The organism is Paraburkholderia phenazinium, assembly GCF_900141745.1.
GTDB classification, from domain to species: Bacteria; Pseudomonadota; Gammaproteobacteria; order Burkholderiales; family Burkholderiaceae; genus Paraburkholderia; species Paraburkholderia phenazinium_B.
The window spans coordinates 57,672-112,648 of the sequence record NZ_FSRM01000002.1 but is presented as its reverse complement, the minus strand read 5'-3'; the positions used below and the strand labels follow the sequence as shown (position 1 = coordinate 112,648).

Genomic DNA, 54,977 nt, shown 5'->3' with positions numbered 1-54,977 from the left:
CGGTACGCGGCTGCACAGTTCTCTACGCGGGCAAGCCGATCTATGAGGCCGAATCTCCTGATGCCGCAATTATCTACCTCGATCGGCATATCAATGTATATGAGTAAGGGGCCAATGCGCATCGCCGCGTGACTCTCCGCCCCCATCTCGCGACGGCTGGCAGCGTACACGTACGTGCTAACATGTTGCCGTGCAACCAACACGTACGCGAGACCGGCTATGAATACAATGACACCGGCAAAGACGGACCTGGACGAGAGCCAGGGAAAGTCTCTCCGCCTCGTCGCTTATGAAAATTTCACGCAGCAAATCCTGAACGCCAATATCCGGCCTGGGCAATTCGTCTCGCAACGCGAACTGATGGTCCTGACCGATATGCCGCTTGGCGCGATTCGTGAAATGGTGCCGCGCCTCGAAGCCGAGGGTCTCATCAAGACCGTGCCGAACCGCGGTCTGCAGGTCTGTCATGTCGATCTGCGGTTGATCCGCAACGCCTTTCAACTGCGCCTCATGCTTGAGCGGGAGGCGGTTGCAAATTTCACCCGTACCGCATCCGACGCCGACCTCGAAAAAATCGAGCGGGCGCACAGGGATATCGTGCGCCGGGCGGTTGCCAAGAAAATCGACGATCGTCTTCTCAACGACGCCCAGACAGTCGACTGGGGTCTGCACGACATGATGATCGATGCGATGGGCAACGATATCGTCTCCAATATCTATCGCGTCAACAGTCTGCGCATCCGCCTGATCCGCCTCGAACATGTGGTCCTGAAGCCCGAGGTGGTGGTTCCGACGATGGATGAACACCTCGAACTGATCGCGGCCATTCGTGAGCGCAACGTGGAAAAAGCGGTCGGTCTGCTCGGCACGCATATCGAGAACGCGCGCCAGCGCTCGATGGGCAACTTCGGCTAGCAGGGCTACGGGCCGCCAGGTCGGCCCGAGGCATATCGCTTACGCTCCGTAAAAATTCTTCTTTGACGGCCCACTGATTTCTAACTAACATGTCAGCTACAGTTCGGTCCGTCATTGGATGATGGCTGGGTCGCGCCGGATCGATTTCGAACGCCCGTGCGGAGGTGGCGCCGCCGGGACGTATGACTGAAGGAGACGGGTTATGTCTTTCGAAGGACAGGGCGTGCTGGCAGCAGTGACGACGCCGCTCGATGCTGCGAACCGCGCGGATGTGGCGCTGCTGGCGCAGCATTCGGCAGATCTGCTGCGGCGCGGCTTACACGGCATTACTCTGTTCGGCACGACCGGCGAGGGCCAGTCGTTCACGGTCGCCGAACGGAGCGCAGCGCTCGAAGGGCTGCTCGGGCGCGGAATCAGCAGTGGTGATCTGGTGGTCGGCGCGGGCGCTGCAGCACTGGGCGACGCGATCTCCTTGACGTGGCATGCGCTGGCGCAGGGCTGCCGCCGTGTCTTGCTTTTACCTCCGTTCTATTTCAAGGATGTCAGCAGCGCCGGCGTGGTCGAATCGATCGGTCAGGTGATCGACGCCGCCGGCGATCCGGGCTTGCGCGTCATCCTCTATCACATTCCTCAGGTATCCGGAGTGAGTTTCGACGACCAGGCGATCGCGACACTGCGTCAGCGCTACGGGAACGTGATAGACGGCATCAAGGACAGCAGCGGGAACCTCGATCATTCGCTCGCGCTGATCCGCAATCATCCCGGCCTGAAAGTCTATGTGGGCGCAGAGGACACGATTGGACGCGCGCGGGCAGCGGGCGCTGCCGGATCGATCTGCGGGCTGGCCAACATCGCGCCAGAGCAGGTTCGCGCGTCTTACGACAGCGAACAGGACACAGACTTCGGCGTGCTAAAGGATCTGCTGCGGGCAGTGGCAGGTCAGCCCTTTGTGCCGCTTCTCAAGGCATGGGTCGCCGCTTGCCAGGGCAACGACGGATGGCGCCGCGTACGCGCGCCGCTCATGGCGATTGACGCGGATGTAAAAGCCGCATTGCCGCGCGCGCTGCTAGCTCGGACGACGGTGTGACGGGGTAAGCGCAATCCACCGCCCGGTATTCACGCACCGGGCCGATGCGAACCCGCGCACGCTGCGAAAACAGGGAAGGAGACACGATGGACCACGAAATCTGCTTGCCCGAGAGGGCCGGCGATACATCCGAGGCGTTGTTCGCCGCATTGCGCGATGCCCTCGGTGCTGCCGCTGTGCTGACCGGCAACGACATCCCCACACGTAACGAACAGGACTGGAGCACGCTCGGGCCCCAGCGGCCCCTGGCGGTGTTGCGTCCTACGGACACGCCCGGCGTGGCTGCGGCGATGCGCATCTGTGCGCAGTATCGCGTCCCGGTGGTACCGCAGGGCGGATTGACGGGACTGTGCGGCGGCGCCAGGCCCATCGAGGGGGCGGTGGCGTTGTCGCTCGAGCGCATGGTGGGGATCGAAGAGATCGACCCTGCATCGGCAACTATGACGGTCAAGGCGGGCACGCCGCTGCAGAACGTGCAGGAGGCCGCGGATGAGGCCGGTTTCTTCATTCCCCTGGACCTCGGTGCGCGTGGCTCGTGCGCGATCGGCGGCAATCTGTCTACGAACGCGGGCGGCAACCGTGTGATCCGCTACGGCATGGCGCGTGAAATGGTGCTGGGGCTCGAAGTCGTGCTGCCGGATGGCAGCGTGGTGACGAATCTCAACAAGATGCTGAAGAACAATGCGGGCTATGACCTCAAGCATCTGTTCATCGGCAGCGAAGGGACACTCGGCATCATCACGCGCATGGTCCTGCGCCTGTCTGCCAAACCGGGCTGCACGATGGCAGCGCTGTGCGCACTCGAAAGCTACGACAAGCTGGTCGTGTTTCTGAACGCGGCACGCCGCGGTTTAGGGCCGCTCCTGTCCGCCTTCGAGGTGATGTGGCCGGATTACTGGCAGACGGTCACGCAGCGTGTACCCGGCGTGAGCAATCCGCTGCCGGGCGAGCATGCCTGCTACGTGCTGATCGAAGCCCAGGGGATGGATGCGGCGTACGACGCTCCGCGTTTCGAGTCCTGGTTGATGCATCAGATCGAAGAAGGCGTACTCGCCGACGGAGCGCTGGCTCAATCGCTCGCGGACGTACAGGCGTTCTGGGGCGTGCGCGATGCCTGTGCGGAATTTCCGCAGGTCCTCGGGCCTCACGAACCATTCGACATCGGCTTGCCGGTCGCGGTCATGGACGAATACGTGAACGCATGTCTCGCAGCCTTGCGCGCCCGCTTTGCCGACGCGGTTGCACTCTTCTATGGGCACGTCGGCGATGGCAACCTGCATATCGTCGCCTGCGTGCCGGGTGCTTCGCCGCAACCGAAACAAGAGATCACCGCGATTGTCTACGGTCTCGTACAAAAGTTCGGTGGGACGATCTCAGCTGAACATGGCATCGGCATCACCAAGAAGCCGTGGCTGCCGTACACGCGCAGCGAACCTGAGCTTGCCCTGATGCGCCGCCTGAAAGCCGCGCTCGATCCGCTGAATCTGCTCAATCCCGGCAAGGTGGTTTAAACCGCCGTCCACGATCACCGGCACGAGACCGGATGCGGTATCCCTTCAAGGGAACAACAAGGAGACGAGATGGAGACGAACCTGCACCCCGTGCACGGCGATGAAGAGGTTTTGGTGGAGCGCGCAATCAGGCGCGCCAAGTGGCGGATCGTGCCGTTTCTGATCCTGATGTACATGCTGTCGTACCTCGATCGGGCGAACATCGGTTTTGCGCAGCAGTCCTATCAGGCGTCGACGGGCGTGAGCAACGCTGCATTCGCCTTCGGCGCAGGTATTTTCTTCATCGCCTACGCGTTGTTCGAAGTGCCAAGCAATCTGATGATGCATCGTGTCGGCGCGCGTGTCTGGCTTTCGCGCATCATGGTCACATGGGGGCTGATTTCGGCGGCCATGGCATACGCGTCGAGCGATTCGCTGTTCTCGTTCATCCGGTTCTTTCTGGGCGCCGCCGAGGCGGGACTGTTCCCAGGTGCGGTTCTCTACATGACGTACTGGTTTCCGGCTCGCGCACGCGGACAGATCATGGGGATCTTCTACTTCGGCTCGCCGCTCGCGTTGATGCTGGGCGGTCCGCTATCGGGCATGCTGCTTGAGCTCGATGGCCTGTTCGGCCTGCACGGCTGGCAATTGATGTTCCTGGTCGAAGGCCTGCTGGCGTCGGTGGTAGGCGTGTGCGGCTATTTCTATCTGTGTAATCGTCCCGAAGACGCGAAGTGGATGCCGCGCGATGAAGCACGAGCGCTCGCGCGTGCACTTGCTGCTGAAGATCGGCAGAAACAGAAAATCGGCAAGATGACTTTCCGTGCCGCACTGGTCGATCCGAAGCTGCTGCATTTCGCGCTCCTCTATTTCTCGATCCAGATTGCAGGCTACGGGGTGGCGTTTTATTTGCCGACCCAGGTAAGCGCGCTGCTGCATGTCAAAGTGGGCCTGCACGTCGGGCTGATTTCGGCCATTCCGTGGGCCTGCGCCATCGTGGCGGGTGCGTTTTATCCGGGCTTCGCGGTGCGTACCGGACACCGGCGTGGTTTCGCGGTGCTCTCGGCTCTCTCTATCGCGTGTGGTCTTGCGGTATCGGCCAATATGGGTCCCGTTGGGGCGATCATGGCCCTCTGTTTCGTCACGATGGGCATCATGACGGTACAGCCGATCTTCTGGACATTTCCAGCGGCCTATCTGGGCGGCACCGCAGCGGCGGGCGGTTTCGCGGTGATCAACGCGATCGGCAATCTTGGCGGTTTCTTTGCGCCGACCGTGCGCAATGCCGTCGAGGCGTCGTTTCACTCGGTGCCTGCGGGACTTTATGTGCTTGCGGCGAGCGGCCTCGTAGCGGCACTTCTGCTTGCCATGCTGCGTCCCGCGCAGGCCGATCGCCGCGTGTCCGATCCGGCCGAGCCTTTGCGCGCTGAAGTTTGACACGCACGAGGTGGCAAACAACTGCGATGACGCAGTCATACCTGCTATGAGACGGAGACAGCGAGCATGAGCGATACCGCGCAAAGTCAGCCCGCCCCGCCAGCAATCCGCCGAGCCCAGCATGTCGCGCTCGTGCTGCTGATGGTGAGCGGTGTCGTCAACTACATGGATCGCGGCACGCTGGCTGTCGCCAACCCGATGATTCGTGCCGAGCTCGGACTTTCGCTCGGTCAGATGGGCCTGCTGCTGTCCGCATTTCTGTGGATCTACGCTGTGTGTCAGTTACCGATTGGCGGACTGGTCGATCGCATTGGCCCGCGCCGGCTGCTGGGCATCGGGCTTGTTGTGTGGTCGCTGGCGCAGATGGCGGGTGGCCTCGCGTCCAGCTTCGGCTTCTTTATCGTTGCACGCGCCGTGCTCGGCATTGGCGAAGCGCCGCAGTTTCCTTCGGCCGCCCGGGTCGTGAGCAACTGGTTCCCGTTGCGCTCGCGCGGCACGCCCACCGGCATCTACAACGCGGCCTCGCCGTTGGGGAGCGCGCTTGCACCGCTATGCCTGTCGTTTGTCGTGGTGTCCTTCAACTGGCGTTGGGCCTTTATTGCAACGGGCATGCTGGGTCTTGTGGTCGCAATCATCTGGTTTGCGTTGTACCGCGATCCGGACAAGTCGCAGATGACCGAGGCGGAGCGCTGCTATCTCGACGAGGGCAGCCAGTCTGCAGGCGAAGTACCCCCCAAGCTCACGTTCGCCGAATGGCGCGGTCTGTTTTCGTATGGGACGACCTGGGGGATGCTGATCGGCTTCTTCGGCTCGGTGTATCTCAACTGGGTTTATCTGACCTGGTTGCCGGGCTATCTGACGATCGAGCGGCACATGAGCCTGATCCATACCGGCTTCGCGGCATCTGTGCCGTTCCTGTGCGGCATCGTCGGCTCGCTGGTGGCGGGCTGGTTCTCCGATCTGATTACCCGGGGCAGCCGTTCGCCGGTGGCGAGCCGCCGCAACGCGGTGGTGGTCTCGATGCTCGGCATGATGGTCTTCACGATTCCGGCTGCTCTCGTCGAGAGCAATGCGATCGCGGTCGCCTGCATTTCGGTGGTGGTCTTTTTAGGCAACGCGGCGGCGGCTTCGTCATGGGCATTGGCGACAGCAGCAGCGCCGCCCAGCCGGATCGCGTCGCTGGCAGCCATCCAGAACTTCGGCGGCTTTCTCGGCGGCGCGCTGGCGCCGATCGCGACCGGCTTTATCGCCCAGGCGTCGTCGTTCGTGCCGGCGCTATTGACGGCGGCGGGCATCGCAGGCGCCGGGGCGATGGCCTATCTGCTGCTGGTGCGCAAACCGATTCCCGAACAGGAAAGCGCGGCGGGCGTGGCTCACGTACCCGCATGACGGGAGCGAGACACGCGTTGCGAGTCGCGATTGAAACAGTATCTTTGAGGAGAGGTTGATGGGTGATACATCGAAGCCCGCTGGTGATATCGAGGGCATTGTTCCCGTGATGCTGACGCCGTTCGACGAGAGCGGTGCGATCGACTACGGCGGACTCGAGCGCCTGATCGAGTGGTATCTCGAGCATGGCTCGGATGCGTTGTTCGCAGTCGCGCAGTCGAGCGAGATGCAGTTTCTGAGTCTTGCGGAGCGTGCCGCGCTCGCGCGCTTTGTGGTGGATAAGGTGGCGGGGCGGGTGCCCGTGGTCGCGTCCGGCCATATCAGCGACGATCCGGATGCGCAGGCTGAAGAACTGCTGGCTGCGGCAGCATCGGGGGCGCAAGGGGTGGTGCTGGTCACGAATCGGCTGGATCCGAAGCGTGAGGGCACGGCCACCTTTCTGACGAATCTGCGGCGCCTGCTGCAGCGTTTGCCGTCCGATCTGCCGCTTGGGTTATACGAGTGCCCTGCGCCGTATCGGCGGCTGCTTTCCGACGAGGAACTAAAAGCGTGTATCGACACCGGTCGCTTCGTCATGCTTAAGGATGTCAGTTGCGATCTGTCCACCGTGAAACGGCGTGTCGCGTTGGCAGAGGGTTCACCGCTGAAGATATTGAATGCGAATGCCGCAATCGCGTGGGATGCGATGAAGGCCGGCTCGGCAGGCTTCAACGGTGTATTCACCAACTTTCATCCGGATCTTTACCAATGGCTGCGTAGCGAGAGTGCTCGCGATCCGGCGCTAGCCGAAGAATTGTCGACGTTTATGGTGGTTGCGGCAGTGTCGGAGGCGCTCGGCTACCCGGCGCTCGCGAAGATCTACCATCAGCGTATCGGCACATTCAACTCGATTCGCTGCCGCGTGATCGACTACGACGTGCGCGAACGCTTCTGGGCACTCGACGCGGTGCTCGACAAGATCGTTGCCGGCACCGAGCACTTCCGCGCGCGGATCGCTGCGGTGCGTTAGCGGAACTGGAACAGCGACGCGGGCGTATCGACCAGCACGGTGCGTAACTGATCCGGCTGATCCACGAAGGATTCGAGTTGATCGCGAGTCAGCCGTGCGTTCTGCACGTCTTCGAATTGCGTATGCGGCCAGTCGGTGCCCCACACGAGACGGTCGACGCCGAATTCACGAACCAGCGCGGGCCATGCGCTGACTGCTGCCGCCAATGCCGCAGCCGGATCATCGCGCTCGGGGCTCACGCGATACGCACCCGACACTTTCACCCACACCTGTCGCGTCGGGCCGAGCGAGAGCAGGGTGGCGAAGCCGGGGTCACCGGTGCCGAGCGCCGGATCGAAGCGGCCAAAATGATCGACCACCATATGCACGCCGCTGGCAAGCACGGCGGGCGCAATCGCGGAAAGACGTGCTGCTTCGATCTGCACCTCGAAATGCCAGTCCAGGTCCGCCATGCGCTCGAGAAACGGCGCCCATACCGTATCGCCAAAGTCGGGCAACGCGGTGCCGATCAGATTGGCACGCACGCCGACCACGCCGCGCGCGTGCCACGCCTCGATCTGCGCGATATCGCGCGCTGGATCCACTACGACGATGCCGCGTAACTGTTCGGGATGTGCGTCGAGGCACGACAGTAGAAAGCTGTTGTCGGTGCCGAGAAAACTTGGTTGAACCAGAACACCGTGCGATAGGCCCAGGCTCGCGAGCATCGCGCGATAGTCTTCGAGCGTGGCCTCGTAGGCTGGCGCATAGCGCCGGCCTGATGCGAGTGCCAAGCCGTGCACGAACACGTGCGCGTGACCGTCGATGCCCGTGATGGGCAACGTAGTAGCGTGGAGGGCGGGCGTACCGTTGGAAGCAGTCATTCGTGAATTCGTGACACTCAAATCAGGCTGCAGGCTCTTCGTCTAGTGTACGACCGCGCGTTTCCGGCAGCATGAGGATCGAAACCGCGACGATTGCGTAAGCGATCGCAGCATCGATACCGATCGCGAAGCCCAGAGAAAACTGACCGGCAAGATGTCCGACCATGACCGGGAAGCCGGCCGAGACCACTCGTCCGAAGTTATAGCAGAAGCCGACACCTGTACCGCGCGTGCCACGCGGATAGAGTTCGTTGAAGAGCGCGCCCATGCTTGCGGGAATTCCGGCAGCGAAGAAACCGAGCGGAAAGCCTAAGGCGAGCATGGCCTGATTCGACATCGGCAGGAAGACGTACAGGATCACCGTCGCCACGCAGCAGACCGAAAACAGCAGGATGGTCTGGCGGCGGCCGATGGCATCGAGCAACACCGACGCTGCTAGACAGCCGAAAAAGAACGCGAGGATGATGACCGCGAGATAGCCGCCGGTGCCGAGCACGGAGAGATGCCGCTCGGTCTTCAGAAAGGTGGGCAACCAGGTGGTCAATGCGGAATAGCCACCATGTGCGCCGACGCCGAGCAGGCCGCCGATCAGCGTCATGCGTAGCACATCCGGCGCGAAAATCGAGAGCAGCGGGACGCGTTCGGCGGAGCCAGGCTTACCTTCCTGCGCACCCTTCTTCGCGGCGACAACGGGCTCCTTGAGGTTGCGCCGCACGTAGATGATCAACAGCGCCGGCAGGATACCGATACCGAACATCACACGCCAGCCGAGCGCGGGCGACAGGAACGAGAACACCCCTGCATAGAGCAGCACCGCTGCGGCCCAGCCCACGGCCCATGCGCTTTGCACAGCGCCCATTGCCTTGCCGCGATGCCGGTTGCTGATGGTCTCGGCCATCAGCACTGCGCCGGCTGCCCACTCGCCGCCAAAGCCAAAACCTTGCAGAGCCTTCAGCACGATGAACTGCGGAAAATTTTGTGCAAACGCGGATAGCAGCGTGAAAACCGAAAACCAGGCCACCGTAACCTGCAAGGTGCGCACGCGACCGTAGCGATCCGCTGCCGCGCCGCAAATCCAGCCGCCCAGCGCCGACGCAACCAGCGTCACGCCGCTAACAAGCCCCGCCTGGGTCTTGCTGATGCCCCATTCGGCGATGATCGCAGGAATCACGAGGCTGAACATCTGCACGTCGAGCGCATCGAGCGCCCAGCCGCCGAAACAGGCCCAGAACGTGCGCCGCTCGTTCTTCGATACTTCGCCATACCAGGAAAACATCTGGACTCCACGCGCCGTATGCCGGCGTCGACGATGCTGCTTGTTAAACCCCAAAAATGCGTGACGACGCGCCGCTCAGCGAATCTCAATGTCGTACGCAAAGTGTTGCGCGGCGCCTCGCGAAAGACGCCATTCGAGCGGTGCGCCGTCGTAACCGAAGGCAACCCGTTCGATCACGACGATCGGACTGTGTGCCGCCACTCGCAGCGTGGCGACATCCTCTTCATTGGCGGTCTCTACCGTCAGTCGTTCGTCGGCGCGCGCCACCACGCGGGCGCAGCGCTGTTCATAGAATGGATAGAGCAGCGGACCGAACTCTTCGATCGGGCAGTCGGCCAGCGCAACGAACGGTTCATACGGCAACCAGATCTGCTCGGCCACGATCGGCTGGTCGTCGATCAGCCGCAAGCGCGCCAGCCGGATCGCTTTGGCGCCCGTTTTGAGGCTGAATCTCGCCACGACCGCCTTGGGCGCGCGCATCACGGCGCGCTCGAGAATGCGGCTCTCAGGGACGCGTCGCTCACCCGAGGGCGAGTGAAAGCGGAAGAAGCGGAACAACGAACGGTCGAAGGCGGCGCGGCGCACGAAGGTGCCGCGTCCCTGGAAGCGTTCGACCAGTCCTTCACGCTCAAGCAGGTCCACCGCCTTGCGTACCGTGCCGACTGCAAGGCCATAGGCGAGCGCCAGTTCCTGTTCGGTCGGCAACGGGTCTTGCGGCTGCCATTCAAGCGCGGCAATGCGGGCGGCCAACTGGTCGCGCAGGCGGTGATAGCGGGGAATGCGGTCGTCCAAGATCTTCAAGGTCCGATGGCTGGTGAAAATTCATATATATGTTTATATGAATCGCATCGGATGAGGATCGGGGTTTTCCCTGAACGGCCGCTATATCAAGCTTTTAACGCCGGCTCGGACGGCGCGGCTTTTCAAAACTGTCCAGCAGGTCCTGGTGCTCCTTGCGCAATAAGTGGACGAACTCGAGCGTCAGGCGATCGCGCGGCTGATGCGGCGGATACAGCAGATACGTGGGAAACAGCACCGCGGGCTTGAACGGCCGGATCTCGATGCCGGGCCCCGCAAAGTCGCGCGCGACGATGGGGTGCGCCAGCGTTACGCCCATCCCGCAACGCACCATCTCGCAGCAGATCGCCGAATACTGCGCTTCGATGGCGAGTACCCGCTGGACTCCGGCGCGTTCGAAGGCCTCGTCCATTTGCGTCCGGGTGCCGTCGCCATGACAGAGGGAGATGAACGCTTCGCCCTGAAAGTCCTCGGCCTTCAGCACGGACTTCTTCGTCAGGCGATGGCCGGCCGGCAGCACGCATACCGCTGCGGCTTCCGACAACAGTTCCACTTCGCAGGTGGACGCTTCGCTCTTGTAGACCGCTACGCCCAGATCGCAGAACTGCGAGGAGGTCCAGTGATTGACCGTCCCCGAGGTATTTACGTGAAGCGACACGGTGACTTCCGGCCGCAATGCCTGAAAGCGTTTGATGACATGCGGCACCAGCGTCAGACCCGCGGAAGGCATGGCTGCGATGCGCAGGCGCCCGCTGCCCAGGTTCTTGATCTGCGCGGCCGCGTTGGTCAGTCCCTGAAGCCCGACATAAGCGCGCTCCACCTCGCGAAAGAAGGCGTTGCCTTCGCTGGTGGGGATCAGTCTGACGCCGCTGCGCTGGAACAACAGCAGCCCGGTTTCGCGTTCCAGCTGCGTGATGAGCCGGCTGATGTTCGGTTGTGAAGTGAACAACTCCTTTGCTGCTGCGGTCATGGATCCCGCCAGCATGACAGCCCGAAACGCTTCAATGTGCTTCAGATTCATCGCACGCAACCCATATCAGATTGGTATGGATTGTTATTTTATTCGTATTGGACGTTATGCATTTTGCCCGACAGAATCTTTTCAACTCACATGTATTCCCGCAAGTGCCCGGCAGCACATTGACTGGAGACCAGCCCATGCGATACCCGCAGCGAAACCCTCGTCCGCTATCTGTCCGTTTGCTGCTGGCCGCACTCGGCATTGCCGGTGTGTTGTGCGGGCCGCTGGTGGCGCAGGCCGACACCACGCTTTACGTGGCCAACGTCGGCGGTTCGAACGAGCAGATGTACCGGCAGACGATCATCCCGGCGTTCGAGAAGTCGCACAACGTCAAGATCGTCTATGTGGCGGGCAATTCGAGCGACACGCTGGCGAAGCTGCAGGCGCAGAAGGGCCATGAGCAGATCAACGTCGCTGTCATGGACGACGGTCCGATGTACCAGGCCATGCAGATGGGCCTGTGTTCGAAAATCGCGGACGCCCCCGTCATGAACGACCTGTATCCGCTCGCGCACCTCGGCCCGACTGCGGTGGGCGTCGGCATGGTGGCGACGGGGATCGGCTATAACGAGGAAGCCTTCAAGAAGATGGGCCTGCCCGCGCCGGATTCCTGGACCGTGCTGACCGACAAGCGTCTGAAGGGCAAGCTTGGCATGCCGCCGATCACCAACACGTACGGCTTGCACGCGCTCGTGATGCTCGCGCGGCTAAATGGCGGCGGCGAAAAGAACATCGATCCAGGCTTCGCCGCGATGACAAACCAGGTCGCGCCGGACGTGCTGTCGTGGGCGCCGACGCCAGGCGAAATGGACGGCCTGATGCAGAACGGCGACGTGATTCTTGCACCGTACGGTAGCGGCCGCGCGGTTGCGCTGCAGAACACGGGCTTTCCGTTAAAGTTCTTCTATCCGAAGGAAGGCGGTATCGCGCTGCAGGTCGCGGCTTGCGTGGTGGCCGAAAACGCGCAGCCCGAATTGTCGCAGCAATTCATCCAGTATCTGTTGAGTCCGGAAGTGCAGGCTATCCAGGCCAAGGCGATAGGGCTCGGTCCGGTCAACAAGACCGTCAAGCTGGCACCGGAAGTCGCGGCACGCGTACCGTATGGTCCAGATCAGGTGGCGAAGCTGATCGCCGTCGACTGGACGACCATCAATCAGCATCGCGCGGAATGGACCGAGCGCTGGAATCGCAGCGTCGAGCGTTGAGTCCTTAAGCGCCGCCGAGTGGGCCTGCGGCTGCCGCGCCGCTTGTTCGGCCCATCGCTACCCTCACAGGGACGCACATGAGTTTCCTGACACTCAAAGGCATATCGAAGCGCTACGGCGACTTCACTGCGATCGAGCAGATCGACCTTGAAGTGGAGCGAGGTGAGTTCCTGTCGCTGCTTGGACCGTCCGGTTGCGGCAAGACCACGACCCTGCAGATGGTAGCCGGGTTCATCACGCCGAGCACCGGCACGATCAGGCTCGATGGACGTGACATCACACACGAGCGGCCCGAAAAGCGCGGCATGGGTGTCGTATTTCAAAGCTATGCGCTGTTTCCACACATGACGGTAGAGGGCAATGTCGGCTTCGGCCTGGAAATGCGCAATATGAAGCGCGCGGCGCGTGCCGAACGCGTGGCCGAAGTGCTCGAACTCGTGCGTCTGAACGGCCTGGGCAGTCGCTATCCGAAGGAACTGTCGGGCGGTCAACGGCAACGTGTGGCCATTGCGCGCGCGCTGGCGATGCGTCCCGAACTGCTGTTGCTGGACGAACCGATGTCGAACCTCGACGCCAAGCTGCGCGAGGAGATGCATATCGAACTGCGCGCCATCCAGAAGCGCCTCGGCATCACGACGATCCTCGTGACGCATGACCAGGTCGAGGCGATGACGATGAGCGATCGCATCGCGGTCATGCATCGTGGCACGATCGCGCAACTGAGCACGCCATTCGAAGCGTACGAACGGCCGAAAACGGCTTTTGCATCGACCTTCCTCGGCAAGACCAACCTGTTGTCGGGAGCCGTTGTACGCCGCAATGGACGCTGCGCCGAGGTGGATGTGGCGGGTACTACGCTCAGGGTGCCGCATGAAGGGCGGCCTGCGCAAGGCGATGTCAACGTGTATATCCGCCCAGAAAAGGTTCGTCTGGCGGATGCGGATGCGCGCGCGAGCGGCCGCATCACGACGCGGGTGTTCGTCGGCAACCAGTGGCTGCTGCAGGTCGACACCGGCATCGGACGCCTGAGCGTGGCGCAGCCTAACTTCGGTGCGCCGCCGCCAGAAGAAGGCCAGCACGTCGGTCTTGCGTGGTCCGATGACGACCTGCGCATGCTCGAGAAGGAGAAGCCCGATGGCCACTCTTGACCACGATCGCGCGGGCGCGGCGCCGTGGCTTTTGTCCGGGCCGGCGCTGCTGCTGTTCGGCGGCTTGCTGCTGGTACCGCTCGTGCTGACCCTGGTGCTATCGTTCCATGCCTTTAGTGACAGCCAAGGCACGCTTGCGGCTTATACGTTGTCGAATTACTTAAAGGTAGTCACCGATCCCTACTACGGCGCAATCTTCGCCCGCACAGCCGGACTCGCCTTCGCGGTGACTGCGCTGTGCATTGTGCTCGGCGTGCCCGAGACGATCGTGCTCGCGCGCATGAAGCGGCCGTGGCAGTCGGTGTGCCTGCTGATCGTGCTCGGCCCGTTGCTGATCTCGGTGGTTGTACGCACGCTGGGCTGGCAGATCCTGCTCGGCAACAACGGAGTGCTTAACAACGCACTGCAGGCGCTGCATTTCACCTCCGAGCCGATCCGTCTTGTCTTCACCATGACCGGTGTAGTGATTGCACTCACCCACGTACTGGTGCCCTTTATGGTGATGTCGGTGTGGGCAACGCTGCAAAAGCTCGATCCGCAGGTCGAATGGGCAGGCCTGTCGCTTGGCGGGTCGCCGCTGCGCGTATTCCGGCGAGTCGTGCTGCCGCAGATCCTGCCAGGCGTGCTATCGGGTTCGATCATCGTATTTGCGTTATCTGCCTCGGCGTTCGCCACGCCTGCGCTCATTGGCGGCCGGCGACTAAAGGTGGTTGCAACGGCGGCCTACGACGAATTCCTCGGCACGCTCAACTGGCCGCTCGGCGCGACGATTGCGGTGTTGCTGCTGATCGCCAACGTGGCGATCGTGATGGGCTGCAGCCGGCTCGCCGAACGTCGTTTCAAGCACATCTTCGATTGATGGGGAGGACGCCATGAAACAAAACGGATTCTGGGGTCTCCTGTTCAACGCGCTGTTTCTCGCGTTTATCCTTGCGCCGCTCGTGGTGGTAGTAGCGGTGTCGTTCACCGACAGGGGTTATATCTCGATGCCGTTCGATGGCGCATCGCTGCGCTGGTTCAGAGCGATCCTCGAGAACGAGGACATCGTCGACGCATTCTGGCTGTCCGTACGGCTTGCGCTGGTGGCGGCGACGCTCGGCGTCGCGCTCGCGGTGCCCGCGGCTCTCGCGATCGCACGTTATCGCTTTCCGGGGCGCGGCGCACTCGCCGGCTTTTTCCTTTCGCCGATGATGATTCCCGCCGTCGTGCTCGGTATCGCGTTCCTGCGTTTTCTGAGCCTGCTCGGGCTCGGCGGATCGTTCTGGGCGCTGTGTGCGACTCACGTGATCATCGTGGTGCCGTATGCATTGCGGCTCGCGTTGTCGTCGGCAGTCGGTCTCGATCGCGACGCTGAGCGTGCCGCGCTTTCATGCGGCGCGAGCCGCTTCACCGCGTTTCGCCGCGTCGTGCTGCCGATGATCCGTACAGGCGTGGTCGGCGGCTGGGTGTTGTCCTTCATTCAAAGCTTCGACGAATTGACCATGACCATTTTTGTCGCGACGCCGGGCACGACCACGCTGCCTGTCGCGATGTACAACCAGATCGCGCAAACGATCGATCCTTTGGTGGCGTCCGTGTCGACGGTGTTGATCGCCGGCACGGTTGTCCTGATGCTGGTGCTGGACCGGATGGTCGGTCTGGACCGCGTCCTGATCGGAGAAACACGATGACAGTTGATGGAGCCGAAAGTCCCGACGTGCTGGTGGTAGGCGGCGGGCTGGTCGGTACGGCGGTGGCGTATGGACTTACCAGAGAAGGTGCAAAGGTAACCGTGCTCGATGAAGGCGATGGTGGCTTTCGCGCTTCGCGCGGCAACTTCGGTCTGGTGTGGGTGCAAGGCAAAGGCTATGGCCTGTCCCCTTACGCGCGCTGGACACGCAGCTCGGCTGAACGCTGGCCGGCGCTTGCGGCAGCGTTGCTGGAGGACACCGGCATCGACGTAGCGTTGCGGCAACCGGGCGGCTTTCACATCTGCTTCTCGGACGAGGAACTGGCCGAACGCGACAAGCGCCTCGGCATATTGAAGGCGGAGTTAGGCGGCGATTACCCCTATCAACTGCTCGATGCCAAAGAACTGCGTGAGCGTTTGCCTGCAATCGGACCGGAGGTGATCGGCGCAAGCTACACGCCGATGGACGGCCACGTGAATCCGCTCAAGCTGTTGCGCGCGTTGCACGATGCGATGCAACGGCGCGGCGTGACGCTGGTCGGAAACAGCCAGATCGGCCGCATTGCGCCGGAGGAGGGCGGCTTTGCCGCGCATGGACGCAACGGCGTGTGGCGCGCGCCGCGGATCGTGCTGGCTGCGGGCCTCGGCAACAGCTCGCTGGCGCCACAGGTCGGGTTGCATGCGCCGGTGAAACCGAATCGCGGGCAGATACTGGTCAGCGAGCGCGTCGCGCCTTTTCTGCATCATCCGACGATCAACGTACGGCAGACCGACGAGGGCTCTGTGCAACTGGGCGATTCGATGGAAGAGGTCGGCTTCAACGACTTCACGACGACCGATGTGCTATCGAAAATCGCGCGTCGCGGCGTGAGAGCTTTTCCGTTTCTGAAAGATGTCCGTTTGGTGCGCATGTGGGCGGCGTTGCGCGTGTATAGCCCCGATAGCTTCCCGATCTACGAGCAGTCGTCGCAGTATCCGGGAGCGTTTGTTGTCACCTGTCACAGCGGCGTGACGCTGGCTGCCGCCCACGCGCTACGCATTGCCCCTTGGGTCGTGGGCGGCGCGATACCTGACGAGCTCGGCGCGTTTCCCGGTGGCCGGTTCCTTTCGCCTGCGAAAATCCTTAGTCATGCTTGATACACGACGCTGATATGACTTCCAAACCGCTTTTCAGGGTGCTTGCCCCGCTTGCGCCTGCCGTCGCAGAGGCCACCGTCCATATCTGGTTCAACGATGAACCGCTTGAGGTGCCAGGCGCTCGCTCAGTGGCGGCCGCGCTGCTCGCTGCCGGCGTGCAGCGCTTTCGCGCTACGCCGGTTACCGGTGCGCCGCGTGCGCCGTATTGCATGATGGGCGCGTGCTTCGAATGTCTCGTCGAAATCGATGGCGTGCCGAGCCGGCAAAGCTGCCTGGTGACGGTACAGGACGGCATGCGGATCCACTCGCAGGAGGGCGCGCGCGACTTGCCGTTTAGCGCCGATCCGGCGTCATCGCAATCCATCAAGGAGAATTCCGATGCTCGTTGAACCGGTCGATGTCGCGGTGATCGGCGCGGGGCCTGCGGGGCTCGCTGCGGCGACGCGGGCTGCGGGAGCGGGCCTGTCGGTGGTGCTGCTCGACGAGCAGGAGACGGTCGGAGGACAGATCTATCGGGCGATCGAGCGCAGCGATGCGCAGCGTCGCGAGATCCTTGGGCCGGACTACGTCGCAGGCGCGGCGCTGGCGGAGGCATTCGCGCGCAGTGGGGCGCGTTATGAGCCGAACGCCTCGGTCTGGCAAGTCACGCGCGAGCGCTCCGTGCATTATCTGAAGGATGGAAAAACCGGGAGCTTCGAGGCGAAGCGTGTCGTGCTTGCAACTGGCGCGCTGGAGCGGCCCTTCCCGATACCGGGCTGGACGCTGCCAGGTGTGCTGACCGCCGGCGCCGCGCAGATCCTGCTGAAGAGCGCCGGCGAGGTGCCGGCTGACCCGCCGGTGCTGGTCGGCTGTGGGCCGTTGCTCTATCTGCTTGGTTGGCAATACGTGCGAGCGGGCGTGCCGATTCGCGCGCTGGTCGACACCACGCGTCATGAGGACCGCTGGCGTGCCAAGCGTCACATGATCTCGGCGTTGCGGGCGTGGCCGTATCTGGCCAAGGGCTTGCAATTGCTCCGCGCGCTGCGCGAGGCGGGCGTGCCGATTCACGAGGGTGCCGACGATCTTCGCATCGAAGGCGCGCCGGGTGATGATGGCACCGACCGGGCGCACGCGTTGAGCTTCTCAGTGCGCGGCGTGCCACAACGGATCGAGGCCAGCGTTTTCCTGTTGCATCAGGGCGTCGTGCCGAACACGCAGTTCAGCTGGTCTCTGCGCGCAACGCATCATTGGGATGACGCGCAATTGTGCTTCACGCCGCAGACCGATGCATGGGGCGAGCTCGATGTCGCCGGTATCTTCGTCGCAGGCGACGGTGGCGGGATCGCCGGCGCGCAAGCGGCCGAGGCGCAAGGCGAACTGAGCGCGCTGGCGATTGCCGCGCAATTGGGCGCGCTCGATCAGGCGACGCGTAACCATAACGCGGCGCCGTTGTTGCGGCGCCTCGCGGAAGTGAAGCGTATCCGTCCGTTCCTCGATACCTTGTACCGGCCGCGCGACGAGAACCGCGTGCCGCACGACGACGTGCAGGTGTGCCGCTGCGAAGAGGTGACGGCTGGCGACGTGCGTCGCTTCGTGGAACTCGGCTGTCAGGGCCCGAATCAGGCCAAGTCGTTTGGCCGCTGTGGGATGGGCCCGTGCCAGGGACGCCTTTGCGGGCTGACCGTGACCGAAGTGATCGCCGAGGCACGCAAGGTGTCGCCTGCCACGGTCGGCTATTACCGTATCCGCCCACCGATCAAACCGCTCACGCTCGGAGAACTCGCCGGTGAATAGCGCCGCGGTCAACGAAGCCGACGTGCTGGTGATTGGTGGTGGACTGCACGGATCGAGCAGCGCGTTCTATCTGGCGAGCCGTGGCGTGCGCGTCACGGTGCTCGAAGCGGATTACGTTGGCCGCCATGCGTCGGGTGTCAATGCGGGCGGTGTGCGCACGCTCGGCCGGCCGTTGCCGGAAATCCCGCTGGCGCTGATGTCACGCGAGATTTGGCACAACATCGTCGCGACCACCGGCGATGATGCCGGTTTCGTGCCCTCGGGCCAGATGAAAATCGCCGAAAGCGAGGCCGAGCTCGACGAGTGTCGCGCTCGCGTTGCGTCGCTCGAGGCACAGGGCTTTACTCACGAAAAGATCATCGACCGCGCAACTGTCCGCGAACTGGAGCCGGCGCTCGCGCCGCATGTGACCGGCGCGATCTGGGTCGAACGCGATGGCTATGCGTTGCCGTACCGCGCCACCATGGCGTTTCGTCACGCAGCGCAGGCACGCGGAGCGGTCTTTCATGAAGGCACGCCCGTCAAGCGGATCGAACAGCGTGGCACGCGCTGGTACGCACACACACCCGCTGGCCTCTTTTCAGCGGAGCATCTGGTGATCACGGCAGGGGCCTGGTCAGGTGAGCTTGCGAGGCAAGTTGGCGAGCCCGTGCCGGTGCATCCGGAAGGGCTGATGCTGATGGTTACGCACCGCGTTGCGCCATTCTGCCGGGCGACGCTTGGCGCGACGGGAAGGCCCTTGTCGTTCAAGCAGTTCGATAATGGCACGGTCGTGATCGGCGGCAAGCTGATCGGGATCGCTGATTTGCCGGGACGTCATGGCGAAGTGGACTTCGCGCGTCTCGTAAGAAGCGCGCATACCGTGGTAGACCTGTTTCCGCATCTGCGCCACCTCGGCGTCAATCGCGCGTGGGCCGGGGTGGAAGCATTTACCGAGGATTCGCTGCCGGTGATTTCACCGAGCCGCAAGGCGTCGAATCTGACTTACTCGTTCGGATACTGCGGCAGCGGTTTTCAGCTTGGCCCCGGTTGCGGCAAGCTGGTGTCGGAACTGGTGCTGGACGGCGTTCCGTCGTTACCGCTGGACGCGTTTGCTATTGATCGCTTTGACGCCGGCCGCCTTGGGTGCACCTGAAGGTTGCCTGTCTCTCAACGCGGTCATGCTTCGCATGAGCGTGACCGTTTGCTCCTTGATGATGCGCATCAGCGTCGCGAGCCTGGTTGCGTCGACAGCGTCCCATCCCAGCACTCTCAGCGATTTGCGCCCGTGGATGTGAAACGCGACGACCGGTCCGTTGAGCGTTAGCGTGCGAATCAGCGTCTCTTCATCATCTGCAGGACGTCCAAGCAGGCGTCCGACAATCGTCGCGCTGATATTGGTCAGGCGGCAACTGATCTTTTTGTCAATCAACTCGAATCCCGATGACGGACCGTGGCCGGCTTGCTCACGCGCCATGAACAGGCGCCAGTCGTCCGATTCGGTCGAGGTGAACATGAACTGGGCAATGCTTGCCTGGATCGCGCAGAACGCTTCGATCAGCCCGTCGTCGTCGACATTGTTCGCCAGCGCTTTCTCGGCTGCCTCGACGGGTTCGAGGATCTGTGCCCAGACCCGCGAGACGATGTGCTCGATGCACGCCAGGTAGACCCCTTCCTTATTGTCGAAGTAATAGCCGATGGCCGGTGCGTTGACGCCCGCGCGCTCGGCGATGTCGCGCGTCGAGGCGCCGTCGAAGCCATATTCGCCGAACAGCGCGAGCGCCGCGTCGACGATGCGTGCGCGGGTTTCTTCGCCGCGCTGGTAGCCGCCATCGATTGCGTGGCGATGTCTCGGGGCAGGGGACATCCGTTGGATCCTCAGAAGCTTTTGTAAGTGAAGCAAAAATATATCAATTGACAGAAATGTGCCAACTGGAATAATTATATCAATTGGAAAAAATCTGGAGTCGTCATGTCGGCCACCCTTCCCGTCAACGAAGCTGGAGCTGCGCCCGCGCGCCGCTCCCCCACACGCCGGCTACTCATGGCGGCCGGGCTGATCGCCCTGATCGCCGCGGCCGCGTGGGGCGTGCGCTGGTGGACGGTGGGACGCTTTATCCAGGGTACTGACGACGCCTACCTGCAAGCCGATAGTATGACTGTTGCACCCAAGGTGTCAGGGTACGTGGCTGAAGTGTTGGTTGGCGACAACCAGACGGTTGCGGTCGGACAGCCGCTCGTGCGGCTCGACAGCCGCCAGTACGAAGCGGCGTTGGAACAGTCCAACGCCACCGTGGCCGCGCGCCGGGCCGACATTCTGCGCGGCGAGGCCGAACTGGCGCAGCAGCAGGCGAGCATCGGCGAGGCGCGGGCGCAACTCGATGGCGCGGTGTCGAACGAGGCGCATGCGCTCGCCCAGGTCAAGCGCTACGAACCGCTTGCCGCAACGGGAGCAGAGACCGAAGAACGTGTGGCCGATCTGCGCAACTCGGCTCGCCAGGCTACTGCCACGCGCGCCGCTGACGCCGCAGCGCTGCAGGTCGCCGAGCGTCAGGTCGCGAATCTGCAGGCGCAGATCCAGCAGGCTCATGCGCAACTCGACGCAGCCGTCGCCTCCACGCAACAGTCGCAGCTTGACGAGCAGGACACCGTGGTACGCAGCACGATCGCGGGTCGCGTCGGCGACCGCACAGTGCGCATCGGCCAGTATGTGCAGCCGGGCACGCGTCTGATGACCATCGTGCCGGTGCAGGACGTGTATCTGACGGCCAATTTCAAGGAAACGCAGATTGGCCTGATGCGGGTTGGTCAGCCGGCGACGATCCGGGTCGACGCGTTACCGGGCGAAGATCTGCACGGCACCGTGGACAGCTTCTCGCCCGGCACGGGTTCGCAGTTCGCGTTGTTGCCCGCGCAGAACGCGACCGGCAACTTCACGAAGATCGTGCAGCGCGTGCCGGTGAAGATCCACATCGCGGCCGGTCCTGAAACGCGCAAGGTATTGCTGCCGGGTCTCTCGGTGAACGTGGAGGTGGACACACGCGGCGCCCGCGATACCGCCGAGCGCATGGAACGGGAAAACGGACGTGGCTAACTCCAGCACGCCGGCAAGCATGCCGGGCAGCGGAGCAGACGCATCCGCTGCGCAGCCGGCGCATCCGCCGAATGCCACCGCCTCTGACTGGATCGCCGTGGCCGCCGGCGCGCTCGGCGCCTTGATGGCGACGCTCGACATCTCGATCACGAATTCGGCGCTGCCGCAGATTCAAGGGCAAATCGGCGCGACCGGCACGGAAGGCACGTGGATTTCAACCGGCTACCTGATGTCGGAAATCGTGATGATCCCGCTTGCTGCGTGGCTCACGCGCGTGTTCGGACTGCGAAATTTTCTGCTTGGCAACGCGACGCTCTTCACGCTGTTCTCGGTCATGTGCGGCGTTTCGCACAGCCTGCCGCAGATGATCGCGGGGCGAATCGGCCAGGGCTTTGTGGGCGGCGCGATGATTCCGACCGCGCAGACGATTGTGGCGACGCGCCTGCCGCGTCATCAGATGCCGATCGGCATGACCATGTTCGGCCTGATCGTGTTGCTCGGGCCGCTGCTCGGTCCGGTGGTGGGCGGCTGGCTCGCGGAGAATATCGACTGGAGCTGGTGCTTCTTCGTCAACGTTCCGGTGGGCGGCGCACTGGTGGTGCTGCTGTTTCTGGGACTTAAGACCGCTCGCACCGACTGGTCGCAGTTCATCAAGGCCGATTGGCTCGGCATTGTCGGGCTCGCGGCGGGGCTTAGTTCGCTGACCGTCGTGCTCGAGGAAGGGCAGCGCGAGCGCTGGTTCGAATCGTCGATGATCGTGTGGCTGAGCGTCGTATCGGTGGTGGGCATCCTGTTGCTGGTGATTGCGCAGGTCGTGGCGAAGAAGCCCATCGTGCGTCTGACGTTGCTGAAGAATACGCGCTACGCGAGCGTCATCTTCATTGTGTTTACGGTGGGCGCGGGTCTTTACTGCGTGTCGTATCTGCTGCCACAGTTCCTGAGCAACGTATCGGGCTACAACGCAGAGCAGTCGGGCGGCGTGATGCTCATCTCCGGCGTGCCCGCGTTTCTGCTGATGCCGGTGCTGCCCCGTCTCATGGGCCGTGTGGATACGCGCCTGATGGTGATCGCCGGGCTGTGCTGCTTTGCCGCGAGCTGCATGCTCGACATCTCGCTCACCGCACAAAGCGTCGGCCATGACTTCACGTGGTCGCAACTGCTGCGCGGCGTGGGCCAGGTGCTGGCGATGATGCCGCTCAACCAGGCGTCGATGGCGGCCGTACCGCGCGAGGAAGCCGGTGACGCTGCGGGTCTCTACAACATGGCGCGTAACCTGGGCGGTTCGGTCGGACTCGCGTTGCTGGGCACGTTCATCGACCGCCGCAACACGTTCCACGAAGATGTGATCCGCGATTCTTTAAGCGCCAACTCGCTGATCGGGCAGGAGCACCTAACGGCTAGCGCAGCGAGTTTCTTCGCGCAGACCGGCGACATGGCCTACGCGAAGCTTCAGGCAATCGGCCAGCTTACCGCGCAGATGCAGATGCAGGCGGTGGTCATTACCTATTCCGAAACCTTCTATGTGCTTGGCGTGGCTCTGCTGCTGTGCATTCCGCTCGCATTCTTTCTGAAGAAGCCGGCTGCCGGCACACCGTCGGCAGGACACTGAAAACAATATGAAGTCACTCAACTCTGCTCTCTGTTTCGGCCTGCTTCCCGTGGCGGCCGCGCTGGCGCTGGCTGGCTGCACGGTGGGGCCCGACTACCACGGCGCGCCGCAGGCCGCACCGATCGCCGCGCAGGTGACCTCGTTCAATCGGGCTCCGCAGGGCACGGTATCGACGGCGCCTGTGGCTGCTCAATGGTGGCTCGCGCTCGATGACGCGCAACTGAACGCATTGATCGATACGGCGCTCAAGAACAGTCCCGATCTGCATGCCGCCGAGGCCCGCGTCCGCGAGGCGCGCGCCGGTCTCACAGCGAAGCAGCGCAACGAATTGCCCAAGGTTCAGGGTAGCGCCGCGTATTTGCGCACGCCTACCCCGGATCTGTCATCGCTCGAAGGCGGACAGAGTTCGTCCTCGAGCGGTAGCGGGCCGATCAGTTTTTATCTCGCGGGCTTCGATGCCAGTTGGGAAATCGACCTTTTCGGCGGCACGCGGCGGGCGATCGAAGCGGCGTCGGCAGAGGCGGATGCCTCGCAGGCCGATCTCGCCGATGCGCATGTGCAGCTCGCCGCCGAGGTGGCGCAGGCGTATGTCGGCTTGCGCGATGAGCAGCAGCGCGTGAGCATCGCCCACGAATCCGCCGAGCTTGAAACGCGCATTCTGACGCTGACCGAACAGCGCCGTGCGCGCGGCGTGGCCTCGGATCTCGATGTGGAACGGATCCGCTCGCAGGTCGAAAATACCCAGGCGAGCATCATTCCGCTCGACGCCCAGGTGGCCGAATCGCTCGACGAACTCGCCGTGCTCACGGGCCGCGAGCCCGGTGCGCTGGATGCCGAACTGTCGGCACAGAAGCCGCTTCCCACGTTGCCGGCGACGGTGGCGGTGGGCGACCCAGGGCGTCTGTTGCGTCAGCGTCCCGACATCCGCGCGGCCGAGCGGCGGCTTGCCTCGCAGAATGCGCAGATCGGCGAGCACGAAGCGGATTGGTTTCCGAAAGTCACGCTATTTGGCGACCTGAGCTTTAGCGCGTCCGAACCCGGTCATCTGTTTCGCAAAAGCAGTTACACGTGGGTTGCCGCGCCTTATCTGCAATGGAATGCATTCGATTTTGGCCGTGTGAAGGCGAGCGTCGATCAGGCAAAGGCCGGCCGCGACGAGGCCGAGGCGAAATACGAGAGCACGGTGCTGGGCGCGCTGAAGGACGCGGATGTGGCGCTCTCGCGCTACGGCCACGAACGCGACAACGCCGTGAGCCTTCGCGAGGTGGAAGACTCCGCTACGCACGCCGCGGTGCTGACCGAGCAGCGCTACCGCGCGGGTACGACCACGGCGCTCGATTGGCTCGATACCGAGCGAACCCGCTATTCGGCGGAGCAGAACCGCATTCAGAGCGAAGCGCAGTTAATCAAGGATTACGTGGCCCTGCAAAAGAGTCTAGGGCTGGGGTGGCAAACCCCCGGCTAGGCACCGCCGGCAGCAAACGCAGAACTCCGTTAGTCTTCTGTCTCGCCCACGTTATTTTTCTCACCAGGCGACAACGGAGGATTTATGGCATTAGCGTTACACGACATTCCCCTGAAAACGATCGACGGTCAGGACAGCAGCCTTGCCGACTATCGCGGCAAAGTCTTGCTGGTGGTCAATGTTGCTTCCAAATGCGGTCTCACGCCGCAATACAGCGGCCTGGAAAGTCTCTACCAGGCAAAGCACGCCGACGGTCTCGAAGTGCTGGGCTTCCCGGCTAACAACTTCAAAGGCCAGGAGCCCGGCAGCAATGACGAGATCGCCTCGTTCTGCTCCACGCAGTATGACGTGCACTTCCCGCTCTTCTCGAAGATCTCCGTGCTTGGCGAAGACCAGCATCCGCTGTACGCGGCGCTGACCGAAAAGCAGCCGGTTGCAACCGGTGATGGCCCGTTCCGCGAAAAGCTGAAGGGCTACGGCGTGAACCCTGAGAACCAGGCGGACGTGCTGTGGAATTTCGAAAAGTTTCTGATCAACCGCAACGGCGACGTAGTGGGGCGCTTTGCCCCTGACGTCACGGCTGACGACCCGCGTCTGCTGGCGGCCATCGACGCCGAACTGGCAAAGCACTAAACCCGGCGGTGTGATCCAGAGCTGTTAGCTGCAGCGGAAGTGTTCGATACTTTGGCCGGCCGCGACGGCCCGCTGCAGCCACTCCGGCAGATTGCCGCTACCGTTCCAGGTATTTCCCCAGGCGTCCCGGTACGCCACCGCCTGTTCGCTTTTCTGGTCGGACTCGAGAGACTCCGCGAGCGCCGGCAGCGTAATGCCGAATTCTTCCATGCGGTGGCGAATCCAGCGGATCAGACGTTCGCGCGCTTCGCCATCAAGTCGTTCAATCGTCGTGGACATGGTTTCTGATAGGCCAGGAAACGAAAGCGAGCGGGACGGTATCAATTGGTCCGCTTCGGTTGCGTGGCGATCTTGACCACCGCCGAGTCGAAGAAATCCTGAGCCTCTGCGAGTTCGTCCAACGCCTGTTCGAGCTGGCGAAGCGCAAGGGAGTGCTCGATGTGCCGGTTCTGCGGCACGTCCTCGCCTCTGACTACGCGAAAGGCAATATCTACTTGCCTGGTTGCACGAACGAATCGTTCGGCAGCATTTGCTTCACGTGAGTGCGCATGGGTCGACATAATAAACCTCCACTCTTTAAATCGAACTTCAAATCAAACAGGATGATTGTTCTCAGGGGCAAGGCGCAGGGACGTTACTCAGGGGTGACGTATTCTGGTCAGGTTCTCTGCGTTTCGAAATCAGGTGATGCGTGATGATGCGATGGTTAGCGCGCTGGCCTTGCATTGCAACTGGAAGCAAATAGTATGGCAGTCCCAGGCAACCTGCAGATGATGTTAATTACACCACTTTAATTGGCGATACGCCAGGAGAAAAGCCTGAGAACAGCGACCGGTTTGCATAGCTTGCCAGGAACCGCGTCCGCGCGCCAGGGGAATGTTGTTAAATATCACGCCGGGGTGTTAACTTCTTTGGATCGGTGTTAACTTGTTCAGTTCCATCCGCAGGATTCAGCGAGTCTTATTTTCGCGCGAATGGCCGGGTGCCATGTTGCTGTTAGTCGGTTATTCTTCCATCCGTATACGCCTATACAGGTAAAACCGCCATGGAACCGTACGACGACGAGCTCGAAAATTTTGCTGCGCATGGCGCACCTCCGTTACCTGCGGCAAGCAATCAAGGAATTGTGGAGCACGACGGTGCGCGAATCGCGTACTCGACCTACGGAACCGGCACGCCGGTGATTCTGCTGCATGGAGGCCTGGGCCACAGCGGAAATTGGGGCTGGCAGGTGCCTGCGCTGGTCGGCTCGGGATATCGCGCCGTGTTGATCGACAGTCGTGGTCATGGCCGCAGTACGCGTGATGCGCGTCCCTATTCTTACGAGTTGATGGCGTCCGATGTGCTTGCCGTCATGGACGTCCTGCAACTGAAAAAAGCTGCCATAGTGGGCTGGAGCGACGGCGCGTGCACCGCGTTGATCCTCGGCGCCAAAGCCCCTGAACGTGTTGCCGGCGTCTTCTTCTTTGGCTGCAACATGGACGCTACCGGCACGAAGAAATTCGTTATGACGCCGGTCATCGAGCGGTGCCTCGGACGCCATGCTGCGGACTATGCTCAATTGTCAGCCACGCCGGATCAGTTCGAGGCCTTTGTCGGCGCCGTCGGCGAAATGATGAAGACCCAGCCGAATTACTCCGCTAGCGACCTGGCGAAGATTCAAGTGCCAGTCGTGATCGTGCAAAGCGAGCATGATGAATTCATCAAGGCGGAACATGCGGAGTATCTGGCCCGCAGTATTCCGCGGGCCGAGTTGATCCTGATGCCGGGTGTAAGCCATTTTGCGCCGCTGCAAAGGCCCGCACAGTTCAACGATGTGATGCTCGATTTTCTTCGCAAGGTTCCGGCCTGACGCAAAGTGGCGCTCTGTGGCATGCTGGACGTATCGAGCTTTGCCGTGCCGCATACCGGGTTTAAAAAAACGCTGATCATGAAAAGCAGTCCGAACTCACCGATGAAGGAGCCTACGGTCCAGATCTTCTGGCGCGATGAAGCGCTGCCATTTATCGAAGCGCGTTCGGTCGAAGACGGTCGTAAGGTGTGCTATGGCAAGCATTCTCACGAAACGTTTTCGATTGGGGCGGTGACAGGCGGTCGTAGCACCTATCTGAACGGCAAGGTGGTGGAACGTGCGGGGCCGGGGTCAGTGGTGGTCATCAATCCGGAAGTAGTCCACGCCTGTAATCCGGACGGCGATCAACCTTGGTCGTACCGTATGCTTTATGTCGATGCCGCATGGCTGGGCAAGCTTCAGCGCGACCTCGGTGTTAGTCAGAGCGCCGATTTCCGCCCATTCTCATCTACGCTGACCACGCAGGCGGGTCTCTATGGCGGATTGAACGGTTTGTATGCAGCGCTAACCGATGAAGATTCGGACACTTTGCAAAAGCAAAGCGTTGCCGTCGATTTCTTTTCGGATCTGTATCGCGCGCTGACCCCTGCGCCGGTGCCGACCGGCAGCGTTAACCTCAAGCTCGCGCGCGCGGCCCAATACATCAGGGAGAATTGCGTTCAATCGCTGCGCCTGGATGAGATTTGCGCTGCGGCGGATCTCTCTGCCTCCTATCTGATTCGTGCGTTCAAGGAACGTTACGGCATGACGCCGCACGCATACCTGGTTAATTGCCGCATCGAATATAGCCGCTCGCAACTCAAACGCGGGCGAGCGATCGCCGAGGTAGCCGTTGAAGCTGGTTTTGCCGATCAGGCTCATTTACAGCGGGCGTTCAGGAAATTCGTCGCAGCCACCCCGGGGCAGTACAAGGGGTGAGCGCGACGCGCGTCGCCAACGCTTTTCAGGCTACGAGCAGATAGATAGCGCTTGCAACCAGCAGTAGCGCCATGATGCGATTGAATATCCGCACCCGGGCGGGATTGCGCAGATGCTGCCGCAGAAACGACCCTGCGTAGGCCCAGCAAGCGATGGACGCATAGCAGATCACGAAGTAAAGCGCGGTGAACTGCCAGATCAAAGTCCGGTCTCCGTTAGCTGCATAGGCGCCCATGCTTGCAATGGAGGCTAGCCATGCTTTCGGATTGAGCCACTGCATTGCGGCTCCAGACACCGCGGACGGCCCTCGCGCTGCCTTGGGCCGGTCCGCACCCATCTTTCCATCGTCGATGGCCAGCTTATAAGCCATGAAGAATAGAAACGCTACGCCCGCCCATTGGATGAATCGTGTCAACCACGGCCACTGGTCAAGCACGTCACGCAGTCCCAGGCCTATCAGCAGGAGCAGCAGCGTAAAGCCGACCGTCGCGCCGGTCACATGCCGCATGCTTGCCGCCAGTCCATAGTGGGCGCTGGTGCTGAGCGCGACGATATTGACCGGCCCGGGTGAAATTGATGCAGCGAGTGCAAACGCTGCCATGGAAAGAAAGATGCTCATGGGTCCCCTTGATACGTTCGATCTGAAGGCTCGAAGGTATCGGGGGAGGGGGGATGCGTATTGAAGAAAACTACCCTTTGGTGATTTTGTTGGGCGGATGGGCGGGATGAGTCAGTTGAGCGAGCTTAAGCCTAAGGCAGTTTGACAGCGTGCTGAAATGCCGGACGGGCGCAACAGCGGTCTAGCCAGTTCATCAGGTGCGGCCGCTTCTCCCGTTCGAAACGCCGCACCGTGCTGATGACGCTGGCGACGTTTAGATCGGCCACAGAGAACGCGGCTCCGACGAGCCACTCGGACCTCGCCAGCGCCGATTCCAGATGGTCCAGCGGATCCCGCATTTCGGCGGCGGCCGATGCAGCCAGCGAGGCATCGCGCGCCGCCTCAGGCAGCCAATAGGTGTGGGACGCCCACTGCGTATAAGCGGACTCGATCGCAGTCGCGACCCAAAGCGTCCATTGGGAGGCTAACGCCTGGTCTTTCATGCCTTCGGGCCAAAGCATGCCTGCCTTCTGCGCGAGATACAGGTTGATTGCCAGCGACTCCGCGAGGACGAACCCATCGTCGGAGATCGAAGGGATCGTACCGGCTGGGTTGATCAGGCGATATTGCGCGTTCTGCCGGCAGTCTCGCCAGTCGAGCGGATGGTGTTCAAACGCGAGACCAAGCTCGCTTGCCATCCAGAGAACGCGGAGTGCGCGCGAGCGGCTGGTGCCGAAAATGGTAAGTGACATGTGTCTTTGTACGCGACATGAATCGAGTTGATCGGTTGATGTCAGTATCGCATCGCACAGTCTGATACCCAATAAAGACTTCTACGAGTAGGTCTCGTCAAAGGCAGCGGACGACCACCTCTAGTGATAAAGGCCGCGATCGCATCAGCGCGGTCGCGGCCGTCATTCCCGCCAAGTCCAGAGCTTAGAAGTGCGTGTGCAGGCCGATGCGGACAACAGCCTGACTCGGGCTGTCCGATTCATCGCCCGAATCGTTCATGCCGTTGATTTGCGCATCCGCTCCCGAATTGGCCCGTTGATACACGCCAAGCAGGTACACGTCGGTGCGCTTGGAGAGCGCATAGTCGACGATGCCCGCGATCTGGTGAGCGTGGTTATTGTCGACGGTTTCATTGCCTTTCATGTACATGTACGACGCCCCTGCGCTCAAAGCCGGCGTGAAGTTATAGTGCGCGCCGAATGAGCCTTCATACACCGCGCCACCGTTGGCGGAATTGTGGACCGTGGTGAACAATGCGTTCGTGACCCAGCCACCGAAACGGTAGTGCGTGCCCAATCCCCAGTTACGCACGCTGACCTGCGGCGATCCCGCCGTGTAGTACTTGATGTTGGTATAAGCCGCGTTGGCACCGAACGATCCGGCAGCATAGTTAAGCGCGAAGCTCGTGGAGTTGCCCGCGCCGATCGACCCTGCCACACCACCAAAACCATACATCGCACCGGCGCTCAAGCCGGCAAAAACCGGTGAGACGTACTTGACCGAATTCGTTACGCGTTCGCCGGCCATGCGGTCCCAGTCGAAAGCTCCGGTGGCATTGCTCGGTAAGTCGAGCTTCGTGAACGGGCCTGCGCGGAAGTCGTAAAAATGCCCCGAGAGCTCCGCCGGATCATCGCCCGCAAAATACAGCGAGTCGGTCATGAAGTCGTACTGGTTGCCGGCGGTGACTTTACCGAATTTGTCGTTCACCAGTCCGACAAACGAAGTCCGGCTAAACAGGCTCGAATTCGGCATGAATGCACCGTTGTCGAGCTCGAACTGATCGACCAGTTCGAAGACAGCCTTGGTGCCGCCGCCGAGGTCCTCAACGCCGCGGAAACCCCAAAGATTCGGTCCATTGACGCCGTCGTCCATCTTGACGTTTCGTTTGCCGGACTCGTTGCTGACGTAGGTGACACCGGTATCGACCATGCCGAAGAGCGTGACGCTGCTCTGCGCGTGTGCTGCCGTCGTCGCGCAGGCAGCGGCGAGGATGGCTAACGTAATCTGTTTCTTTTTCATGCTTGAAGATCTCCTTGCGTGCTCTTAGTACTACAGATCGAATAAATTATTTCTTTATCTTTCTTGGGGAAAGCCGGTGAAAGGTCACTTTCTGGGTGACGAAGCGGATCGCGGCTCGCCTCAAGAGGCGAGCCCGGCGAAGAGCTCTTAGCGTGAAGACAAAAGGCTACCAGGCAAGCAGGCGGCGACGGTCTCGATGACTCGCCATTGATGTGTCGACATCCTGCGAGCGTCGATGAGCGCTGTGATGTCGATAAGTCCTGCAGCTAACATACGCATCCCCGAAATACTTTTCCGTATCCGATTCCATCGAATACGAATCATGATTTTGTTAGGAAGCGAAGATATCGAAAACTGACCGCGATCGGGAAGTGCGGGTTAACCACATTCGAAAGGCGAATAGAGGTTCACGATAGCTTTTGTGCTATGGATTGATGAAACAAAGAGAGGGCAAAGCGCCGTTGGGATAAGGGCTTAACACGGCGTCAGGGGCCTGGATGGAACAGGGACGCTGAGGATGAGTGATGACATGGCAATAAGCAGAAAAGATACTAAAGAAAAGAGATCGCAATCTTGTCTGCCCAACGGGATGAATGCAATTTTTGGTAAGGATTTTTCCACAATTACCTTAGGGATCCACAATGGTTTTGGCGTGCCGGTTCGCAACATAAAGCCTGACGCAAGCGGTCGCCCGTTCGATAGTTGCTGGACTCATCTGGGAGCGACCACTCTCCTGGCGCGCAATGCTCGTTAGCTGCCGACGTCCGTTGGTGGCGCGGAGACGATCGTTATGGAAAAACCGTCGTAACCTTTCGAGCCCACCGTTTGAACCGCCGTACTTTCAGTTCCCGGCATTGCGGTGAGCATGTGGAAAAACTCCCGCACGCCGAGCACATCCGGTTCGTTGTTCTGCGGGTCGACGAGCTTGCCGTCGCGCACGACGTTGTCCGCGACGATGACCGTTCCCGGCCGCGATAACCGCAGCGTGAGCCGCAAGTATTCGGGGTAGCTGCTTTTGTCGGCATCGAGAAAGATAAAGTCGAACGGAGGCGTCTTGCTCTGGATCATCTGCTCGAGACTTTCGGCCGCAAGACCGGTAATCACGGAGACCTTGTTTGCCAGTCCGGCAGCCGCGATATTCTTTCTCGCGACATCGGCATTGTCCGGGTTGGCTTCCAGCGAAATCATGCTGCCATCTTCGGGCAGCGCTCTTGCAAGCCAGATGGCGCTATACCCACCTAGCGTGCCGAGTTCGAGAATCCGTCGCGCGCCGTGTATCTTTGCGAGCAGGTTGAGAAACTTGCCCTGATTGGGCGCTACGTTGATGGCTCGCAGGCCTGCTTTGGTGCTGGCTTCCAGCGCGGCGTCGAGCGCCGTGTCAGACTTGACGAGTCCTCGAGAAAAGTAGTCGTCTACAGCGTTCCATGTGTCGGTAATCATCGAATTCTCCGTTCGTGAGATCCTGAACTTAACGTTTTGCTGTGTGCAGGGTAGTTTATCGGGGTATGACAGGCGAGGTTGGGAGGCATTCGCGGATGCTTTGCAACTGGGATAGAGTTTGGCAGACGCTGCATGCTCTACTTTTGGCCCACCGCGGTCGAACTTTGACGCATCCGAATAGACTGAAGAATAGCGGCGTTCGACGTTCCCCATCGCATCGAATAGATGCGCCCGCAACCTTCATCGTGGCGGATACCGACTAAAACTTGTCGCATCCAATTGATGCGTGACACCGTACGTAACCCAGGTAGAGGCATAACCTATCGAGGGCTTTACGGAACTGACGTCATGATCACGAACCCGATTGGCAACCCAAAAGTAACGATTCTCACCAGCCTGTTGTTGGGCGCTCTTGCGGTGGCAGCTTTTACGCTGGGTCAACGGAAAGGGGACCTGTTCGGGGATTCTGCCGTTTTTGAACGTCGCGACGTGCCTGCCGCCGACTCGCCAGTGGGTTCACGGCCGGCCACGCTGGCCAGCGGAAAGGTGTCGCTTGCGCCGGGCACGACTGCAGATGCCAGTCTGACCCAGGTTCTCGATGCGATTCGCGCGAGCCTGCAACGCAACGATCTTGGTTCCGCCAGGGTATTGCTGGGCGCCGAGCAGTCGCTTTACAAGGATGATCCGCGAATCGCAGCGCTTCAAACAGAATTGCAGGCGCGCGAAGGTGCCACGAATCATGCGCCTGCCGTGGTCGAAAATCCGCTCAGGTCGCCGGCGGCGCCGCATTCCGGCCGCCCTGCATGGCGGTCCGCGTCGCGAACCGGGCATGGCCGCACCGTCTCGCAACCGATTCAGGCAGATGCAGGTAGCGGGCCGCAATATGAACAGGGCAGGCATGCAACTGGCGTTGAAATCGCGCCGAACCCGAGCGTAAGCGCAAGGAACGATGCCTCTAGCGACGTCTCAAGCTCCGTTTCCGTCAATCAGCCAGTGACTGCCTCGCCGCCCAGGCCCGCGCAGCCTGTGGTCGATGCACCGCCCGTCACGCAATCTGTTGTGCTCTCTCCACCTGTCACGCAGGCCACGCAGACGACGCAATCCGACGCAAAGCCGGCCTCGCTACCGGCGGTGGCCAGTCAGGCCCCAAAGACGCGTGCCGAGGTTGAGATGGAAATTGAACGCGCCCGCACAGACGGCGCTTTGCCGCGTTTCGGCAACCCCGACCCTGCCGGGCCCGGCGGTGCGCCGAGCATGATCAGCCATCCGGTGGTGCTCAACTGGTAGTACGACGGCGCGCGTCGCCAGCGCAGCCTGTGCTGAACGGCGCCCGCATTGCGGCATATGAAGGTGGGCGCACGCCCGTTCGTATCCGTTAACACGTCCGCAACCCGCTCTATTCCCCTTCCCGATTTTTTCGCCCGCGGGTAGCGTTCGGGCGCACTCGTTCGTGCATTTCTCCGTTCGCCGGGAATAAACGCCGCGCAACTCGGGTTCTCCTTCGTGTAGGCCAACCCAAATTCACCGGAGTTCATCATGAAGAAGATCGCTTTTGCGGTGTTGTCTGTTGCTGTGCTTGCCTCGTCTAGCGCTTTCGCTGAAGGGAAGACACGTGCGCAGGTGTATCAGGAACTGATCGAGGCGCAACAGAACGGCCTCAACTACGTGACCGACTCTTCATATCCCGATGTGAGCCCGGTGTACGCGCAGGAGGTCTCCCGGTTGAGGCAACAGGCGATGGATTCGTCTGCAAACACCAGCAAGATCGTTGACGGTTCTACATATGGTAGCACTGTGAACTAAATGGCTGGAACCAGTTGGTGCAACAGATAGTTTTTGAAATCCTGGAATAACCGACGCAGTCTCGATGTTAACGTTGATGAGTAGTTGATGAATGCATCGCCATATTTCTCAACCAATTCAAACCCATATTAGTTAGGAGTTAGAAATGAAAAAGCTTGCCATGATCACCATGTCAGTTGCCGTCCTCGCATCGAGCGGCGTGTTCTCGAATGCCTTTGCGCAGGAAAAGACCCGTGCCGAGGTTCGTCAGGAACTGATTCAGGCGGAGAACAACGGCTCGCGTTTCGTGACCGATGCGTCATATCCCGACGTGAGTCCGGTCTTTGCGCAGCAGGTCGCTCACCTGAAGCAGCAGGACACCGGCGGCGTCGGTTCGGATACGTCGGGTACCAGCGCCGGTGGTCAACACAAGGGAATGAACAGCAATAAAACCGGTGAAGCGTGTGTGGGTCCGGTCGATTTCTGCACACCGTTTTTCGGCAGCTAAGGTCGTCGTCCGGTTGCCGTCCCTGTCTGGTCTCTCCCATTGAAGCAAGGAGATTTACATCATGAAAACGTTCATCAGTCTCACTCTCGCTGCCTGCGCATTCGCGAGCCCCGCGCTTAGCTTTGCGCAATCCGCCAACGCTCCGGTCACCCGGGCACAGGTATACACCGACCTCGTACGCGTCGAACAGGCTGGCTATAGTCCGGCTGCCGGCGACCCGAACTATCCGGCCGACATTCAGGCTGCCGAAGCGAAAATCGCGGCGCAAAACGGCGCAGCTGTCGCAAACAGTACTGCGGGTGATGCGGCCGAAGCGACCAGCATGGGCGTCCCGTCGTCGGGATCCAGTGAAAGCGGCACTCGTGCGCCGTTGAATGGTACGGGGAGCAATGCTGCATGCGTCGGTCCGGTCAGTTTTTGTTCGCTGTATTCCGGTGGCTAGGTTGAGTAAGCTATCGCGACCGGATCGCGCTAGCAGCGCAGTTCGACTTTGCCGGGTTTGCCGCACTTGCGCGTTTCACCCATCGCGATTCTCATTTCAGTTGTGATGCCGGTTCTGAAGCCCACTGCGGAGGCATTTTTAGATGAAGCCGATGGTCGGATTGCTCATACTTTTTGTGGCAGCGACGCTTGTCATCGTATTTGCCGGTTCCTATGGCGAGGGCGTGGTGCGGATGGCCGGCTATGTGGCGACGCTTGCGCTAGGCGGCGTGGTCGCGTTAATGGTGCAAAACTGGAAGAACCGTCGGCCAGGTACGCGCCCACCCCGTTAGATGATGGGCCGTTTGACCGGCTGGTTCGCTTGTGCCCGCAAGCACACACGTAAGACGTACCGGGCGGATGTCGTTTTTCCCTGTCTGCCCGATGAATCGGCATTTCGCTGCGTATCTTTCCCTCCCGTCTTTATCCCCTTGATTTCATGCCCGCTTATGCGGGCGTTGTGCCGTGCAGCGGCTTTGAAACGGTACGTTTTGCGACTTGGCCCGCATTTTGCAGTAAAGAGGCAGCCGCGAGAGTTAGCTCATCATTCAAGGAGGTTGCATGAACAAGGACCAGGTCAAAGGCACGGCCCAAAAGGTCAAGGGCAAGCTGAATGAAGCAGTCGGAAAGGCGACCGGCAACAGATCGCAGGAGATCAAGGGCGATTTGCAGCAGGTGGCCGGCGGGATCCGTCAGTCCTTCGGTAATGCGAAGGCGCGCATCAGAAAGACGGTCCGCTGATTCACTGCCTGAAGCTCGGGCGCCGCTTATCGGCAACTGCTGTTGCTGCCGTTCGCGGTGCGACCGACCGCGGCTTCACAACCACATCACATAACAAAGGAATCAACCATGCGTCGCCGACAATTCATCCTCTCGTCCAGTGTAGCGCTCGCCTCAACGGGTCTCGCGTTAGCTGGCTGCACGACGACTCCGCCGTCATCAGACACCGGCGCATCTTCCGATGCAGGCAAGCGTCAAACCATCAATGCGGGTGTCGATTCCACGCTGGCCCGTCTCTATGACACGGTGCATGGCTCGCATGAGCTCGTCGCCAAATCGCAGGGCGTACTGGTATTCCCATCGGTTATCGCGGCCGGCTTCTGGGTCGGCGGCCAATATGGCCAAGGCGCGCTGCGCGTCGCCGGACGACCCTCAGGCTATTACAGCATCGCTGCCGGTTCGTTCGGTTTGCAGATTGGTGCGCAATCCAAGGCGATCGTGATGATGTTCATGACGCAGGACGCGCTGAACAAATTCCGCGAAAGCCAGGGCTGGGCCGCAGGCGCCGATGCAACGGTGGCCGTGCTGAAGGTGGGCGCCAATGGCGATGTCGATACCTCGACTGCGACGAGCCCGGTGCAGGCTTTTGTGCTGACGAACGAAGGGCTGATGGCAGGTGTCTCGCTGGAAGGCTCGAAGATTTCACGGCTGATGATCTGACCATCTGACCTCGGCTTCGAGGGGAGGTGTCAGCAAAAACGGCGGGGCGATCACGATCGCCCCGCCGTTTTTTCATACTGCGGCTGCCTGGCCGCCTGCCTCGCCAGTTACTTGACCGAACGCGCCGCTTCGATAATCGCCGCTGCTGCTTAAGACGCCTTCGATAGCATCGCCGCGTGGCTCGCGTCCACCTTGACCACCGTCGCGCCGATCCGCTGCGTCATCGCTTCCTGCAGTTGCGGCGGGATCATGCGATCCTTACCGGGGGACGGCTGAGGCTGGCCGCGGCGCTGAAGGCGCCTTTGCGTTTTTGAACAGGTCGACACACCTATGGCAGACGTTTCAACAATCCGCTCGCTCGACGCCGTCAAGGCACTGGCGTTCATCGGCGATCTCAGCATGGGGCAGCCGACGGATCATTCGCTGCGCACCAGTTGGTTGGCCGCACGCCTCGCGGCGCAAGCCGGCTATGACCAGGCCCAATGCTGCGTGGTGCAGGAGGTATCGCTGTTGCGCTGGTCGGGTTGCACGGCCAATGCGGCGGGTTTCTCCGAGTGGCTCGGCGACGATATCGGCGGCCGCGAGGCGATGCTTGCCATGCGGCCAGGATGGGCCGGCGAGGCTGAAGCACACGGGAGCTTCGAGTCGACCATCCAGCCGCTCGCGCAGATCCATTGCGAGGTGTCGGGGGAAATCGCCCGCATGCTCGGTCTCGACGATATGACGCAAGCCTCCTTGCGGCACATCTTCGAAGCATGGGACGGTGCAGGGTTGCCCGAACGGCTCGACCGTAAGCAGGTGCCGGAGGCGGTATTTCTGGTCGCGCTCGCGAGCGATCTGGAGATTCTCAGCCGTGTGTACGGACTGGACGGCGCGCAAAAGCTGATCGCGCAGAAGGCGGGGCATCAGTACCCTGAGGAACTGGCGCGCGTCGCCTGTGCGCATGCAGCTGGATGGCTCGCCGAACTCGACCGGCAAACCGCGGTGGGCCGCGACGAACCGCTGGATGCGCTGCCGATGCGGCAGTCCACTGCGCCGGAGATCGTCGCCGACGTAATCGACCTGAAACTGCCATGGATGGCCGGTTACTCGCGGCGCGTTGCCGAGGCCGCGGCGGGATGCTGTGCGCAACTCGGCTTCGACGGCGAGGTCGGTCAACGCATCTATCTGGCCGGTCTGATTCACGGCATGGGGCGCATGGCGGTGTCGAACGCGATCTGGAACACGCCCGGGCGGCTCTCGCCCGCCGCCTGGGAGAAGGTACGCCTCGTGCCCTACTGGACCGCACGCGCCGGCAGACAGATCGGCGCGCTCGCGCGGGAAACGGAGCTTGCCTCGCACGCGTACGAGCGGCTCGACGGCTCGGGTTATTTCCGCAGCGCGGCTGGCGCGACGATCGGGCTGGAGGCCCGCGTGCTGGCGGCTGCGGCATGCTGGGTGGCGTTGCGCTCGCCGCGTCCGTGGCGCGCCGCTTTGTCCGTCGGTGATGCGGCTGCCTTGATCAACGAAGAGGTGGGTCAGGGGCGTTTCGATGCTGATGCGGTCAACGCGTTGTTGTCCTGCGAGCAGAACGCTCAGGAGCCGGGCGCCGCCGGAGGACGAGCCCGGCCGGCGCGGGTGTCGCTGCTTTCTCCGCGCGAATCCGAGGTTTTGCGGCAGATCAGTCTGGGCGCAAGCAACAAGGAAGTTGCCCGCGCCCTGCAGATGAGTCCAAGCACGGTGCGCACGCATGTGGAAAGCGTGTTTCGCAAGCTCGAATGCTCAACCCGGGCCGCCGCTACGTTGAAGGCGTCGACGCTCGGGTTGATCTGAGCACTGGGCGGTGCGCACCACGTGCTCACCGTGCACGGATAAAGCCCCTTATTTCGTCCCTTCCGGGAAGTCCGCGCCGACGGTGGTCGCTTCCCACGCGTCGAAATCGCTGCGCAGGAAATCGAGCTTCTTGCGGGCCAGTTCCAGCGCGGCCTTGCCGAGCAGCAGACGCAACGGCGGCGTGTCGGAGAGCGCAGCATCGATGATGGCCTGCGCGGCCCGTACCGGGTCACCCGCCTGATTGCCGCTGCGGGCGGCAGTCTGCTTGCGGCGCTCGCCGGCGGTGGCCGCGTAATCCTCGATTTGCGTCGCCGATTGTTTGATCGACGGCCCGGCCCAGTTGGTGCGGAACGGGCCGGGCTCGACTATCAGCACGTCGATACCGAGCGGCTTGACCTCGGTCGCCAGCGACTCGGAGATGCCTTCCACCGCGTATTTGGTGCCGTGGTAATAGCCGGTCGCGGCGAAGCTGGTGAGGCCGCCGATCGACGACACGTTGACGATCAGGCCGCTGCGCTGCTTGCGCATCACCGGCAACACGGCCTTGGTCGTGTCGACGAGGCCGAACACGTTCGCCTCGAACATCTCGCGCACGGCCGCGTCCTCGCCTTCCTCAATGGCGGCCAGGTAACCGTAACCGGCGTTATTGACGAGCACGTCGATGCGGCCGAAATGCTCTTTGGCCTGGGCGACGGTGTGGTCGATCTGGGCACGTTTGGTGACATCCAGCGGCAGCACGAGGGCGCGATCGCCGTGACCTTCGACAATGTCCGCGACTTTCGACGTGTCACGCGCCGTGACCACTGCACGCCAGCCGCGCTCCAGCACGAGTTTCGCCAGTTCGCGGCCAAAGCCTGTGGAACAGCCAGTGATCAGCCAGACGGGGTTGTCTCGATTCATCATTTGGGAAACTCCTGTTCGTTTTGCAAAGGCAAAAAGAGTGAAGCTGCCTGGCGGCGTGGTGCGCCGCGGGCAGCATAAGGGTGATGGTTGCTATTAGCGTGCCTGACCGGTTCGGCTCATCTTCGCCGGGTACGGCGAGGGGCCGGAAGCGGCGCCTGAGGACACAAGGCGCGTCGAGTCGCTGCAGGAGCGAGAAGGGGGCGTGCGCGGCTCGAATGTAGATATGGACGGCAGGTTAGCCCGCCCATTGTCGCTGATCTGGCGATTCCGCGTGAGAACGGTGCCAGCAAGGGGCGGTCAGGACAGCGCCAGCAGGATCGACGAAGATATGACGATGATGAAGAGGCAGGCTGCGGTCAAAAGGTCATATGGGTAAGCCATTGCGATATCCATATACGTGATGAGTTGATGGCGAGATCATAGGACGAAGCGCATGAGACGACTGTCAACGATTGCAAATTCGAGGCGTTGTGTGGCATTTGTAGGCTTTCGAAATATCGTGCTCAGGTTGCCTGCGCTGACTTGTTGCCTATAACCAGGGGAGTTTTCTGGATGAATACAGCTGTGCCCGTCCAAAGCACGCCGGAGATCGATTTCTGGTTCGACTTCGCCAGCAACTACAGCTACCTGAGCGTGATGCGCATTGAATCGCAGGCGGCCATGCATCATGTCCGGGTTCGCTGGCAGCCGTTTCTGCTGGGCCCTGTTTTGCAGGCCTTGGGCTATGACACGTCGCCGTTCGTCGCGCAGAAGGAGAAAGGCGAGTACGTTTGGAAGGACATGGAGCGGCAGGGCAGAAAATACGCCGTCCCGTGGCGCAAACCGTCGGACTTTCCACGCCGTGCGTTGCTGCCATTGCGTGTGGCGACGCTCGGGGCCAATGAGCCGTGGATCGGTGCGTTTTGCCGCGAAGTCATGCAGCTCAATTTCGCGCAAGACCGCGAGATCGATTCACCGGCGGCGGTGGGCGAGGTGCTGGAGCATCTGGGTTTGCCGGCGCAACAGATCATCGCCGACGCGCTTACCGATGCCAACAAGCTGAAATTGCGCGAGCAGACCGAACGGGCTCGAGCACAGCGCATTTTCGGCGCGCCGACGTTCTTCGTTGGCACGGAGATGTTCTGGGGCAACGACCGGCTGGACGATGCACTGGCATTTGCCACAGGCGCGCCTTAAGACGTAAAAAACGGCACGATCCGCTTCCCTCCTGACAGCACGTTGGCAGGAGCCCCTGCCTAGAATGGGCTTCAACATCGCGTAGAAGCCTTTCCCATCAGCGGTTGCGGAGATTGAGCCATGAAAAAGACCTACCACGGCAGTTGCCATTGCGGCGCAGTGCGATTCGAGGCGGATATTGAACTGAACACCGGTCAACTGAACAACGGGCGTCGCCGCTGCAATTGCTGGATCTGTGCGAGGCAGCGCGTCTCGGAGACGCTGGTCAAGCCAGAGGATTTTCGCCTTTTAGCGGGCGAAGCAGAACTCGGTGACTATCAGTTCGGCACGGGCGGCGGACACCATCTGTTCTGCCGGACCTGTGGAGCGGCCACCTTCGGGCGGGGCGCGGTGGATGCGACGGGCAGCGAGTACGTGTCGATTGCCGCCGCCTGCCTCGACAACGCCAATCCAGCCCTGACGCCGAAGCGTGCTGTGAGCGCGTGCTACCGTTAATTATCGCCGTGCTGGCAGAAGCGTCGGCCCGGAACGTGCGATACGACAGCTTGAGCGATTTCAAGCGGTGTGCTTTCCGCGGGAACCACGCGACGGCAGGAATCGGGAGTGTGCTTCAGCGTCCATTCGACCAGACGGTAGGAGCGTCCCCATGGGTGCTGCAATGGGTCCGAGACCGTGCAGGATTGAATCTGGCGCACCCAGTCGTGGTCGGGCATGGCCCGCAGATGTTCGAATACCGTATCTTCAACCATGGTCTGTTCTTCCCTCGCAGGAGTGCGCAACATCTTGCGATGCGCCGACAGCATCCCTCAGATAAAAAAACGCCGCCGATGTTCAGGCGGCTCAACAGGGGATGTTGAGCGTCATAGTTGCAGGGGAAAATTAAGCCAGACTTAAGACCGCGTCACAAAGCCCTGATCGGGACAGAACTTAACGATTGACGTGGTAACTGGCGTTAAGCGTTTGCAGAAACGCAACGGCGCATCGGTAACGCGTGTTTCGCGACCCTCAGAAGCATTTCACGCTGCGTATTGCCGACTGGTCGCAAATGGCTGGAGGCCGCGATGCGCCTGCGCGAATATTTGTCTGTCGCAGGAAATTGGTCTCCGGCTCCAGCCAGCAAGGGCTTGCGAGGGATGAACACGAGCCGCCGAGAGGTTGCTTCGAAAAATCCTGGAATAAACCCTGGGAGCCTGTGTTCGCCCTTATGTAGACGCAGTACGAGGCGCGCAGTACAAGGCCATGGGTCATAGGCCGTAGGCCAGAACCGGACTGTTTATCTCAACCCCGAAGGCGGTTTTAACTGCCAACTAAATTTAACGTTACTTAGGAATCTTAATCATGTACAAGATGCTCGCAGGTTTTGCTCTCGCCGCTGCCACGCTCGGCGCCCCGGTTCTCAGCTTTGCTCAGTCGAATGCACCCGTGACCCGTGCGGAAGTTCGTGCCGATCTCGTGCGTGTCGAGCAGGCCGGATATACCCCGGGTCAAAACGACATCAACTACCCGGCTGACATTCAGGCTGCCGAAGCAAAGATCGCTTCGCAGAACGATCAGCAACTGACCAACCAGGCCGTCGGCGGTGTCACGCAGAACGGTAGCTCAGCATCGGGTTCGGCATCCCGTACGGCGATGCGCTCTTGTGTCGGCCCGGTCAGCTTCTGCAACGTGTACTTCGGTAGCTAAATGCTGCATCCAGGATCCTGCGCGATGGGTTGTCTTGTGCAGGATCGCCAGTTGTTCCAGTCGTAGAAGTAGGTGGCTTGATAGACGAGTGCGTCGCACAGTCGAGCATGACTTGCCAGTCAAGCCAGCTATTTTTTAAAAATTTCGTTTTCCTTATTAATGGAGTTTGATCGTGAAAGTCTTACCTCTCGCCGCATCGATCCTTTCCTTGTCCGCATGCCTGTTTGCATCGACCGGTGCCATGGCGCAACAGACGCAACCCGCCACCCCGATCAAGAACATTGTTCTGGTACACGGCGCGTGGGTGGATGGCTCGGGCTGGAAGCCGGTGTACGACATCCTCACCAAAGATGGCTACCACGTCACCACGGTGCAGGAACCGCTGACTTCGCTGGACGACGATGTCGCGGCCACGAAACGCGTGATCGACCTGCAGGATGGTCCTACGATTCTCGTCGCACATAGCTACGGCGGCTCGATCATCACCGAGGCTGGCGTCGATCCGAAAGTGGCTGGACTCGTGTATGTGGCCGCGCATGCGCCGGCTGTCGGCGAAGACGAGTCGGATCTGGGCAAGCAATACCCGAGCTATACCTCGAAGCAGCCGGGTGCCATCAAGAAGACCGACGATGGCTATACGTACCTGAATCCGGCGGATTTCCCCAAGGATTTCGCCGCGGACCTGCCGCTGAAGCAGGCGCAGTTCGAAGCGCAATCGCAGATCCTGACGGCAGCGAAGGTCTTCTCGGCGCCGATGACGGTCGCTGCATGGACCACCAAGCCAAGCTGGGGCATCGTGGCCGCTGACGACAAGATCATTAATCCGGATCTCGAACGCTTCTACTACCAGCGTGCCCATAGCCACACCACGGTGCTGGCCGGCGCGAGTCATTCGGTGTACGAATCGCGTCCGAAGGAAGTGGCGGCTGTAATTGAAGACGCAGCGAAGCACGCCCAACAGTAATGCGCCCGAAGCGCAATCAAAGCAACGGCAGCGTAAGCCTGATGTGCTCCGCGAATACCGTGGTCAGCGGTGCGGGGCGCTTGCGCTCGAACCTGAGCGTAATGGCGATGGTGGGCAACGGCGGAAGCGCTGGATCGCCGTTGATTATGGCGAGGTCCGGCGCGACGGCTGTCTGCGTAATTACAGCAAAGGCTTGCCCCGAGCGCACCAGCGCTGTGAGGCCCGCAAGGCTGCTGCTCGCACAGGCAACGCGGTAAGCCCTGCCCGCGCGTTGCAGCGCTTCGCAGGCCGCTACGTGATCGAGCGTGTCCGGATCGGAAAGCGCCAGCGGTAAGGGGTCGAAGTGCGCGGGATCCAGTCCCGGATAGCCCACCCAGACCAGCGGCTCGCGGCGAATGATGCCGTCATCCGGCGCATCCTCCGGCAATGAAATCATGGCGAGGTCCAGCGCATGCATCTCCAGTTGTTCGATCAAGCGTGGGGTGGGCGCGCACATGACGTCCACCTGGGCATGCGGGTGGTGGGCTGAAAACTGCCGGAGCAGGGGCGGCAGGAACACGGCAGCGTAGTCGTCCGGGCAACCGAAGCGGATCGTGCCCGAAAGCCCTTTGCCGGAGAGATCGGCCATCGCTTCGTCGTGGAGTCGCAGAATGCGTTGGGCATGCACCAACAGGCGTTCACCGGGGTTCGTCAGCACGACCCCGCGCCCCGTGCGCTGGAACAGCGGCTGATCGACGATTTCTTCGAGGCGCTTCATCTGCTGGCTCAGCGCAGACTGGGTCCGGCCTATCCGGATAGCCGCGCGGCTGAACGCCCGCACTTCGGCGATGACGGCGAACGAGCGCAGCAGGTCGATTTCGAGTGAAAGGCTCAAGGTATTAGGCTCGCTTCTAGCTTCCATTAGAACTATTCGATTCTATGAAAGCAGAGAGCCATCTAGACTGCAAGCTATTCTCGCCAATAGCCCAGGAGAACCGCGGTGTCCCGGAACAACGACGAAGTTTTTTGGCGCAACGCCAGGCAGCACCTCATCCGCTATGGCGGCACCTTCGAGCCGATGATCATCGAGCGCGCCCAGGGCAGTTTCGTCTATGACGCAGATGGCCGCGCGATCCTCGATTTCACCTCGGGACAGATGAGCGCGGTGCTCGGACACAGCCATCCGGAGATCGTCTCGGTCATCAACGAATACGCCGGCAAGCTCGACCATCTCTTCAGCGGGATGCTTTCGCGACCGGTGGTCGGTCTGGCGACCCGCCTCGCCGACATCACGCCTGACGGACTCGACCGCGCGCTGCTGCTCAGCACCGGCGCGGAATCGAACGAGGCTGCGATTCGCATGGCGAAGCTCGTCACCGGTAAATACGAAATCGTCGGTTTTGCGCAGTCGTGGCACGGTATGACAGGGGCCGCGGCATCCGCGACGTACAGTGCCGGTCGCAAGGGCGTCGGCCCGGCGGCGGTCGGCTCGTTCGCGATTCCCGCACCGTTCCTCTACCGGCCGCGTTTCGAGCGCAACGGTGAATACGATTACCTCGCAGAACTGGACTACGCGTTCGATCTCATCGACCGCCAGTCCAGCGGCAATCTCGCTGCCTTTATTGCAGAACCGATTCTCAGCTCCGGCGGGATCATCGAACTGCCGCAAGGCTACATGGCCGCGCTGAAGCGCAAGTGCGAGGAGCGCGGCATGCTGCTGATTCTCGACGAAGCGCAGACCGGCGTCGGGCGCACCGGCACGATGTTCGCCTGCCAGCGCGATGGTGTCACGCCCGACATTCTCACCCTGTCGAAGACGCTGGGCGCCGGTTTGCCGCTTGCGGCCATCGTGACCTCCGCGCAGATCGAAGAGCGGGCCCATGAATTGGGTTATCTGTTTTATACGACGCACGTGTCCGACCCTCTGCCCGCCGCCGTCGGTCTGCGGGTGCTGGATGTGGTCGAACGCGAGGGGCTGGTTGCGCGGGCGAACGTGATGGGCGAGCGTCTCAAACGCGGCCTTGTGGATCTGATGGAGCGCTTCGACTGCATCGGCGACATCCGTGGACGCGGGCTGCTTCTGGGTATGGAGATCGTCAAGGATCGCCGCACGAAGGAGCCGGCGGATGGACTCGGCGCAAAGATCACCCGCGAGTGCATGAACCTGGGCCTCAGCATGAACATCGTGCAACTGCCGGGTATGGGCGGTGTGTTCCGGATTGCCCCGCCGTTGACTGTCAGCGAGGATGAGATCGACCTGGGTCTTGAACTGCTCGGGAAGGCGATTGAACACTCGCTGTAAGCACCCCAACGTCATCGTTGATGAGGCGATGAGCGATCATCCGATGATCCGCAATGAGGGCCACGAATGCCGCTGCTGCTGGCTGCTCGCAGCAGGTGCGACGACGCCTTGCGGCAAAATGCGGCATAATGTGGCTCTCTCAGGTTCTGGCAATGGCCCTCGGAATAGCCAGAATCTTTTTAGCCGACCCTAACAGGTCGGCTTTTTTTTGATCACGGTGTGCCGCATCGGGAGTTACGAGCGTTCCCGAGCGCCAGTTTTTTGCCGTCCACCGGCCGGCTCGACCATCGGGTGCGCGCCGCTCTGCGCGAGTTCAAGCCGATTCCCACCCAGCGACTTCGCTCTGTACAACGCCTGATCGGCGGCTGCCAGCAGGTCGACGAGCGTGGATGCCTCGTCCTCAAACTGCGCGAGTCCAATGCTGACCGTAGCCCGGATCCCGAGGCCGCTCACTCTGAGCGGGGCCGTTTCGGCAAAAAGTCTGGCAACGGTTTCGCCCACCTCTTTGGCGCGGAGGGTGTCATGACGAAACAGCAGGGCAGCAAATTCTTCTCCTCCGATGCGGGCGAGAATTGCCTCGGGTCCCATTACGCTGCGGGCAATGTCCGCAAACGACTTCAGGACCTCGTCTCCCGTTTTATGACCGTATTGATCGTTGATCGCCTTGAAGCGATCAAGGTCGAAGGCAAGCAGCGAAACTGGCCGCCACGTGTCCCCTTCGCGGATGACCCGGCCGCCTTCTTCAAAGAACCATCTGCGATTGCCAAGGCGGGTCAGATAATCGGTTTGGGATTCCTGCAAAAGCCGGCCATGAGTTTCCTCGCGAATTAACCTGAGCAAGGTCATCGGTAGAACTACCGAATATAAAACGCCTTCGTAGATTGTGATTTCACCGGCAATAGCCACTATGTTCTGTCCATATACGGCCGCTAGCCACGGCAACACGAATGCTCTGGCGGCATAAAGGACAGCATGGATAGTGGTCACCATCGCGGCGATGTGCCGCGATTGCAACGATTTCATCTCATCGTTTCGCAGCAACTCGCGAGACGTCATAACGGAAACTATCGCGATTGGAAACGCACAGACATAGCTCCACACGGCGTTCGGCCATCGCGCACCGGCGATTGCCCACGCCAGCGCCTGCAGAACGAGGATAGCGATAGAAACCGCACGGTAATGTCGGCCGCTCAGGGATGCGACACCGTGCAGGATCAAAAGATAGCCGCTGAGAATGACGAGATTGCTTAAGGCAGAGCCGGAGATACCGGGCAGCGCTTGACGGATGATCACCGCTGCACATCCGACGGCAAGCGTGGCGTATCCCGCTGCCAATAGCCTCAATTCCTTGCTGCGCCGGGGATGCGTTCGATGCTCCCAGAGCGTCATCCCAGAGCTGGCGAGTAGCGTTCCGATCGCAAGAAGGTAAAGGGTGAGAAGATCGACGTGCATCGCTGACGTTAGAGCGTTCCGCCGGTACGCGGCGGCTGGAGTCGCATTTTACGCCGAAAAATTTGATGGCATCGTAACGTCAAGCGCTCACATAGCAAGGCAATCGGGAGCTCTGTGCCGGTCTGAAACGGCGAGGACCGACCCATCACGCACGACCGCCGATCACGTCATGCAGTCTTGCAGATGGGTCAACCGTGTTGCTTCGCGTCGTTTGCGAATGGTGTTAGTTGGAAGCAGGCGCCGGTGCTGAAGCAGCACCCATTGCAGCAGGCGCGTGCTTGTGCTGGGCGGGGTGATGCTTTCCGTGCGCATGCTCATTCCTGAACAGCACATCCGCAGTTGCTTTCTGATCGTCCGACAGCGTCGCGTACAGCGCGCTGAACGCAGTGGACAACTTCTGCATATTCTCGGCATGTACCTGGGCTAATGATGCATACGATTTCATGGCGTCATCCGCGTTCATGGACGGAAGCTTTTTTGCCCGCTCATGAAAAGCCTGATCGGCGCTCGCAGCGTTGTCACGCATGGTTTGCGCGAAGGCGTCCCATTGCTGCGACTGCTGGTCGGTGATCTTCAGTTCAGCATGCAGTTCGTCGATCCGCTGCGCCACGATATCCTGGTGCTTCTGCGCATGAGCGGCAGCCCGCCCGCCTGGCGTCGTAGGGGCCGCACTGCTCGCGGGCGTCTGCGCCCATGCCGAAGCGCTCGCGAAGACAAACGTCAACAACGCAGGCATAAATACTTTACGGACGGAGGTTTTCATGTATGGATGCTCGTTTTGAATGATGGGTCTGGCGACGGCCGCAACCTGTGCAATATGGTGCGATGAGCTAACGGACCGCCGGATCGGATCAGGTTATGGGACGATCAATAACCAGGAGGATAGTTGTTCGGATAGTAAGCGACGCCCGGCGGGGGCGGCGGTGGGGGAGACGAATACACCACTGCGGGCGGCGGTTGCAAAGCACTGGTGATCGCTGCGCCCGCGACCGCGCCCAGCAACGCTCCGACGATCAGCCCGCCACCACCGCCGCCGCCACCGCCACCATGGTAACCACCGCGATAGCCTCCGCCGCCGTGATAGCCGCCGCCTCCATGGTGACCACCGCCTCCACGTGAGTAGTGTTGCGCCTGTGCAGGCAGCGCGGACATCGCCATCAGAACCGCCACGACGGCCATTGCGACGCGTCGGCGTGACGGAGTGTGAGACATCTGAATCATGAGTCGTGCTCCTTCCATTCAGTTTCACATGCGTAGGACCACCATTTCATCTGCCAGCGATCGAACTAGTGTGACCCTTTGTACGCCCGTCAGTTCCGCACATTGTGTCCAGATAATGCAATTGATTCTAAGCGGAGAAGAATGGGCTCGAAAACGCAGTGAAATAGCAGCTTATGTCTCCTTTCTCAATGGATTTCCACGGGTTTTAATAAAACCAAATATTACGTTTAAAGATTTGCAGTTCTTTGTCGATATATCGACTGAAAGCGCAGGCCCGCAGATGACCGCGATCATCCATCGAAAATAACAAAGCACCGCATATGACCACACTACTGCCATTAAACGCAGGCGTTCTCCCAACGGTGACGCCATCATCGAGCAAGACGAACAGCATCGCTTCGACCGCTAGCATCGCGTCGGATACCGCTGTCGGCGGGAGCGAATCGACTATTGTCACCATCCCATCCGCGAGCCTCGAATCGCCGCTCCTCTACACGTCACAAGGGTCGCTGATAGGCGGGGAGCCAAGCGTGACCTGGGCTCAGAGCAACACCGATGCCGTTTCTCTGACGATGGCGGGCGATGCCATGTCGAATACGATGTCCGGTCAGTTCTACAATCTGGGAAGCGCGCTGCTCGATCGCTTCAAGACTAACGGTAGCAATTTCTCGCAGTCGGTCACGATTGCCGGGGCGGATGGAGTGGGTGCAACCGCGCTAGCGGAACAGGGTCCGCAAGGCGATGTGAAGCTGACCGTCAAGACCGCGAGCGGCGTCACGGTCGATATCGAAATGGACAGCGACGACGGCACGCTTGCGGTCAGCATGAACAGCAGCGGGACCTTGAGCGGCAGCGAGCGCACCGCGCTGACAGGACTGGCCGACGGATTTCAGCAGGCAATCGATGGCCTGAGCGGTGTTCCGCCGCAACTCAATCTGAGCGGTTTGATGCAGTACGACCCGTCGGTACTGTCGTCGGTGAATCTGCAATTCAATGTGACAGGCGAAGGGTCAAACAACATATCGGCCAATATTGCGCTGAACAGTTCAACGCGCAGCGTGAAAGTCACGGACTCGACCGGTTCGATCAACCTCAGTGTCGATACGAGTGATTCCGCGATCTGGGGATCGGGCGCGCAACGTGACCAGGCCATTGCAAGCTATCTGACACAGTTCGACAACGCCAACACGGAAGGCCACGGCGACGCCACACTGATGTCGATGTTCAAGGACGCGTTCAGCCAGATGAACGGCGACTATGGCACGTCGTCGCAACAGCTTCCGGGTACGGACGGCGTATCGTGGGTCGCGCAGTCGGATCACGCCATGTTGACCGGGCTGGCCGATTTCACAGGCTCGATGACCGATAACGCGGTGTCGTCCAATCCGTGGCTGCCGGATCAAACGGATACGTTTTCCTATCAGGTCTCCCAAAGTACTCAAACCACCGGCAATCAGCAGAGCGGCGCGATTTCGCAAACCCAGCACTCGAGTTTGCAAGCGAGTTATCACGAGTCGCTATCGGGTGGCCCGGTTCAACTGGGCATGTCGCCATCGACCCAGAGCTACAACTATATACAGGTCGACGACGACGCCAACAGCGCGGTCAACATCGCGACGCAACGCGGCCAGATAGTGCAGGCGACGCTGAATCAGTCGTCCAGTCAATCCACAGAGAAGTCCGAATATGTGAGAGGGCTGCTGGTATCGGACGTCACTACGCCGACGAACTCGTCCAACTCGAAAGATCTGCTGGCGTTGCTGAAGCCCTTCCTTGGCGACGGCGATGCCGAACAGGACAGCGCCTCCTGGCAACAGGAACTTTCGACCCTACACGGGATGGTTTTGCTGAACGCCAATCCAGACTGAAAAGCCCGCGGCAGCGGGCGTGACGATTTCGTCGCGAATCTCGCGACAGACGTGAGGCACTGGAAGCGCGGCCGTTAGGACAACCGCGCTTCCGTTAACCGCTTCAGACGGTCTGACCTGCGCCGAGATCAGCACCCGTGGTCGGGTCCGAGGTCGCATCCGATGCCGTTCTCGCAGCCATCGCCTGCAGCACCTTGACATCGCCGCGCGATACATTGACCGTGGCCATTCCGTCGCCGCCATCTACCGCCGGTTCGGGAGATTCGACGAACTCCCAATCCGGACCGTCGTTCCATGGACCGCGCGGCGCATCGTCGCCTCGCGACATGTTGTAGTACACGCTGGTGTATTGCGGCACGCCAGGCAGCTTGCCCTGAGGAAAGTTCGGCTGGATCGAGTGCAGCGCTTTCTCAAAGGATTTCTGATGGGCGATTTCGCGTGTCATCAGAAATCCAAGTGTCTCCTTGATACCCGGATCGTCCGTGACGTTGATGAGACGTTCATAGACGATCTTCGCGCGAGCCTCAGCAGCAATGTTCGAGCGCAGATCGGCCGTCGGCTCGCCGATCGTGTCGACGTACGAAGCGCACCACGGCACGCCAGCCGAGTTGGTCAGGGCCGGACCGCCACCGTACAGTAATGCTGTCGTATGGGAGTCGTTTCCTCCACCTGTCATGGATCGATACAGCTCCGCTTCGGCCTCCACAGCTTCGGCCAGTTGGCCTTTTGCGCTCTTGTTCAGCATCGCGACAATCGAGCCAACAATTTCCAGGTGACTCAACTCTTCGGTTGCGATATCGAACAGCAGATCCTTGCGGCCCGGATCATCTTCGCCGACCGCCTGGGTGAAATACCGGCACGCAGCACCGAGCTCTCCCTGAGGTCCGCCGAACTGCTCGAGCAGCAGATTCGCAAGACCGGGGTTCGGCGCGGCGACACGTACGGTGTACTGAAGACGTTTGTTGTGAATGAACATGAGACTTCTCCGGTGATTGGCCAAAGCAACTCCATGAGGGTGCGGACGTGAAGTAGTTACGTCGTACCTGTGCAGAATCGCGTGCGACCTTGAATCAACCCGGACGGCGGTACAACCGGAATGGTTGTCCGCACCCAACGATGGGCGCCCGGCTCTCAGAGCAACGGACGCTCTGGCGGATGTACGGCGAAGATGCCGTGCATGGCAACGTGTTGCCGCTAGTAGTGCAGCATGCGCTGTGCCCATCCTGCAATTCCGTTTGGGCAACGGCAACGAGTCGCGACGAGTCGGTCGTTTGCCTTTTAGGGGTTGTTCACCGGCGAGCGCCGGATGTGTGGTGGCCCCATATGTAGGGGTTGACACGGCACGCTGTTCACTCTATAACCATCTCATGACCATCTGGATGGATGGTATGGGGATGGAAAATGAACAAACACAAACCGCAGGATTCGCTTGTCGTCGCACCTCGTCCAAAGGGCGGGGAGACCGAGAAGATCACCATTAATCTCGGCCCGGTCGACCTCGGCCAGATCGATCTGCTGGTCGAAGAAGGCTTTTACTCGAACCGCACCGATCTGATTCGCACGGCGATCAGAAACCAGTTGGCGACCCACGCCCAGACTGTCAGTGAGACGGTCACACGCCGGGCGTTGGTGCTGGGTCTGCAGCACTTCTCCAGGCAAGACCTGGAATCGGCACGAGCAGCCAGACAGCGTCTGAATATTCATGTGCTGGGACTTGCCAGCATTGCATCCGACGTCACCCCTGAACTCGCGCTTGCCACGATCGAGTCGGTCGTGGTGCTCGGCGCATTCCACGCATCACCCGCGGTCAAGGCAGCGTTAGCCGGAAGAATCAGCTAGCCCGGCCGGCTGCTTCAGCCGACATAAGGAACACGATGATGAAGATGAACGAAGATTTCCTGTCCTCGATGCAGGAAGCGATGCGTCTGCTGCGTACGGCTGGGCCGCTCGAAGCTACCGCAGCGATTCAACGAGCGCTGCGCGATAGCGATAGCGATGGCGACGGAGCCGGCAGGCAAGGCTCCACGACGGCTCAGCCGCCTGCTGCTACACGCGATGTGCCACCTCCTCGCGACAGCACGGCCGCCGGGAGTCGATTTGCCCGAACGCATGCAACGGATGCGTCCTCACACCCGCATGTTGCCAGGCAGACAAATGTCGAAGACTGCGGATATTTCATTGAGCGCGCTTACACCAATGAAGCGGGACAGCGCAAGTACAAGCTCTACGTGCCCAGCGGCTACAGGGATACACCATTGCCGCTGATCGTGATGTTGCATGGCTGTACCCAGGACGCGGACGATTTCGCATTGGGCACCCGCATGAACGCGCTCGCCGAGCGCCATGACTGTCTCGTGGCGTACCCCATCCAGCCGCAGAGGGCGAACGCGTCGAAATGCTGGAACTGGTTCAAGCCGGGCGACCAGCAGCGCGAGCGCGGCGAGCCCTCGTTGATTGCGGGAATCACCCGTGACGTGATGGCCAGCTACAGCGTCGATCCGGCCCGCGTGTACGTCGCCGGCTTGTCGGCAGGTGGAGCGATGGCCGCAGTGATGATTCACAGCTATCCGGAACTGTATGCCGCAGCGGGAATTCACTCGGGGCTGCCCTATCGCTGCGCGCACGACTTGCCTTCAGCACTTGCCGCGATGAAGGGGGGCAAACCGATACGACGCGGGCCGCTTGCAGACCGTCGCGATGGGCCGGACATGCCGAAGCGGCCGTTGATCGTCTTTCATGGCGACGCGGACGCAACGGTTCACCCGTCCAATGGTGGCGAGCTCGTGCGGGAATTCAGCGCCGGTATTTCACCCGTCGATGAGGTGCCGGAACGCCGCGCAGGCATGCGTGCATGCACACGGCGGCGGCTGACAGCGGCCAACGGCGTGGACGCGGAGTATTGGGCCATTCATGGCGCACCGCACGCATGGGCCGGTGGTAGCGCTCGCGGAACGTACACGGACGCCAGCGGCCCGGATGCCAGCGCCGAGATGATGCGATTCTTTCTCGCGCATCCACAGCAACGGCCATAACGCCGGGCGAGACTGAACGCCCTCACACCGCTTCGCCGCCCGGGCACACCACAGGCTCCGGCGGTAGTTGCGCCAGATGTCGCAGCAGCTTCATCACCATCCAGACGACGGTGAGCGAGAGGATCACAAAGAACGCTGCGAGCGGCGTCAGGACCTGCACCGACACGAAGCCGGCGAGCCCCATCATCGCCGACGACACCAGCAGCAGCGCACACCCAAGGATCGCGCTCGTCAGGCCGGCAATATGCGGGAACAGCGAATTGCCCTTGGCCATAAACGTGGGATACATCGCGCCGGCGCAGAATCCCATTACGAGCACGGGCGTAGCGAGTGTCCAGATGCGCAGGCCGACCGTCAGCGCAAGCAGCAGCATGGCGATCGCGGCAGCGGCCATCATGCGCGCACCGATCTGCAACCGCTGCTCGGCGGTCGGCAGACGCGGGCTGTGCAGGCGGTTCGACAGACCGCCCAGGAAGTACATCAAGCCGATGCCGAGCGCGAGGTAAGCGAAAAAGGTCGGCGGTTTGTGCAAGGTGTTCTGCACCATGAACGGCCCGACGATGTTGAACACGAGCAGGATGCTGTAGCACAGCCCCTGCGCGAGAAAGCAGCTCTGGAACACCGGACTCGAGAGCACCTTGCCCGCGTTCGTCAATAGCGTGCGCGGTTCCAGATGTACCGGCCGCCGCAACGTCTCGCGATAGCGCCACACCAATGCCCACATCACTAGCGAATAGACGAGCAGGAAGACAAGACAGGCGCGCCAGCCAAACCACGTTTGCAGATGCGCGCCGATCACGGGCGCCACGATCGGCGCGAGTCCCCACGCGATCGCCATGTAGGTGAATGCATGTACCAGTGTCTGCCCGGAGAACGAATCGGTGATGATCGCTTTCGCGAGCAGGTTGGTCGCGGCGATACCGAAGCCCTGCAGACAGCGGGCGAGGAGGAAGGTCTCCAGATTCGGCGCAGCGAGCGACAACAGGCAGCCGATTGTAAAAATTACGAGGCCGAATGCAAGTACGGGCTTGCGTCCGTATGCATCGGCTACGGGCCCGAAGACGAGCTGACCGATCGCATAAGCGGCCATGTAGCCGGACACGCTCGACTGGATCGCTTGAGGCGAAGTCGCGAAGAAACGTGCCATTGCGGGTAACGCGGGTACGTAAATGTCGATCGCGAGCTGTCCGGCTGAGGCGAACAGGCAGATCAGGAGCAACAGAAAGCGCGGCGAGTTAGGTTCGCGCGCGGGCATGCCGGCGCGGCCTGAGAGAGTGTGGTTCATGACAGCATCGAAGAGACGGATTCGGGGCGCGATATGAGTCGATGCGAGTGTCGAGCGCAGCGTATGGATGGCGCCATCGCCACGTATTGTGCCCGTTATCGCGCAAACCGACGCGATTCCCCTTGCGAGCGAGAGGGTTGGCCGCGAAAATCAATGTTCGCAGATGGTCGAACCCCGTCGCATGCCGTCAGTCATCACCACGGGTACATCGGGTATCTGAAGCCCTTATTCGCCCCGATAATTCAGCCACACCTTCATGGGTCCGCTCTCGCGGTTGTGCCAGGTGAAGTAGGGGATGGCCACGAACGTTGTTTCTCCAGGCCGCGCTCCTTCGGTTGCGCGCGTTGCCGGATTCAACGGCCTGTAGAGCGAGCTCGACCAGTCTGACTCTATTTCCTGCCGTCGCGCAGTGCCCTTGAGCACGACAACGCCGCCAAGCTGTTGCTCACGCCATTCCGTTTCGATGCGTTGAGGATCGACATATAGCTCGTCGAGATCGAGACCGGGCATGTCGGCATGCTCGACGCAGTACAGCACCGGCCCGCGGCTCAGCGCGATCCGGCCACGATTCTCGGCCACCTTAGGATGGCTTTGCCATATACGGGCCGTCATGGGCAGCTCAAGCCGAACCGAATCGCCTTGTTCCCACAGGCGTCGAATCGCAATGTAGCCGTTCGCGTCCGGCGTGGCGTCGACCGCGTTGCCATTGACCGCTACCGAGACCGGCAGATTCGGGTGAGCGGTTGCTGCCGATTGCCCTTGCGCCGCGATCAATCCACCCGCGCCGTCCACCCACCCCGGAACCCGCAGCTTCAGCGCGAACTCCGCTTGCGCGTCGATGCCGATCTCAACCACACCGTCCCACGGATAACGCGTCTGCTGGCGCAGTTTCACCGTGTGTCCACTGAAGTCGATACGCGCATCGCTCTCCATATACAGCTGCACGTAAATCGAATCGGCATCGGTGCCGTAGACATATCCGGGAAGCGAAGCGACGGTGCGTGCGACGTTCGGCGGGCAACATGCACAGTAGTACCAGGGTTGCCGGCGATGGCCGCCGTCGTCCTCCAGAGGGTTCACGTAGTAGTACGCCTGGCCGTCGAGCGACCAGCCCGGCAGCATGCCGTTGTACAGCGTCCATTCGAACAGGTCTGCGTAACGTGCATTGCCCGTTGCGGCCAGCAGACGATGGCACCACATCATGCTGCCTATCGCCGCGCAAGTCTCCGTATAGGCCTGTGCATTCGGCAGCTC

The 54,977-nt window shown here is 61.2% G+C and carries 59 protein-coding genes (2 of these 59 cut by a window edge); 38 read left to right on the top strand and 21 right to left on the bottom strand.

Features of this window, described 5'->3' with window-relative positions:
• The 7 genes from BUS06_RS20590 to BUS06_RS20560 form a co-directional block, all read left to right on the top strand.
• On the top strand, positions 1-107 hold the 3' end of the coding sequence (locus BUS06_RS20590) for a hypothetical protein (protein WP_074266301.1). The gene continues 133 nt to the left of window position 1, outside the view; the window shows 107 of its 240 coding nt (coding positions 134-240); its start codon lies off the left edge, out of view; it ends in the stop codon at positions 105-107.
• A gap of 112 nt (positions 108-219) precedes the next feature.
• Complete coding sequence (locus tag BUS06_RS20585) at positions 220-915, top strand: GntR family transcriptional regulator (protein WP_143787624.1); 696 nt, start codon at positions 220-222, stop codon at positions 913-915.
• Between the two features lie 202 nt (positions 916-1,117).
• On the top strand, positions 1,118-2,002 hold the full coding sequence (locus BUS06_RS20580; protein WP_074266300.1) for a dihydrodipicolinate synthase family protein: 885 nt from the start codon (positions 1,118-1,120) through the stop codon (positions 2,000-2,002).
• Positions 2,003-2,088: 86 nt separating this feature from the next.
• Positions 2,089-3,513 carry an FAD-binding oxidoreductase gene (locus BUS06_RS20575; protein ID WP_074266299.1) on the top strand — a complete coding sequence of 475 codons (1,425 nt, stop codon included), beginning with the start codon at positions 2,089-2,091 and terminating at the stop codon, positions 3,511-3,513.
• Positions 3,514-3,582: 69 nt separating this feature from the next.
• Entirely contained in the window at positions 3,583-4,929 is a 1,347-nt protein-coding gene (locus BUS06_RS20570; RefSeq protein WP_074266298.1) for an MFS transporter, read from the top strand.
• Between the two features lie 66 nt (positions 4,930-4,995).
• Positions 4,996-6,318, top strand: coding sequence for an MFS transporter (locus BUS06_RS20565; RefSeq protein ID WP_074266297.1), 1,323 nt, complete (start codon positions 4,996-4,998; stop codon positions 6,316-6,318).
• A gap of 58 nt (positions 6,319-6,376) precedes the next feature.
• Positions 6,377-7,327 carry a dihydrodipicolinate synthase family protein gene (locus BUS06_RS20560; RefSeq protein WP_074266296.1) on the top strand — a complete coding sequence of 317 codons (951 nt, stop codon included), beginning with the start codon at positions 6,377-6,379 and terminating at the stop codon, positions 7,325-7,327.
• Here BUS06_RS20560 and BUS06_RS20555 read toward each other — a convergent pair.
• The 4 genes from BUS06_RS20555 to BUS06_RS20540 all read right to left on the bottom strand — a co-directional run bounded on the left by BUS06_RS20555 (position 7,324) and on the right by BUS06_RS20540 (position 11,285).
• Entirely contained in the window at positions 7,324-8,190 is an 867-nt protein-coding gene (locus BUS06_RS20555) for an amidohydrolase family protein (RefSeq protein ID WP_217272827.1), read from the bottom strand. The genes BUS06_RS20560 and BUS06_RS20555 overlap by 4 nt on opposite strands.
• Positions 8,191-8,212: 22 nt before the next feature.
• Positions 8,213-9,466, bottom strand: a complete 1,254-nt coding sequence (locus BUS06_RS20550; RefSeq protein ID WP_074266295.1) for an MFS transporter — start codon at positions 9,464-9,466, stop codon at positions 8,213-8,215.
• A 75-nt stretch (positions 9,467-9,541) separates the two neighbouring features.
• Entirely contained in the window at positions 9,542-10,267 is a 726-nt protein-coding gene (locus BUS06_RS20545) for a GntR family transcriptional regulator (protein ID WP_143787623.1), read from the bottom strand.
• Positions 10,268-10,361: 94 nt separating this feature from the next.
• On the bottom strand, positions 10,362-11,285 hold the full coding sequence (locus BUS06_RS20540; RefSeq protein WP_074266294.1) for a LysR substrate-binding domain-containing protein: 924 nt from the start codon (positions 11,283-11,285) through the stop codon (positions 10,362-10,364).
• A gap of 137 nt (positions 11,286-11,422) precedes the next feature.
• Between BUS06_RS20540 and BUS06_RS20535 the strand changes: the two genes are divergently transcribed.
• From BUS06_RS20535 to BUS06_RS20500, 8 genes are all read left to right on the top strand, one after another.
• The gene (locus BUS06_RS20535; protein ID WP_074266293.1) at positions 11,423-12,490 is read left to right on the top strand and encodes an ABC transporter substrate-binding protein; all 1,068 of its coding nucleotides are present in this window, start codon (positions 11,423-11,425) and stop codon (positions 12,488-12,490) included.
• A 77-nt stretch (positions 12,491-12,567) separates the two neighbouring features.
• Complete coding sequence (locus BUS06_RS20530) at positions 12,568-13,638, top strand: ABC transporter ATP-binding protein (RefSeq protein WP_074266292.1); 1,071 nt, start codon at positions 12,568-12,570, stop codon at positions 13,636-13,638.
• On the top strand, positions 13,625-14,497 hold the full coding sequence (locus BUS06_RS20525) for an ABC transporter permease (RefSeq protein ID WP_074266291.1): 873 nt from the start codon (positions 13,625-13,627) through the stop codon (positions 14,495-14,497). The genes BUS06_RS20530 and BUS06_RS20525 overlap by 14 nt, the downstream gene beginning before the upstream one ends.
• A gap of 13 nt (positions 14,498-14,510) precedes the next feature.
• Entirely contained in the window at positions 14,511-15,308 is a 798-nt protein-coding gene (locus BUS06_RS20520; RefSeq protein ID WP_074266290.1) for an ABC transporter permease, read from the top strand.
• Positions 15,305-16,444 carry an NAD(P)/FAD-dependent oxidoreductase gene (locus BUS06_RS20515; RefSeq protein ID WP_074266289.1) on the top strand — a complete coding sequence of 380 codons (1,140 nt, stop codon included), beginning with the start codon at positions 15,305-15,307 and terminating at the stop codon, positions 16,442-16,444. Before BUS06_RS20520 ends, BUS06_RS20515 begins: the two co-directional genes overlap by 4 nt.
• 14 nt (positions 16,445-16,458) lie before the next feature.
• Entirely contained in the window at positions 16,459-16,833 is a 375-nt protein-coding gene (locus BUS06_RS20510; RefSeq protein WP_074266288.1) for a (2Fe-2S)-binding protein, read from the top strand.
• Positions 16,823-18,217, top strand: a complete 1,395-nt coding sequence (locus tag BUS06_RS20505; protein WP_074266287.1) for an FAD/NAD(P)-dependent oxidoreductase — start codon at positions 16,823-16,825, stop codon at positions 18,215-18,217. Before BUS06_RS20510 ends, BUS06_RS20505 begins: the two co-directional genes overlap by 11 nt.
• Positions 18,210-19,352, top strand: coding sequence for an NAD(P)/FAD-dependent oxidoreductase (locus BUS06_RS20500; protein ID WP_074266286.1), 1,143 nt, complete (start codon positions 18,210-18,212; stop codon positions 19,350-19,352). Before BUS06_RS20505 ends, BUS06_RS20500 begins: the two co-directional genes overlap by 8 nt.
• On the opposite strand, the gene BUS06_RS20495 is transcribed toward BUS06_RS20500, so the two are convergent.
• Positions 19,293-20,063: a CerR family C-terminal domain-containing protein gene (locus tag BUS06_RS20495; protein ID WP_074266285.1), complete on the bottom strand. Its 771-nt coding sequence runs from the start codon at positions 20,061-20,063 to the stop codon at positions 19,293-19,295. The two genes, BUS06_RS20500 and BUS06_RS20495, sit on opposite strands and share 60 nt — an antisense overlap.
• A gap of 105 nt (positions 20,064-20,168) precedes the next feature.
• On the opposite strand from BUS06_RS20495, the gene BUS06_RS20490 reads away from it, so the two are divergent.
• The 4 genes from BUS06_RS20490 to BUS06_RS20475 all read left to right on the top strand — a co-directional run bounded on the left by BUS06_RS20490 (position 20,169) and on the right by BUS06_RS20475 (position 24,997).
• Positions 20,169-21,290 carry an HlyD family secretion protein gene (locus BUS06_RS20490; RefSeq protein WP_074266284.1) on the top strand — a complete coding sequence of 374 codons (1,122 nt, stop codon included), beginning with the start codon at positions 20,169-20,171 and terminating at the stop codon, positions 21,288-21,290.
• Between the two features lie 19 nt (positions 21,291-21,309).
• Positions 21,310-22,899: an MDR family MFS transporter gene (locus tag BUS06_RS20485; RefSeq protein ID WP_074266283.1), complete on the top strand. Its 1,590-nt coding sequence runs from the start codon at positions 21,310-21,312 to the stop codon at positions 22,897-22,899.
• A gap of 7 nt (positions 22,900-22,906) precedes the next feature.
• A complete protein-coding gene (locus BUS06_RS20480) occupies positions 22,907-24,364 on the top strand; it encodes an efflux transporter outer membrane subunit (RefSeq protein ID WP_074266282.1) in 1,458 nt (485 codons plus the stop codon).
• Positions 24,365-24,448: 84 nt separating this feature from the next.
• Positions 24,449-24,997 carry a glutathione peroxidase gene (locus BUS06_RS20475; protein WP_074266281.1) on the top strand — a complete coding sequence of 183 codons (549 nt, stop codon included), beginning with the start codon at positions 24,449-24,451 and terminating at the stop codon, positions 24,995-24,997.
• Between the two features lie 24 nt (positions 24,998-25,021).
• On the opposite strand, the gene BUS06_RS20470 is transcribed toward BUS06_RS20475, so the two are convergent.
• Both BUS06_RS20470 and BUS06_RS20465 read right to left on the bottom strand, forming a co-directional pair.
• Positions 25,022-25,276, bottom strand: coding sequence for an H-NS family nucleoid-associated regulatory protein (locus BUS06_RS20470; RefSeq protein WP_074266280.1), 255 nt, complete (start codon positions 25,274-25,276; stop codon positions 25,022-25,024).
• 41 nt (positions 25,277-25,317) lie between these two features.
• The gene (locus BUS06_RS20465) at positions 25,318-25,557 is read right to left on the bottom strand and encodes a hypothetical protein (RefSeq protein ID WP_074266279.1); all 240 of its coding nucleotides are present in this window, start codon (positions 25,555-25,557) and stop codon (positions 25,318-25,320) included.
• A 485-nt stretch (positions 25,558-26,042) separates the two neighbouring features.
• On the opposite strand from BUS06_RS20465, the gene BUS06_RS20460 reads away from it, so the two are divergent.
• Both BUS06_RS20460 and BUS06_RS20455 read left to right on the top strand, forming a co-directional pair.
• Positions 26,043-26,849, top strand: a complete 807-nt coding sequence (locus BUS06_RS20460; RefSeq protein WP_074266278.1) for an alpha/beta fold hydrolase — start codon at positions 26,043-26,045, stop codon at positions 26,847-26,849.
• Between the two features lie 78 nt (positions 26,850-26,927).
• Complete coding sequence (locus BUS06_RS20455) at positions 26,928-27,767, top strand: AraC family transcriptional regulator (protein WP_074269207.1); 840 nt, start codon at positions 26,928-26,930, stop codon at positions 27,765-27,767.
• A gap of 25 nt (positions 27,768-27,792) precedes the next feature.
• Here the strand turns inward: BUS06_RS20455 and BUS06_RS20450 are convergent, their stop codons facing one another.
• The 3 genes from BUS06_RS20450 to BUS06_RS20440 all read right to left on the bottom strand — a co-directional run bounded on the left by BUS06_RS20450 (position 27,793) and on the right by BUS06_RS20440 (position 30,396).
• Positions 27,793-28,386 (bottom strand): LysE family translocator, encoded by a 594-nt coding sequence (locus BUS06_RS20450; protein WP_074266277.1) that lies wholly within the window; start codon positions 28,384-28,386, stop codon positions 27,793-27,795.
• A gap of 131 nt (positions 28,387-28,517) precedes the next feature.
• The gene (locus BUS06_RS20445) at positions 28,518-29,117 is read right to left on the bottom strand and encodes a glutathione S-transferase family protein (protein ID WP_074266276.1); all 600 of its coding nucleotides are present in this window, start codon (positions 29,115-29,117) and stop codon (positions 28,518-28,520) included.
• Positions 29,118-29,301: 184 nt separating this feature from the next.
• Positions 29,302-30,396, bottom strand: coding sequence for a porin (locus tag BUS06_RS20440; RefSeq protein ID WP_074266275.1), 1,095 nt, complete (start codon positions 30,394-30,396; stop codon positions 29,302-29,304).
• Positions 30,397-30,913: 517 nt separating this feature from the next.
• Between BUS06_RS20440 and BUS06_RS37495 the strand changes: the two genes are divergently transcribed.
• The gene (locus tag BUS06_RS37495) at positions 30,914-31,150 is read left to right on the top strand and encodes a hypothetical protein (RefSeq protein ID WP_143787622.1); all 237 of its coding nucleotides are present in this window, start codon (positions 30,914-30,916) and stop codon (positions 31,148-31,150) included.
• Here the strand turns inward: BUS06_RS37495 and BUS06_RS20435 are convergent.
• Complete coding sequence (locus tag BUS06_RS20435) at positions 31,147-31,836, bottom strand: O-methyltransferase (protein ID WP_074266274.1); 690 nt, start codon at positions 31,834-31,836, stop codon at positions 31,147-31,149. The genes BUS06_RS37495 and BUS06_RS20435 overlap by 4 nt on opposite strands.
• Before the next feature lie 348 nt (positions 31,837-32,184).
• Here BUS06_RS20435 and BUS06_RS20430 point away from each other — a divergent pair, with 348 nt between their 5' ends.
• The 8 genes from BUS06_RS20430 to BUS06_RS20395 all read left to right on the top strand — a co-directional run bounded on the left by BUS06_RS20430 (position 32,185) and on the right by BUS06_RS20395 (position 37,858).
• A complete protein-coding gene (locus BUS06_RS20430; protein ID WP_074266273.1) occupies positions 32,185-33,123 on the top strand; it encodes a hypothetical protein in 939 nt (312 codons plus the stop codon).
• A 249-nt stretch (positions 33,124-33,372) separates the two neighbouring features.
• Positions 33,373-33,639, top strand: a complete 267-nt coding sequence (locus BUS06_RS20425) for a DUF4148 domain-containing protein (RefSeq protein ID WP_074266272.1) — start codon at positions 33,373-33,375, stop codon at positions 33,637-33,639.
• A 145-nt stretch (positions 33,640-33,784) separates the two neighbouring features.
• On the top strand, positions 33,785-34,126 hold the full coding sequence (locus tag BUS06_RS20420) for a DUF4148 domain-containing protein (RefSeq protein ID WP_074266271.1): 342 nt from the start codon (positions 33,785-33,787) through the stop codon (positions 34,124-34,126).
• Positions 34,127-34,184: 58 nt separating this feature from the next.
• Entirely contained in the window at positions 34,185-34,568 is a 384-nt protein-coding gene (locus BUS06_RS20415; RefSeq protein ID WP_074266270.1) for a DUF4148 domain-containing protein, read from the top strand.
• Between the two features lie 142 nt (positions 34,569-34,710).
• Positions 34,711-34,899: a hypothetical protein gene (locus BUS06_RS20410; RefSeq protein ID WP_074266269.1), complete on the top strand. Its 189-nt coding sequence runs from the start codon at positions 34,711-34,713 to the stop codon at positions 34,897-34,899.
• Between the two features lie 268 nt (positions 34,900-35,167).
• Positions 35,168-35,347, top strand: a complete 180-nt coding sequence (locus tag BUS06_RS20405) for a CsbD family protein (protein WP_074266268.1) — start codon at positions 35,168-35,170, stop codon at positions 35,345-35,347.
• Positions 35,348-35,455: 108 nt separating this feature from the next.
• Positions 35,456-36,046 (top strand): BPSL1445 family SYLF domain-containing lipoprotein, encoded by a 591-nt coding sequence (locus tag BUS06_RS20400; RefSeq protein ID WP_074266267.1) that lies wholly within the window; start codon positions 35,456-35,458, stop codon positions 36,044-36,046.
• 330 nt (positions 36,047-36,376) lie between these two features.
• Entirely contained in the window at positions 36,377-37,858 is a 1,482-nt protein-coding gene (locus BUS06_RS20395; protein WP_074266266.1) for an HD domain-containing phosphohydrolase, read from the top strand.
• Between the two features lie 48 nt (positions 37,859-37,906).
• Here BUS06_RS20395 and BUS06_RS20390 read toward each other — a convergent pair whose 3' ends face one another.
• Positions 37,907-38,761, bottom strand: a complete 855-nt coding sequence (locus BUS06_RS20390) for an oxidoreductase (RefSeq protein WP_074266265.1) — start codon at positions 38,759-38,761, stop codon at positions 37,907-37,909.
• A gap of 552 nt (positions 38,762-39,313) precedes the next feature.
• Between BUS06_RS20390 and BUS06_RS20385 the strand changes: the two genes are divergently transcribed.
• Positions 39,314-39,937 carry a 2-hydroxychromene-2-carboxylate isomerase gene (locus BUS06_RS20385; RefSeq protein WP_074266264.1) on the top strand — a complete coding sequence of 208 codons (624 nt, stop codon included), beginning with the start codon at positions 39,314-39,316 and terminating at the stop codon, positions 39,935-39,937.
• A 120-nt stretch (positions 39,938-40,057) separates the two neighbouring features.
• Positions 40,058-40,432, top strand: a complete 375-nt coding sequence (locus tag BUS06_RS20380; protein ID WP_074266263.1) for a GFA family protein — start codon at positions 40,058-40,060, stop codon at positions 40,430-40,432.
• On the opposite strand, the gene BUS06_RS20375 is transcribed toward BUS06_RS20380, so the two are convergent.
• Positions 40,429-40,686: a DUF2866 domain-containing protein gene (locus BUS06_RS20375; RefSeq protein WP_074269206.1), complete on the bottom strand. Its 258-nt coding sequence runs from the start codon at positions 40,684-40,686 to the stop codon at positions 40,429-40,431. The genes BUS06_RS20380 and BUS06_RS20375 overlap by 4 nt on opposite strands.
• 589 nt (positions 40,687-41,275) lie before the next feature.
• Here BUS06_RS20375 and BUS06_RS20370 point away from each other — a divergent pair.
• Together BUS06_RS20370 and BUS06_RS20365 are read left to right on the top strand one after the other, a co-directional pair.
• Positions 41,276-41,620 carry a DUF4148 domain-containing protein gene (locus BUS06_RS20370; RefSeq protein WP_074266262.1) on the top strand — a complete coding sequence of 115 codons (345 nt, stop codon included), beginning with the start codon at positions 41,276-41,278 and terminating at the stop codon, positions 41,618-41,620.
• 241 nt (positions 41,621-41,861) lie between these two features.
• Entirely contained in the window at positions 41,862-42,584 is a 723-nt protein-coding gene (locus BUS06_RS20365) for an alpha/beta hydrolase (RefSeq protein WP_438803562.1), read from the top strand.
• A gap of 16 nt (positions 42,585-42,600) precedes the next feature.
• Here the strand turns inward: BUS06_RS20365 and BUS06_RS20360 are convergent, their stop codons facing one another.
• Positions 42,601-43,485, bottom strand: a complete 885-nt coding sequence (locus BUS06_RS20360) for a LysR family transcriptional regulator (RefSeq protein WP_074266261.1) — start codon at positions 43,483-43,485, stop codon at positions 42,601-42,603.
• A gap of 78 nt (positions 43,486-43,563) precedes the next feature.
• Between BUS06_RS20360 and BUS06_RS20355 the strand changes: the two genes are divergently transcribed.
• The gene (locus BUS06_RS20355) at positions 43,564-44,865 is read left to right on the top strand and encodes an aspartate aminotransferase family protein (protein WP_074266260.1); all 1,302 of its coding nucleotides are present in this window, start codon (positions 43,564-43,566) and stop codon (positions 44,863-44,865) included.
• A 234-nt stretch (positions 44,866-45,099) separates the two neighbouring features.
• On the opposite strand, the gene BUS06_RS20350 is transcribed toward BUS06_RS20355, so the two are convergent.
• The 4 genes from BUS06_RS20350 to BUS06_RS37890 form a co-directional block, all read right to left on the bottom strand.
• Positions 45,100-46,317, bottom strand: coding sequence for a GGDEF domain-containing protein (locus BUS06_RS20350; protein ID WP_074266259.1), 1,218 nt, complete (start codon positions 46,315-46,317; stop codon positions 45,100-45,102).
• Positions 46,318-46,540: 223 nt separating this feature from the next.
• Entirely contained in the window at positions 46,541-47,080 is a 540-nt protein-coding gene (locus tag BUS06_RS20345; RefSeq protein ID WP_074266258.1) for a Spy/CpxP family protein refolding chaperone, read from the bottom strand.
• Positions 47,081-47,184: 104 nt separating this feature from the next.
• Positions 47,185-47,538 (bottom strand): hypothetical protein, encoded by a 354-nt coding sequence (locus BUS06_RS20340; RefSeq protein ID WP_217272861.1) that lies wholly within the window; start codon positions 47,536-47,538, stop codon positions 47,185-47,187.
• Between the two features lie 205 nt (positions 47,539-47,743).
• Positions 47,744-47,998: a hypothetical protein gene (locus BUS06_RS37890; RefSeq protein WP_167379408.1), complete on the bottom strand. Its 255-nt coding sequence runs from the start codon at positions 47,996-47,998 to the stop codon at positions 47,744-47,746.
• Positions 47,999-48,068: 70 nt separating this feature from the next.
• Here BUS06_RS37890 and BUS06_RS20335 point away from each other — a divergent pair, with 70 nt between their 5' ends.
• A complete protein-coding gene (locus BUS06_RS20335; RefSeq protein WP_254368923.1) occupies positions 48,069-49,406 on the top strand; it encodes a hypothetical protein in 1,338 nt (445 codons plus the stop codon).
• A 103-nt stretch (positions 49,407-49,509) separates the two neighbouring features.
• Here BUS06_RS20335 and BUS06_RS20330 read toward each other — a convergent pair whose 3' ends face one another.
• Complete coding sequence (locus tag BUS06_RS20330; RefSeq protein WP_074266256.1) at positions 49,510-50,382, bottom strand: manganese catalase family protein; 873 nt, start codon at positions 50,380-50,382, stop codon at positions 49,510-49,512.
• Positions 50,383-50,807: 425 nt separating this feature from the next.
• On the opposite strand from BUS06_RS20330, the gene BUS06_RS20325 reads away from it, so the two are divergent.
• A complete protein-coding gene (locus BUS06_RS20325; RefSeq protein WP_074266255.1) occupies positions 50,808-51,245 on the top strand; it encodes a CopG family transcriptional regulator in 438 nt (145 codons plus the stop codon).
• A gap of 38 nt (positions 51,246-51,283) precedes the next feature.
• Positions 51,284-52,438 (top strand): extracellular catalytic domain type 1 short-chain-length polyhydroxyalkanoate depolymerase, encoded by a 1,155-nt coding sequence (locus tag BUS06_RS20320; protein WP_074266254.1) that lies wholly within the window; start codon positions 51,284-51,286, stop codon positions 52,436-52,438.
• 22 nt (positions 52,439-52,460) lie between these two features.
• Here the strand turns inward: BUS06_RS20320 and BUS06_RS20315 are convergent, their stop codons facing one another.
• Both BUS06_RS20315 and BUS06_RS20310 read right to left on the bottom strand, forming a co-directional pair.
• Positions 52,461-53,723 carry a multidrug effflux MFS transporter gene (locus BUS06_RS20315; protein WP_074266253.1) on the bottom strand — a complete coding sequence of 421 codons (1,263 nt, stop codon included), beginning with the start codon at positions 53,721-53,723 and terminating at the stop codon, positions 52,461-52,463.
• A gap of 225 nt (positions 53,724-53,948) precedes the next feature.
• Positions 53,949-54,977 carry the 3' portion of a glycoside hydrolase family 127 protein gene (locus BUS06_RS20310; RefSeq protein ID WP_074266252.1) on the bottom strand. The gene runs 963 nt beyond the window's last position, so 1,029 of the gene's 1,992 nt are visible here — the last part of the coding sequence; its start codon lies off the right edge, out of view — the gene reads right to left on this strand; it ends in the stop codon at positions 53,949-53,951.

Bases quoted from the DNA above. Each gene is read 5' to 3' on its own strand.
- BUS06_RS20585 (WP_143787624.1), top strand. From the start codon at position 220: ATGAATACAATGACACCGGCAAAGACGGACCTGGACGAGAGCCAGGGA.
- BUS06_RS20580 (WP_074266300.1), top strand. From the start codon at position 1,118: ATGTCTTTCGAAGGACAGGGCGTGCTGGCAGCAGTGACGACGCCGCTC.
- BUS06_RS20575 (WP_074266299.1), top strand. From the start codon at position 2,089: ATGGACCACGAAATCTGCTTGCCCGAGAGGGCCGGCGATACATCCGAG.
- BUS06_RS20570 (WP_074266298.1), top strand. From the start codon at position 3,583: ATGGAGACGAACCTGCACCCCGTGCACGGCGATGAAGAGGTTTTGGTG.
- BUS06_RS20565 (WP_074266297.1), top strand. From the start codon at position 4,996: ATGAGCGATACCGCGCAAAGTCAGCCCGCCCCGCCAGCAATCCGCCGA.
- BUS06_RS20560 (WP_074266296.1), top strand. From the start codon at position 6,377: ATGGGTGATACATCGAAGCCCGCTGGTGATATCGAGGGCATTGTTCCC.
- BUS06_RS20555 (WP_217272827.1), bottom strand. From the start codon at position 8,190: ATGACTGCTTCCAACGGTACGCCCGCCCTCCACGCTACTACGTTGCCC.
- BUS06_RS20550 (WP_074266295.1), bottom strand. From the start codon at position 9,466: ATGTTTTCCTGGTATGGCGAAGTATCGAAGAACGAGCGGCGCACGTTC.
- BUS06_RS20540 (WP_074266294.1), bottom strand. From the start codon at position 11,285: ATGAATCTGAAGCACATTGAAGCGTTTCGGGCTGTCATGCTGGCGGGA.
- BUS06_RS20535 (WP_074266293.1), top strand. From the start codon at position 11,423: ATGCGATACCCGCAGCGAAACCCTCGTCCGCTATCTGTCCGTTTGCTG.
- BUS06_RS20530 (WP_074266292.1), top strand. From the start codon at position 12,568: ATGAGTTTCCTGACACTCAAAGGCATATCGAAGCGCTACGGCGACTTC.
- BUS06_RS20525 (WP_074266291.1), top strand. From the start codon at position 13,625: ATGGCCACTCTTGACCACGATCGCGCGGGCGCGGCGCCGTGGCTTTTG.
- BUS06_RS20520 (WP_074266290.1), top strand. From the start codon at position 14,511: ATGAAACAAAACGGATTCTGGGGTCTCCTGTTCAACGCGCTGTTTCTC.
- BUS06_RS20515 (WP_074266289.1), top strand. From the start codon at position 15,305: ATGACAGTTGATGGAGCCGAAAGTCCCGACGTGCTGGTGGTAGGCGGC.
- BUS06_RS20510 (WP_074266288.1), top strand. From the start codon at position 16,459: ATGACTTCCAAACCGCTTTTCAGGGTGCTTGCCCCGCTTGCGCCTGCC.
- BUS06_RS20505 (WP_074266287.1), top strand. From the start codon at position 16,823: ATGCTCGTTGAACCGGTCGATGTCGCGGTGATCGGCGCGGGGCCTGCG.
- BUS06_RS20495 (WP_074266285.1), bottom strand. From the start codon at position 20,063: ATGTCCCCTGCCCCGAGACATCGCCACGCAATCGATGGCGGCTACCAG.
- BUS06_RS20490 (WP_074266284.1), top strand. From the start codon at position 20,169: ATGTCGGCCACCCTTCCCGTCAACGAAGCTGGAGCTGCGCCCGCGCGC.
- BUS06_RS20485 (WP_074266283.1), top strand. From the start codon at position 21,310: ATGCCGGGCAGCGGAGCAGACGCATCCGCTGCGCAGCCGGCGCATCCG.
- BUS06_RS20480 (WP_074266282.1), top strand. From the start codon at position 22,907: ATGAAGTCACTCAACTCTGCTCTCTGTTTCGGCCTGCTTCCCGTGGCG.
- BUS06_RS20475 (WP_074266281.1), top strand. From the start codon at position 24,449: ATGGCATTAGCGTTACACGACATTCCCCTGAAAACGATCGACGGTCAG.
- BUS06_RS20470 (WP_074266280.1), bottom strand. From the start codon at position 25,276: ATGTCCACGACGATTGAACGACTTGATGGCGAAGCGCGCGAACGTCTG.
- BUS06_RS20465 (WP_074266279.1), bottom strand. From the start codon at position 25,557: ATGTCGACCCATGCGCACTCACGTGAAGCAAATGCTGCCGAACGATTC.
- BUS06_RS20460 (WP_074266278.1), top strand. From the start codon at position 26,043: ATGGAACCGTACGACGACGAGCTCGAAAATTTTGCTGCGCATGGCGCA.
- BUS06_RS20455 (WP_074269207.1), top strand. From the start codon at position 26,928: ATGAAAAGCAGTCCGAACTCACCGATGAAGGAGCCTACGGTCCAGATC.
- BUS06_RS20450 (WP_074266277.1), bottom strand. From the start codon at position 28,386: ATGAGCATCTTTCTTTCCATGGCAGCGTTTGCACTCGCTGCATCAATT.
- BUS06_RS20445 (WP_074266276.1), bottom strand. From the start codon at position 29,117: ATGTCACTTACCATTTTCGGCACCAGCCGCTCGCGCGCACTCCGCGTT.
- BUS06_RS20440 (WP_074266275.1), bottom strand. From the start codon at position 30,396: ATGAAAAAGAAACAGATTACGTTAGCCATCCTCGCCGCTGCCTGCGCG.
- BUS06_RS37495 (WP_143787622.1), top strand. From the start codon at position 30,914: ATGAGTGATGACATGGCAATAAGCAGAAAAGATACTAAAGAAAAGAGA.
- BUS06_RS20435 (WP_074266274.1), bottom strand. From the start codon at position 31,836: ATGATTACCGACACATGGAACGCTGTAGACGACTACTTTTCTCGAGGA.
- BUS06_RS20430 (WP_074266273.1), top strand. From the start codon at position 32,185: ATGATCACGAACCCGATTGGCAACCCAAAAGTAACGATTCTCACCAGC.
- BUS06_RS20425 (WP_074266272.1), top strand. From the start codon at position 33,373: ATGAAGAAGATCGCTTTTGCGGTGTTGTCTGTTGCTGTGCTTGCCTCG.
- BUS06_RS20420 (WP_074266271.1), top strand. From the start codon at position 33,785: ATGAAAAAGCTTGCCATGATCACCATGTCAGTTGCCGTCCTCGCATCG.
- BUS06_RS20410 (WP_074266269.1), top strand. From the start codon at position 34,711: ATGAAGCCGATGGTCGGATTGCTCATACTTTTTGTGGCAGCGACGCTT.
- BUS06_RS20405 (WP_074266268.1), top strand. From the start codon at position 35,168: ATGAACAAGGACCAGGTCAAAGGCACGGCCCAAAAGGTCAAGGGCAAG.
- BUS06_RS20400 (WP_074266267.1), top strand. From the start codon at position 35,456: ATGCGTCGCCGACAATTCATCCTCTCGTCCAGTGTAGCGCTCGCCTCA.
- BUS06_RS20395 (WP_074266266.1), top strand. From the start codon at position 36,377: ATGGCAGACGTTTCAACAATCCGCTCGCTCGACGCCGTCAAGGCACTG.
- BUS06_RS20390 (WP_074266265.1), bottom strand. From the start codon at position 38,761: ATGATGAATCGAGACAACCCCGTCTGGCTGATCACTGGCTGTTCCACA.
- BUS06_RS20385 (WP_074266264.1), top strand. From the start codon at position 39,314: ATGAATACAGCTGTGCCCGTCCAAAGCACGCCGGAGATCGATTTCTGG.
- BUS06_RS20380 (WP_074266263.1), top strand. From the start codon at position 40,058: ATGAAAAAGACCTACCACGGCAGTTGCCATTGCGGCGCAGTGCGATTC.
- BUS06_RS20375 (WP_074269206.1), bottom strand. From the start codon at position 40,686: ATGGTTGAAGATACGGTATTCGAACATCTGCGGGCCATGCCCGACCAC.
- BUS06_RS20370 (WP_074266262.1), top strand. From the start codon at position 41,276: ATGTACAAGATGCTCGCAGGTTTTGCTCTCGCCGCTGCCACGCTCGGC.
- BUS06_RS20365 (WP_438803562.1), top strand. From the start codon at position 41,862: ATGGCGCAACAGACGCAACCCGCCACCCCGATCAAGAACATTGTTCTG.
- BUS06_RS20360 (WP_074266261.1), bottom strand. From the start codon at position 43,485: ATGGAAGCTAGAAGCGAGCCTAATACCTTGAGCCTTTCACTCGAAATC.
- BUS06_RS20350 (WP_074266259.1), bottom strand. From the start codon at position 46,317: ATGCACGTCGATCTTCTCACCCTTTACCTTCTTGCGATCGGAACGCTA.
- BUS06_RS20345 (WP_074266258.1), bottom strand. From the start codon at position 47,080: ATGAAAACCTCCGTCCGTAAAGTATTTATGCCTGCGTTGTTGACGTTT.
- BUS06_RS20340 (WP_217272861.1), bottom strand. From the start codon at position 47,538: ATGATTCAGATGTCTCACACTCCGTCACGCCGACGCGTCGCAATGGCC.
- BUS06_RS37890 (WP_167379408.1), bottom strand. From the start codon at position 47,998: ATGGTGACAATAGTCGATTCGCTCCCGCCGACAGCGGTATCCGACGCG.
- BUS06_RS20330 (WP_074266256.1), bottom strand. From the start codon at position 50,382: ATGTTCATTCACAACAAACGTCTTCAGTACACCGTACGTGTCGCCGCG.
- BUS06_RS20325 (WP_074266255.1), top strand. From the start codon at position 50,808: ATGAACAAACACAAACCGCAGGATTCGCTTGTCGTCGCACCTCGTCCA.
- BUS06_RS20320 (WP_074266254.1), top strand. From the start codon at position 51,284: ATGAAGATGAACGAAGATTTCCTGTCCTCGATGCAGGAAGCGATGCGT.
- BUS06_RS20315 (WP_074266253.1), bottom strand. From the start codon at position 53,723: ATGAACCACACTCTCTCAGGCCGCGCCGGCATGCCCGCGCGCGAACCT.